Raw genomic sequence first — 57,671 nt, 5'->3', positions numbered from 1 at the left:
AGAGGTTCTTGGGCTTTCCTTGCGGATAGACACGATGAATATGCGGCTGGGGACGACTCAAGTGGCACTCTCGGATCTAGATTTAGCTTCTAACACGGGGCTTCAGCAAGACACAAACGCGATTACTCCGGTTACTACACATTTGAGAGTGGGGCGTTTGCAATCGAATCAATCCGGTCAAGTCGCTTTTCTATCCGGAAAAACCGAATTGCATTTGGGGGTTAAGCCCGCGGAACAGGATAAGGGGAAGATCGCCTTGGCTTTTGCGTTTACTTCCGACTCTTTGGAATACTTGAATCTCCCGAGTCAACAGGCGATGAAAGTTTTGAGAAGCCGTGTTGTTTCTGAACTTTATCCTGACAAGGAAACGAGATGGGCACATTTGGCAAATCTGGATGAGTTGTTTAGTAATTGCGAGGTCAAAGGAATCCTGACTTTTGAGCAGCTACGTTCTTTCTCCCGACAGTTTCCTGTACAGGTGAATATGAAGAATACTCAATTGGGGTTTAAAAACAATCGGTTGATATTGAATAATGCGGAGATACAAGCCGGTAAATCGGATGCGGTGCTGAATGGAGAGATCGTGACTTATCCGCGGGACGGCATGAAAAAGCGGCTGATCGAGGCGGATCTCTCGTTGCGTTCGGATCAACTGGATTGGAATGAGTTGAGGCAAGCCTTGATGCGGGGAAAAGGGCTTGAAGGAGATCGGCGTACGAAACAGGAGGATCCGATCAGCTTGCTGAACGTGGGAGACTTGGATGAGGCGATCCGGAAGATGGAAGAAAATCAAGATTCTTGGACGAATTTGTCGAACCAATTGCTGGATATTCCGGAGAACTGGATGTTATCCCTTTCTTTAAATGCCCATAGAATGATTTTTTCTGATTTTGATATGAACGAGGTGAGCGGGAAGGTCTCCTTAAAGGAACGAAGCGCATATTGTGATTTTTCAGTGCGAACGAATATGGGAAATACTTACTTGCAACTTTTGTATAAGAACCAAAGTACGAAGCGATCCGATGTCTATTTGAATTGGAATTTAAGCCAGATACAAGTGGGTAAACTGCGTAAAGTATTTCCTGCGATGGGGACTTTGTTTCCGATGTTGAATTCCATTGATGGAGTCTTGGATTGTGATTTGGCTGCCTATTGCCCGATCGATTCCACGTTGAACGTAGACCTGAGCGCATTGTCGGCCGTTTGCTCGTTGGACGGTAAGAATATGGTATTGTTTACGAATGAAACCTTTCATCAGATAGCAAGTAAACTTCGTTTTAAAGATCGGGAGCGCAATATGATCGATCATATATCCGCTGATTTCATGGCGAAAAATTACCAAATTGAGATCCTGCCTTTTCGATTGGATATGGATCGATATAGTTTTATCGTAGGTGGACAACATAGCATGGATATGAGTTTTAATTACCATATTGATGTTTTGAAGTCGCCTATTCCGTTCAATTTCGGACTGGATGTAAATGGCAAGGTCGGTGATTTCAAATATAATCTGGGAAAGACCCGTTATACGATTTTGTTCAATCGCCCTATTCAGCATGAGGAATATCGTATGTCGAAACAGAGAAGACTGGATGAGGAAAAGGTCGAGATCTTAAGAGAATTCCGAAATGTTATCCCTTAATTTTTAGTTATCCTTGACGAAGCACGGCTTTGCCTTGATGAACCTCCTCTTTTCAAATACGATTCCTCATAAAAAACAACTGTATTAAAAAATCAGGTGTTTTCTCTTTCATGTTTGAGTAAACTTTATTATCTTTATGAAAGATAATCTTTCTCATTTATAATCTAAAATCACATAGATGAGAATTCAACGAACATCAGTAAATATTATGAAAGTCGATTTCAACCAGATAAAAACAACCATTTCTCTACCCGATTTCCTGTTGGAACTGGGATGGAAAATCGTGGAAGGCTCTTCCAACGCCTGTCCTAAGATGAGCAACGGAACGCACACCATTGTCATCAAGCGGAACTCACAGAACCAATATACTTATTGGGATGTGCATAGTGACAACGTGCGTGGACGTAGCATCATGGATCTGATGCAAGAGCACTTGCTTGAAGCAACCGGAAAAATGCCGACCTTGCGCGAGGTGGGGGAGATCCTTCAGAACTACATCAACACCAACCGTATCACGACACCCGAAAAAAGCCGGTATGATGTAGGCAACACAAGCCTGAGACCGGACGAGCTTCAATTCTACTTGCGTCAGCTACAACCCTACAAGGGCAACTACCTCCGGAAAAGAGGTATCTCAAAAGAGAGTGTTGAAAGCCCGGTGTTCAATAACACGTTTTTTATTCGTGAGGTAAAAAACCTAGGAAGCGTCTATCGGAATGTATGTGTGAAGATGTACAGTGAAAAAGGCGTGGAAGCCATTTCACAACGGAATGAAGCCTTTAAGGGAGTCATCGGCGGCAAGTTCGACTGTTTGGCAACCAGCAACCACGATAAAAGCCGCCCGATAGACATTCTCTACCTCGGGGAGTCGTTTATAGACTGCATCTCCCACTATCAATTACTCCATTCCGGAAGTAACCTCAATCTTGTATATGTATCTACGGAGGGAACATTCACGGAAGGACAGATGAAGCTGTTACGCTTAATCCTTGACAAGAATCAGGTGAAAGAGCTTCGAAGCATCTTTGACAACGACAAACAAGGGTACAAATACACCTTATGGCTGCATCGTCACTTCTATGGCGACACTACTGACATCGAGAGCCTGAGCGAAAATGAACTCCGCGACAAGGTGCATGAATTAAAAAACGTCGAACTTTCGGAAAATAAGGATTGGAACGATGATTTGAAAGCCTCATGCACGACCTCTAGTCCCGCGGAGGGCGGTCAATAACTTCATAATACTATTTTTAGTATATACTAAAAAACGTCCGAAATATTATTTAACGTGAGTTCGAAATAAGAATAAATATATTTCACTAATAATTAGGGAGATAGCGATAAAAGTATTAAATTTATAGTGCTGAATTATAACATTTAAACGATTACCACTATGTTTCCAGAGTCTAAAGTTACAGAGATTTATTGTATGGCCGATGATTTTTGCAAGGGAATTTGCGTTGCAACAGGAAAAATATATGATTGAGGATAAGAAGACCAGGCATCGTAACAAACCCAACCGTATGAGTGACGCTGAGATTATGGTTATTCTAATCCTGTTTCACTCCAGTGGTTTCCGTTGTTTCAAGCATTACTACAAGGAGTATGTCTGTAAACATCTGAAACACCTTTTTCCGCGTCAGGTTTCTTATAACCGTTTTGTAGAACTGGAGAAGGAAGTATTGCTTCCACTGACCATTTTCATCAAGAAAGTCCTGCTGGGAACCTGTACCGGCATCAGTTTCGTCGACTCCACTCCCTTGCGTATATGCCGCAACCAAAGAATCCTAATTCATAAGACATTTAAAGGGCTTGCCGAGCGTGGAAAATGTTCTATGGGATGGTTCTTCGGATTCAAGCCACATCTGATAGTCAATGACAAAGGAGAGATCCTCAATTTCATGTTCACGCCTGGGAACGTGGATGACCGAGAACCGTTGAAACAGGGTAAGTTTTTGGAAAACATCAAAGGAAAACTATGTGCAGACAAAGGATATATAGGTCAGGCTCTGTTTGAGAACCTTTTCCTTAATGGCATACAGCTTGTCACTAAAGTTTAAAATAATATGAGGAACTCACTGATGGGTGTCGCTGACAAGATTTTGCTCAGAAAAAGAGCATTGATTGAAACAGTCAATGATGAACTGAAGAACATAGCACAGATAGAACACTCCAGACATCGTTCATTCAATAACTTTATAGCCAACTCTTTGTCGGCTATAGCAGCATACTGCTTTTTTGAAAAGAAGCCCGCCATTAATGTAAACTTTGTCAATGACGGACAACTGGCTATGTTCTAATTTTATTTCGAACTCACGTTAATTATTATGCGTTTATGAAATATATCTTCAAGATGTGTCCTAATCTATTGTATTTTATCTGATGGAGCAGAATAGTTCTTCCACGGAGCAGATGATAATATGTATAGATCAAAATACTTCTGTAGCTTATGCATTGCCTCAATTGCTCCAGGCATAGGTTTCCTATTGGCAAACAAACTCGGAATTTCATCCAATCGTCCGTCATACTCTTTAAGTGTATCTTCATCCTGTAGGTCTATTCTTTCATACTACATACCTATCTCTGCTTGTTAGAGTTTTTATACTTCAATGGCTGAAGGAAACCTTCCATACTACCATATATCAATTGCTTTTCCACGAGATATTTTCCATCTCGTTAATAATCTTCTTGACATATAGATCATTTATTTCATCGTTTACACGTCGTAACCATCCGTCAGGAGCACGTAACCAGCGATGCGGATGATCGCTTGACGGAAGCAGTTAAAAAAGCCGTAGAGAGATTAGGCATCCGTCTGTTAGGCCATGTGAGCGTAGCAGGTGATAACTATTATGGCAATGCGGACGAAGAAAAATTATAGAAGATGTAAAGGGGGACGGGAGAAATCCCGCCTGCCTGGGCTTCGGGATTCTTTTCAGGCTATCGGATACGACATCGTAAAATTATAGATCTTTAGGTCGTTAGCTCCTACTAAGCCTACGCCCTCTTGGATAAAGAAACGCTTGAATTGCTTGATATTCGGGTACCCCACCAGGTGGTAATGGTTCATAGATCATCTTATTTTTAAAGGCATTTACTGAATATCCCTGTGTAAGGGTAGATCCAATTTAAGTCAATAGCCCTATCAATAACGGCATGTAGTCTTTCAATTTGATTCGTAATATTTTTAATGCTTGTTGAATCCTGTAATCTACAGTTTTAGAGGATATGTTTAGATGCGAGGCGATCTCTTTATAAGTCATATCTTGGAAGCGATTCATTTCAAAGGCTTGTCTGTAATTTTCGGGTAAATCCATGATGGATTTTTCTATTTTATGAATCAGTTCCTCTTCGATGTAGAAGTTTGGATCGTCGTAGGGGGTATTAGCATGATTATATAATATTGTTAGGATTTTATTTTTCAGTTCATCCCTGTTTTTTTGCCTCAAGCAGTTGTTTCGAACAGCTCGGAACAGATAGGGTATGGGAGAGGATTCTATTTTGATCACTTCTCTATTCTCCCATAACCATATCATGATTTCTTGAACAATTTCTTCACTGTTATTAAAATTTACATATTGGCATGCGTAGGAACAGAGTCTGGGATAATATTTGAGGAAGAGGAGATCAAAGGCCTTCTTGTCACCTTTTTGGATGGAAGTGAAAAGTTGGATGTCTTCATTTAACGTACTTTTTAACTTTTTCATTATAGTATTTCCTAAACTAACGTAAGTTCGATATAAGAATAGATATAATCTATTGTTAAATAGGAATATAGCGATAAAAGTATTAAATTTATAGTACTGAATATAACATTTAAAAGATTACCACTATCTTCTCAAAGTCTAAAATTACAGAGATTTATTGTATGGTCAATGTTTTTTGCGAGGAATTTGCATTACAACAGGAAAAATATATGATTGAAGACAAGAAGAGTGGGCATCGTAACAAACCTAACCATATGAGCGACGCTGAGATTATGGTCATTCTTATCCTGTTTCATTCCGGTGGTTTCCGCTGCTTCAAGCATTATCACAAGGAATATGTCCGTAAATATCTGAAATACCTGTTTTCATACAAGGTGTCTTATAACCGTTTCGTGGAACTGGAGAAGGAAGCACGGATTCCCCTCTGAGCATTTTCATCAAGAAGGTACCGTTGAGAACCTGTACATGTATTAGTCTCGTCGACTCTATCCCCCTTAGGTGTATGTCGTAATCAGAGGATTCTGATTCATAAGACATTTGAGAGGATTGCAGTGCGTGGAAAATCTCCTATGGGATGGTTCTTCTGATTTAAGTTACATTTAATAACCAATGACAAAAGTGAAATTGTTAATTTCATGTTTACACATGGAAATATAGATGACCGTGAGCCATTGAAACAATGATAAGTTCCTATAGAACATCAAAGGGAAACTATGTGCGGACAAGGGATATATCGGTCAGGCTCTGCTCGAGAGTCTCTTTCTTAACGGTAGACCGCTTGTCACTAAAGTTAAAAACAGCGTGAGAAACTCCCTGATAAGTATTGCTGACAAGATTCAGCCCAGAAAAAGAACCTTGATTGAAACGGCCAATGATGAATTGAAGGACATTGCACAGATTGAACATTTTTCAGACATCGTTTTTTAATTCATTGTCAGCTATCGCAGCATACTGCTTTTTGAACAAGAAACCCGCCTAAAGTTCATCGACGACGGGCGACTTGCTATTTTCTGATTTTACATCGAACTCACGTTATATAACGATTATAAATCGTATGAAAAAATATTTACATTTTTTCTTCTTTTTGTTTAGGAGATATCTTGGCTTATGTCTCTTATGTATAAAAAGAGTTATGGAAAGTCGTTTTTACCCCAAAATAAATGAATCTGTTCTCTTGCGTTACTTTACAAAACAGTTAACGGATAGAGAGGCTGAGTGTGTGGAAGAGTGGATACAAGCATCGGAGAAAAATAGACAAATTGCTCGTGATGTGCATTATATTCTATTCGCTACAACTACATGGTCTAATTTAAGAAAAACATCATCGGAGAAAGCTTTACGACGGGTCAAAAGGAAAATGCTTCGTAAGCGATCTTGGTTATTTGTTAAAACAAGGTTTCAACAAACCGCAGCTATTCTTTTGATCATTTTATTATCCAGCGTGAGTATCTATCTGTTGAAAAAGGACTCAAGGCAACTAGAGTGGATCGAGGTACGAATGAATTCAGGAATGACAGGTACGATCATGCTGCCAGATGGATCTAAGGTTTGGCTGAACTCAAATACACATATCAAGTATCCCTCTGAATTTGCTCAAGATCGACGGGAGGTAGAGTTGAATGGAGAAGCCTATTTTTCGGTGGAGAGAGACCCGAATCGTAAATTTATAGTTCATTCAGTTGAGGATCAAGTTACGATAGAGGTACTTGGTACGGATTTTAATGTCGATGCGTATAAGGATAATGGATTTGTCTCGGCCACATTGATCTCAGGATCGATCCGGTTGTCATACGTAAATGCGGAGAAGGAGAAGCGTTGTTTATTGATGCGACCAGAAGATAAGGTGATATACGATCGAGTCCAAAAAAGTGTAGATATGTGCAAAACGGATGTGGAAAGGGACATTTCTTGGAGAGATGGTACGATCCTCTTGAGAGACACTCCATTAGATGAGGTCTTATGGACATTGAGCAAATGTTTCAATGTTGAATTTGAGGTGAGAGGCGATCATTTACGATCCTGTTCTTTTACTGGGGTATTTAAGAATATGAGATTGGATCGGATTTTAGAGCATTTTAAAATAGCCTCTCATATAAACTATTCCATAGAGCAAGAGGTTGGAGGAAATGGTGAGGTATTGAAAAAGAGAGTGATACTTTATTAATTGTTTAATCTTTAAATTCTAAAAATATGAATGAAACATATTCTTGACTTAGACAGAAACTTGGTTGTATCCAGACCTGGAGAATCATTATCATGACGTTTTAATCTTAAAAAAAATTTAAATCTATGGGAAACATCTATAACAGTTGTAGATTGCCATTAAGGATGAAGTTAGCTGGCATGTTGTTAATGGGATCAATCAGTATGGGGTATGGTATTACTGAGCGTAGGCAGTCTGCCTCTTTATTTATTGAAGTTAATAATGAATCGGTTCAGAATGTATTAAAGGAGATCGAAAGTCAATCCGAGTACAGCTTTTTTTATGATAATCAAAAAATAAACACCAGTAGGAAGGTCTCTATTAGAAGCGATGGCGAAGATGTGTTTTCGATACTTGAAGAGTTGTTTGAGGATACCAACGTTACGTATAAAGTTTTGGACAATAGTATTATATTGTCGGTGACGGATTCGAATCCTGCAAAAGGAATAAAAGAGAAGCTGCAATCATATAGAAAAGTCACAGGTGTCATTACGGATCCGCAAGGGGAACCAATTATTGGAGCTAATGTCGTAGTGAAGGGTACTACGCTAGGTACGATTACCGGACTGGATGGTGATTTTAGCTTGGAGGTACCGGATAGGGCGGTTTTATTGATTTCCTTTATAGGTTATGTACAAAAAGAGGTTACGATAAATAAATCCTCAGTGTATAGAGTTAAACTACAGGAAGATACTCAGAAATTAGACGAGGTAATCGTTACGGCGTTAGGTATCAAGAGAGAGGAAAAGGCATTAGGTTATTCTGTGCAAAAGGTCGGTAGTGAGGAACTTACGGCTGTTAAGGGTACGGATGTGGCTACAAGCTTAACGGGAAAGATAGCGGGTTTGTCTATCAATAATAGCTCCGAGATCTCAGAGGCTCCGGAATTGCAATTAAGGGGTGAGAATCCATTGATAGTAGTGGATGGTGTGGCTTATGGCAATTTTACATTGAGTGATATCAGTGCGGATGATATCGAAAGTATTGATGTCTTGAAGGGAGCTACTGCTTCGGCTTTATATGGCGTACGAGGGCGTGCCGGTGCTGTAATGATTACCACAAAGAGAGGAAAATCAGGAGAACTGACCGTGAATGTGTCAAATAATACTATGTTTCAAGCGGGGTATTTACGTTTGCCAGAGGTGCAATCTAGTTATAGTACAGGAAACTATGGCCGTATGGAGTATAATAGTGGTTATGTCTGGGGTGATTATATGGACGGCCGTGAGGTTGAGCAATATGATCCGGAGACAATGACCATGCGAGTGATGCCCTTGGTTTCCAAAGGACGTGACAATGTGAAGAATTTTATGCGTCCTGGCTTGGTGACCAATACAAATGTAAATGTATCTCAATCTGGAGAACTGGGTGGTTTTCGTGTATCAGCCACGCAGGTGCATCAGAATGGACAGTATCCCAATTCTTCATTGGATAAGTATATCGTGAATATGAGTGGGAATATTACCTATAAGAAGTTCAAACTGGATGCGGGAATGTCTTATAAGAAGATGAAGTCACCCAATATGCCGGTAGTGGATTATGGTGGAGGTAACATCCTTTATAATATGCTGATTTGGGGAGGTACGGAATATGACATTCGTGATTTCAAAAATTATTGGAAGGTTCCGGATCAGCAGCAAAATTGGGGTTTTTCTGCTTGGTATGATAATCCTTATTTCTTAATGAACGAGCGAATTGATTCGAGAGATAATAATCTGTTCAATGCGAATGCTACCTTGAGTTACGATATCATGAAGAATCTTAAGGTAACTTTACGTTCCGGTTTCGACAATTATGATAACGGCACGGAAAAGCGTCGTTCAGTGGGTGATAGCGGCGAAAAACGTGGTTATTATGAATATCGAAAAAAGGGGGGATCTTCTTTCAATAATGACTTGATTGTGAATGGTGATTTTACATGGAAATATTTTACAGTTGATGCGATTGTGGGATTATCTTCTTTTTGGTACAAGCAGGATGATCTAGACTCTTGGACGCGTGGAGGTTTGTCTGTTCCCGGTTTTTATTCTTTAAATGCTTCTGTTGAGCGTCCTGGTACTTCTAAGGAGATAAAGGAGAAGGCTTTGTACAGTATATATGGAAAAGTTGGTTTGTCTTGGAAGAGCGCAATTTATGTGGATTTGACGGCTCGTAACGACTGGTCATCCACACTTCCCTCTGATTCTCGCTCCTATTTTTATCCTTCTGTTTCTGGAAGTTTTATACCGACTGCGTTTTATAACCCGCTTGAGGAGGTATTGGATTTTTGGAAGGTTCGTGCATCATGGACTGTCGCAAAAAAAGATCTATCTGAGTATGAGATCAATAGGGTGTTTGACGTGAATACGGATGTATGGAATGGTATGTCTACTGCTGGTTATCCTTCCAAATTACGAGATCCGAATATCAAGCCGGAAACGGAGGCCTCTTATGAGTTTGGTACAGATTTTCGTTTTTTCAACAATCGTTTGGGATTTGATTATACCTTCTTCAGTCGCTTGCGTTATGATCGTTTGATTGAAGCGGATATATCTGAGGCTTCTGGAGCCAAGAAGATTATAACCAATACCGCAGAAGAGTTACGTCAGAGAGGTATGGAGTTTACGCTTACCGGAAAACCGATCGTGACAAAAGAGTTTCAATGGGAAAGCGCTTTGAATGTTGCTTATTGGCATTGGTATTATGATAAGCTAGATCCTGTATACAGTTCGCAAGATCCCCGTATTGGTGTTGGAGAGCGTTATGATAAATATTTTTTCACGGATTGGGAAACTGATCATGCCGGGAATATCGTTCATCAAGCGGGACTTCCGGTGAAGAACAAGTATCAATCTGTTATAGGATATAAGGATCCGAAGTGTATTTTAGGCTGGACAAACCGTTTTTTCTACAAAGGGTTTGATTTGAGTGTCTCGATCGATGGTCGTATCGGAGGTGTGATGTACTCATGGACGGAACAGGCCATGTGGCATTCCGGTGTTCATCCCGATAGCGATAATCGCTGGCGTTATGACGAGGTGGTAAATGGTAAGCAAAATTACATAGGGTCGGGCGTAAAGGTTGTAAGTGGCTCGGCTTCTTATGATCCGTATGGAAAAGTTTTGGAAGATACTCGTGTGTTTGCTCCAAATGATGTTCCTGTGTCTTATCAAAATTACACGATGAATTATAATGAGAATCCTTGGGATCATGATGCTCGTCAAAATATCAAGAATGGCTCGTTCTTGAAACTAAGAGAAGTAGCATTAAATTATACACTTCCCGCAACGATCGCTCAAAAACTCTTGATGAAGAAAGTGAGAGTTGGTGTTATCGGACAGAATCTGTTAATGTGGACGAAAGAATTTAAATTTTCTGATCCGGATCGTGGTAAGGAGAACTTAAATACTCCGACTTCTCGTTATGTTGGTTTTAATATTGATTTAACTTTTTAAGTACAAATAGAATATGAAGAAGATATTTTCTACCTTATTGATATCTTTGGCGTTTTGCTCATGTGGCGATTTTGATGAGATCAATTTGAATCCTGATACGCCAACAACGGTAACTCCGGATTTCTTGGCAACCAATGTCATATTGAAAACGACAGAGAGTATTACAGGCAAGCATTTTTTTGATAATTCTTGGTTGTTAAAAACTTCTTCTTGTACGGAACACATGGAGTGGTACCTTTACAATAAGTTTGAACGTTCCAGTTTTTCTCGGTATGGTTATTTGACAGACTCAAAGAAAATGTTAGAGCTGGCTGTGGGTAGTGAAACATTGTCGGAGGAGGAGAAAAATGCTTATCGTGCGTTGAATTTGTTTATTCGCTCTTATGCTTTTTATGAGACTACGATGGAGATGGGGGATATACCTTGTTCGGAAGCCTTGAAGGGTGAGGGTGATGGTATTTTTTCTCCTAAATATGATACGCAGGAAGAAGTGTTCCTTACTATCTTGAATGATTTGCGTGAGTCTTCCCGATTATTTGCCAGTGCTGCAACCTTTAAGGGAGATCCTGTATATAATGGAGATCCTTTGTTGTGGCGGAAGAATGTGAATAGTTTTACGCTACGAGTCTTGAACATGTTGAGCAAGAAGCAAACGGTAGGTAGTATAAATGTACGTGACTTGTTTGAGCAAGTAGCTAAGGAGCCTTTGATGGAAAATGAGGGAGAATCTTATCAACGTGTTTATGATGCGGGTAAAAGTTCGCAGTGGTATCCGTTTTATTTTGAAAAACAAAATTATTGGTCGTATCCGGTGATGAGCTCTTTCTTAGTGGATATGATGAAAGAGTTGCAAGATCGTCGTTTGTTTTATTACGCAGAACCTGCCCCTCGATTTAAGGATGCTCCTGCCGATTCGTTTGATTCTTATAGTGGCGTAAATCCTGTATTGGAGTATGGCCTGGTGCAAGCGGAGTTCGCAGGGGGATTGCATTCTCATTTCAATGAGCGTTATCATCGTGTGCCCGAAGGAGAACCTGTTAAATTTATCGCTTATTCTGAGATACAATTTGTTTTAGCGGAGGCGGCTTTACGGGGATGGAAAACTCCGGCAACGGCACGGCAACATTATGAGAATGGCGTACGTGCCGCTATGCTGTTTACTTTCGAGCATACGCCGGAAGCTTATCGGCATGGAGTGACGATTGATGAAGCGTACATTAACGAATATTTGAGTGGTAAGGCTAATTTTGATGAGTCTAAGGGCTTGGAGCAGATCATGAACCAAAAATTGATAGGCTTTTTTGCCCAGTTAGGTTTTAATGGATATTATGACTATCGTCGTACGGGATATCCCCGTATTCCGATTGATCCGGCAACTAACATGAATGAGGTAAATACACAATTACCTCTCCGCTGGATGTATCCAAGTAGTGAGTATTCACAGAATCGTGAAAATATAGAAGCCGCTATAGAGCGTCAGTTTGGTGGTATTGACACTCCGAATGAGGTAATGTGGCTGTTAAAGTAGGAAAGGAATGAGATGAGATCTGTTTTTATATTGTTGGTGGCGGTCGTTATGACCGCCTGCCAATCTTCGAGGAAAGAGCTGAAGGTGCTTCAATTCAATATTTGGCAAGAAGGGACCTCAGTGGAGAATGGCTATTGGGGGATAGTGGACAATATCGTTGAATTGAGTCCGGACTTGATTACTTTTAGTGAGGTCCGTAATTACAATGGCATCTCTTTTATTTCTCGTTTGGTGACGGATTTGGAAAAAAGGGGGATGAGGTATTATGGAAAGGAAAGTGTGAGTACGGGGATTTTGTCAAAATATGAGATTCAGTCGCAAGAAGTGGTTTTTCCCTTGAAAAACGATCGTGGATCAGTGATTAAGGCAATGTTTCAAATTGAAGGTGAAGAGATTGTCCTCTATTCCGCCCACTTGGATTGGATGAATTGTTCATATTACTTACCGAGGGGATATGATGGTTGTACTTGGAAGAAGATGAAACAGCCTGTGGTTGACGTTGATTCCATATTGGCGGATAACAAGGCTTCTTTTCGGGATGATGAGGTGCGGGCGATTGTTGAGGATGCGCGGAAAGAACGAGAACATGGGCGAATTGTTATGATTGGTGGCGATTTTAACGAACCTTCCCACTTGGATTGGCAAGCCGATACGAAAGATATTCGTGAACATCGAGGAATGGTTGTAAATTGGGATTGTTCTAAGATATTGATAGAGGATGGCTATAAAGATACTTTCCGAGAGATTTATCCGAATCCGGTTATTTATCCAGGATTTACATTTCCAACAAATAATATTGAGGTTGATTTAAAGAAGTTGACTTGGGCTCCGGAAGCAGACGATCGGGAGAGGATTGATTTTATTTATTATTATCCGAATAAAGCTGTCGCGCTAAAGGACGTTCGTATCGTTGGAGCAGAAGGGGCTGTCTTATATGGTGAGCGCATAGAGAGAGACAAAGATAGCCAAGATTCTTTTATTGCTCCAGCTGGCACATGGCCTAGCGATCATAAAGCCTTGTTGGCTACGTTTGTATTAAAATAATATTTATCAGAATATCCCTCCTTGAAGGCTATGCGGCAGATCTTCTTCAGGATAGCCAGGTAATGGCGCACTGTCTGGACACCCAGGCCTTTCTCTATCACGACAAACTCCTGAAATTCAAGGATGAACTGCTCGTTGAGCTGGCAGAAAGCAAGGTCGGATACCTTGAACCTACTGCTGACGAAATCAGCGAGACGGTTGCGGGTGTAAAGGAAGTTGGGCAAGGTGCGGTGAGACACGTCAATGCCCACACGTGCCCTGACTTCCTCGATATGCCTGTCAAAGAGTTTGAGCAAGGTCATCTGTGTGTCCTTGCTGCCTTGAAAGGCTTCCTTGACTGCCGTCGCATCAAAATCAATCTTTCGTTCCAAAAGGGAATCGAAAGCGGAATTCACCGCTAACAGCAACTTATCGATTTTCGCGTTGACTTCCACCGCCTCCCTACTCTTGCCGTTCAGACGGCTTTCGCGGGGATTCCACAGCCCGGGAGTGCAGGAGAGCTTGCAGCTGAACTGCTCCATCGTACGGTTCACGGTGATGCGTCCCATTATCGGGGCCTTGCCCGACTTGTCTAGTCCGCTCTTTTTGAGGTAGAGCAGAACCTTGAATTTTTCTACTTTCATAACGCTCTTTTTTAGGTTGTAAAAATACTCCTTTGAAAAGCGTCCTTTGGCGTGCAAAACATTGATAAACAGTGAATACAAATCCGCTTTGTTCTTATCGGTAAAAATTCGGTTATCTGCCGTCGTTTCCGAAACAGGCGGCTAACAGTCTGGTAACTGAAACGTCGCAATATTTTGTTTTCTTTTGCAGGTCAGGCTATTCTGCAATTCTTGCGAAACGACTAATTATAAACGATTTACGTTTAATTATCGTCATTCTGTTTTTTATTGCATTTCTAAATATTACTTACGTGGCTAATCATCATCTAATTCATTACATCTTGATTTCCGACCTCATAACTAAACAAGATCCGAAAGAATTCCTTTGGTTGAGAAATATCTCATATTTTTCATCTGGCAAATATTAATAAACCCTTACGCTTTTCCAATTAGACAATCTCGCCGGGGAAAAGAGAGAAGAGCAACAACGGGGACTCTGATTCAAACATAGAGTTCCGAAACAACTGACATCATAGCCACAGTTATAATTTAACCGATATACTTTATTGCATGATTCGGATATTTGACCCCAAGGATCATGCTGTCTGTCCATAACGGTATTCACTTTGCAATTTTAACGAGGACGATATGAGATCTCAGCTTAACCCGTTTGACATCATCATTGGGGAAGGCTAAGTGTTGGAGGATTTAAAAATGATCCTCTTTTCTATTTTAAGATTACTTTAAATAAAATTTTACAGGATGTAAAATTATCAGATACACTCACTTGCCTGTTTACGCAAAATATTGTATTTCAGAGAATAAGAATCTTATGATGACTAAATATAAAAAAGGAAAATGTAATGTCGCTTTTAACCGGAAAGAAAGTACTTTACTCATTGGATAGGGGAGACGTGAAATCAGCCCCCCTTCGTTCATAGCCGGTTTTGAGATATTTATGTGACAGAAAACACTTGCTTTTATCGCTGGCTAAATGTATATTTGCAGCGTTAAAATCGTTCTTTGATTAATGCAAAAGAAAACTGAATATAGTAATTCGCTCGTTTCTAAATCGTTACCTATAAATAGAATATTATATCATAAATAGCTGTTTATCAGCTGGATATAAATTTTATTATGTTTCCCTTGTGGAATGTGATGTGTTTCGTTATGCCAGCCGACTCAATCCGGTCTTTGAGATAGAAAGGAAGTAAGGCTTGCGTAAGCCCCTTGAACACTTGTCCGGTGGAACGCTCGCCGCACAAAGCAAGTGCCTCATCCGACAATGGCAGAACAGCTTCCGTCCGGGTTTTCTTGGTTACGATGTGCATACACCAGCCTCCATCCGCTCCCTTGATGATATTCTCCCATTGCAAGCGGATAATGTCACTAATGCGTAATCCCGTAAGGCAGGAGAAAAGTGCCGCTGTCCTTATGACGGGCTTCTCGCAGGGCGTGTCCGCAAGCTTTTTCACCTCGTCCAGTGTCAGGAACTCATGCCTTGTGCTGGCTTCTTTGGCGTGTTTCAGCCGTGGTGCGATGTTCTCCTTGATGCGCCTTTCCTTGTAGGCTTGGCCCAGAACGCATTTCAGCTTGTTCAGGTTATTGTTTGCGGTGGAAGTCATCATTTTATAGTCGTTGTGCGTGATGAGTGAAAGCATATAGGTAAGGAAGCCTTGACAGTAGTCCAGTGTCAAATCATCAAAGGCGCAACTGCCGCCGCAATACTTTTCAAAATGCTTGTAGGCGACATTCCAATTCCTGAAATTGTCATCATCTGCCATTTTGGAGCGGAAGTATTCCAAAAAGCTCTCTTTACCCCTATTGCGGTCAAGAAAGCCAAATTCCTCGTTGAGGATAGCTTCGGTTCTCCTGCACTTGATAAGCTCCGCATTGCGTAGCATGGCCTTGTTGAACTCCGTTTCAAATTTCTCTGTCGGGTTGGCATAAATGTATATGCCGAGATATTCCCTTCTTGTCGGTCTGCCTGTTTTCGGGTGTCTGATAGGTGGATAAAAATCCAGATATAGCGACAACTGACTGTTTTTGATAGGTCGCTTTCTGACTGTTACTTTGGTGCAAATGTCTGTCATATCGATTATATGTTTTTGGTGTTATAAACGCTTTATTGTTCCCGTTTGGCTTTCGTGCTCGCGCTGTTCCGTTCCGCGATCTTTCGGGCTGCGTCCCAATCGTCCTTCAGATAATACAGGCGGTTGCCATGTATGCGTTTTGTCCGTTTTTTCTCCATGTGGAAGTCATGGTTGTCAATAATTAAGAAATGTTCTAGCGGATATGAGTAATTAGGGATCATGATCTCTTAATAAAACATAAATACGGATTTTTTTGATCTGCTTCTTTAGGCATACTCCACTTTTTTTTCTCTTCATTATAAAATAGATATTTACGTCACATTCATTGGAAGGAACTATTAATATACGATCTCTATTTAAACAGATTGCGAATGATGACCCAAGGGCATTCCAACTGTTTTTCGATTATACCTATATGAAATTGTATAGATACACAAGCTATTTTCTGGTGGAGAAAGGTGTGTGTAAGGATGTGATTTCTGATGTTTATTTGTATTTGTGGCAAAATCGAAAGCAATTGCCAGAAATACAGAATTATGAGAACTATCTATTTATCTGTGCCCGGAATCATGCTCTTAAATATAAGAGTGAGAGCGATAAATACCAGAAAATACGGTTGGAAGACGCTGATTTAGGAGGTCTGTCTGAGAAATCAACACCGGAACAAGAGATCTTGGACAATGAGTTAAAGAAAATCATTGAGTTAGCGATCAACTCTTTGCCTGAGAAGTGTCGTTTAATTTTCTTCATGGTGAGAGAAGAAAATATGACCTACAAGGAAGTGGCTCAGATCCTTTCGATATCGGATCGGACGGTACACGCGCAGATGTGCATAGCGATAAGGAAAATTGGAATAGTCATACAGGAGTATCGCGCAGGTAAAAAAATTAAATGAAATATGAAGGTTAAGGTTGAAAAAGAATGGCAAAAACTAATAAGTCTATTAAACCGGGAAAACGATGATCTTCCATCTGATGCGCTAGATGTGCTGGATGAGAAGAAAAAAGAGATTTTCAGGATCATAGATCATATCTCGCTTGACTGTGATTATGGGCATGCCTCGGAAATAAAAGAAGGTGTGCGGGAGGAGCTATATCATAAGATGTTTAAGGATAAGGGAGATAAACAGGGTCCCATAAAAAATATATATCTGTTTTTGTCCATAGCGGCCAGTATCACTTTACTAATAGGCTTTTTTCTACTTGAATCGGTAAAACCTTGGTCTTCGGTAAAAGAGGAATGGATTGTTTTTAATTCTCAAAATGGCGTATCTGAAGTGGTATTGCCCGATAGTTCCGTGGTTATCCTTAATCATGGGAGCAGGCTTTCTTATTCTACGGATTATAATAAAAGTTCCCGTGACGTGAGACTGGAAGGAGAAGCATGTTTTCAGGTTGCACGTAATGAACATGTCCCGTTTATTGTCAAAACGAGGCAAATAGATGTCAAGGTGTTGGGGACTGTTTTTAATGTATCAGCTTATGGTGAGGAAGGAGAGGTAGCGACAAGCTTGATATCCGGATCTGTCGAGATAAAGAATAATATGGATAATAAACATTATCATCTTACGCCTAATACTTCTGCTGTATATGATAAGAGCACGAAAGAGATTCATTTAGAGACATTTGAAAGGGAATATGCCATAGGATGGACTGAGGGGAAATTGTTTTTTAAGAAGAAATCGTTCGGCAATATTTGTAAGAGTCTGGAAAGAAAATTCAATTGTAAGATCACGATTGAGAAGGCAGGTTTGGAACATAAGGTATTTACCGGTAAGTTTATTAATAATGAAACGCTTCCGCAAATTTTCAATATAATACGGATTAATGTACCTTTTCGATATACGATAGTTGATAATCAAGTAACAATTTATTAAAAATACGATTCAATGAATAGCGTGAAAACACATTCTTTATTTTTTCTATTATTTTGTTGGGTGGTTTGTCATTCCGTGGTCGCTCAAAAAAGACAAGTTGCTGATGGGTATCCGATCGCCAATTTTGCGTTAACCGTGAATGCGTCAGCATCCGGGGATTTTTTCGGACAGATTATGCAGAACCCCGGTACGTTAGGAGATTGGTTAACTAACAGGGGGGCTGTAATGTTCTCGATCGAGAAAGATGGTAGACGACAGTTATTTTCTGAATTTTCTAAAAAGCGTATCATAAGGGAATTTCCGTTTGTAAGGAATGACTATAAAGGATCGCCCCTCACAAAAGTGACTTTTACTACAGAGGCTTTTTGCCCATTGGGGGTTAATGATGCTGAAATTTCTGCTCTCCCTGTTTTGATGTTAGAGATTTGTTGCTCTAATCCGACTTCTAAAGAAGAGCATTTTACGTTGGTCGCTCAGCCGGACGAGAATTTAGCGGAAGATATGATCTCCTGCGAGAATGATGGATATACGGGTATTAGCAATAAACATAATTGCCAAATTACGACAGATCAAACGGAAAGCGCGTGGGCTGGACAAAGGCTTTCTATCCCAGTATCCTTGCGTGCGGGTGAAAAGAAGAAAGTCAAGATCTTATTTGCTTTTCGGGATGAGAATTGGATCAGCGGTATTAATTTTTGGACACTTGATGAGCTTTCATCCTATGCGTATAAGATGTGGCCGACTTTTAGAGAGAAGACTACCGCTTTTGCCTTGGCGATCCCCGAAACGGGGGATAAGGAATTGGATACTTATATGCGATGGTATATGATTCCGGGCGTATCGCTTACGAAATGGACAAAAAAAGGGGAACTTCTTACGATGGGGTATTGCGAGTTGAACCAGCGCGACAGCTATTGGACTAGCTGGCTGCATTTGGTGTTTTATAAAGATTTAGAGAGAAAGATGATTGAGGAGAGTATCGAGTGGCAACAACCATCCGGAAAGATCCCGACTACGATCCTTCCTCTGATTGAGCGGGAGGATGATTTGGATATCAATGCTTTCTTTATTTTACGTGCTGCCAGATTTTATCGGTATTATCATAATAAACAAGACTTGGTCAAATATTGGCCGGCTATGAAAAATGCCATGAACTGGTTGATCTCCAGAGATACGGAAAAGATCGGGCTTCCGGCACAGATCTCTTTTTGGGGAGATTGGAAAGATGTGAAGGGGATCGAGGGAAGAAAATATTCTCCTTTTACCTGTTTGATTTATTTATCCGCCTTAAAGGAAATGGTTTATTTGGCGGAAGAATGTGGAGATTTAGCGGGAGGTAACAATTATCGGGTCGCCTATCAAAAAGGATATGAGACGGTGAATAAGGATGTGAAAGAAGGTGGCTTGTGGAATGGAAACTATTATTGCCAGATATGGAAAGATGGGAGCGTAAATGATAGGATTTTACAGGATCAAACGATCGGTATCTTATTCGATGTTGTTCCCCGGGAACGAGCCTTGAGAATCATAGAGACATTAAATACGAAAAGTATGACACCTTACGGGGTCGCCGAGACCTTTCCTTATTATGATGATAGTTTTGGTTATCCTTCGGCTACTTATCACAATGGAGGTGTATGGCCGTGGGTAAGTTTTATGGATTGTTGGGCACGCATTAATATGGGACGGCAAGAGGAAGCTATAGACATTATTAAGAAAGTAGGGCGTGCGGATTTAGTGAATTCGGGGGATTGGTCGCCCAATGAGCATATAAATAGCCTGACTGGAGAGAATTTAGGCTTTCATATCCAAGGTTGGAATGCGGGTTTGTTTGGCTTGGTTTATTTTGGCTTGGTTAATACGGGTATTATGTACTGATTTTTTGAATTTTCTTTTAGGCGTATCGAATCCTTTTGGTCTCTTTACTATGAATGGAGATAACAATATTCTGAGTGACCTTAAATAGAAAGATCCGGATCTAATATTAAATAAGTCAAAGAGAGGAATGGGATTATCAAAACATAAATTAATAAATTTAAATCATTACAATGAAAAAACATTTTTTCAAGGTGTTCATGCTAAGTCTGGGGTTAACCGGGGCAACGTCGATGTTCGCCGCTAGTTATATGGATACGGCAGCGATCAACCTCAATTTACGAAACGTGACGATTGAGCAGGCGTTTAAAGCGATTGAGGAGCAAAGTGAATTTTCTTTCTTCTACAATGAGGAGGAAGTTAACTCGGATCAAAGGATTAGTATCCATGTTAAGGATAAGGGAATTACGGAGGTATTAAGCCAATTATTGAATCGTAATGATATCGCTTATAAGATAACGGACCGGCATATCGTTCTTTATCGAAAGACGAATAAGGCAGAAACAAACCAGTCTGTCCGGACTTCACAAAAACATATTACGGTCAAAGGTGTCGTGACCGATGAGAATGGCTTGCCGATCATCGGGGTTACTATCATTACCGCCTCCAAAAATGGTACGACCACCGATATGGATGGTAATTATACATTAGAGGCAACCGAGGGAGAACTGATAACATTTTCCTATATCGGATACTCAGAGCAACAAGTGGCAGCTAAATCTCAGCTGAATATCCAATTGAAACCGACTTCCATCGGCTTGGATGAGGTAACGGTTGTCGCTATCGGTTATGGTGTTTCTCGTAAATCGGATCTAACAGGCTCTATCGCCTCTGTTTCGGCCAAGGATTTTAAGCAAGGCGTGATTTCCTCCGCGGAGCAGTTGTTGCAAGGTAAGGTAGCCGGTCTGGTAGTCTCACAAGGTGGCGGTGATCCCACGAAAAGCTCTTCCATGCGTTTACGTGGGGGTACCTCTTTGTCTGCCAGTAATGCGCCACTGGTCGTGGTGGATGGCATTCCCGGCGTTGATCTCAGTACGGTCCAACCCAATGAGATCCTGTCTATGGATGTACTGAAAGATGCCTCGGCTACGGCCATTTATGGTTCACGCGGAGCGAATGGCGTGATTATCGTTACGACCAACCGAGAGAAAAAAGGGTGTAGTATCGAGTACAATGGATATGTAGCGATAGGAAAGAGCGCTAATAATTTGGACGTATTGACAGCCGGAGAATGGCGTCAATACGTAAATGACCATAATTTGACCGATGCCGTAGATTATGGAGCCGATACTGATTGGCAAAAAGCGATCCAACGAACCGCTATTTCCCATTCCCATACGCTTTCGTTCTCTTCCGGAGGGGAGGATAATGGGCTACGTGCGTCCGTGAATTATCTAAGGAATGAGGGAATTGTCAAATTTAGCGATTTAGACCGTATGAGCGCTAGTTTGACCGCTTATCAATATGGACTTAATGACCGGTTGAAAGTTGAGTTGAGTTTACAGGCGAACGCGGATAAACGGCATAATGTAGATAACGCGATCTATAGTACGATCTATAATATGAACCCTACGGCTCCTATTTATGACGAGAATGGGAATTATTTGGAGCAGATCGGCGGACGATTGACTGAAAATAATCCGGTGGAGAGCCATACGGAACGAAATGATGAGACAACCCGTAAGCATTTACTCGGTTACGGTAAGGTAGAACTCTCTATTATTGACGGGCTTAAAGCGACCACCAATTTGTCTTATGAGTATAACTCAAATCAAGATTATTACTACCGTCCGTCTTATGTTTATAAAGTTACAGATGGCGGGTACGCTAAGAGATATAACGAGGAATATACGAATAAGCAGTTAGAGGTTTTCTTAAACTACGACAAGACATTCAATAAGATACATCGTGTAGGCGCTATGGTTGGTTATTCTTATCTGGATTATTCGTTTGAGACTCTGAAAGCCGAAAGACGAAAATTCGACACGGATGATTTTTTATGGAATAATCTGGGAGCGGGGCAGGATAACAGATTGGAGGACGTAGCATCTTCTAAGAGCCAAGCGAAATTGATCTCATTCTTTGCCCGTGCTAATTACACGTTTAAAGACCGATATATGCTTACGGCCACGATTCGTCGTGACGGTTCCTCACGTTTCGGAGCGAATCATAAATGGGGTACATTCCCGTCCGTATCGGCGGCTTGGCGTGTTTCGGAGGAAACTTTCATGGAAGGCTTACAGAGTTGGCTCGCTAATTTGAAGTTACGTGCCGGTTATGGTCTGACGGGGAATCAATCCGGGATCGGAGAGTATAAATCCGCTATGCTGATGGGCACGGGAGGAGGTGCTTATTTTGATAGCGAGAGCAATTCTTGGAAACAATCATATGGGGTTACCCAGAATCCGAACCCTGACTTGAAATGGGAATCTACCGCCCAAACGAATGTGGGTGTCGATATGTTCTTGTTCAATCGCTTAAACTTAACGTTCGATTGGTATTTGAAAAAGACTAGTGATTTATTATATACGTATCAAGTTCCTAATCCTCCTTATTTGTATTCCAATATCTTAGCGAATGTAGGTGATTTGACCAACAAGGGCGTAGAGTTGACCTTGGGAGCAAACCTTATCAATCATAAGGATTTCACTTGGGACGCTAACTTGACGTTGGCCCATAACAAACAGACAGTCGATAAGTTGTCCAACCAAGTTTATCAAACCGATCGAGTGTTAAGTGGATCGTTACAAGGTATTTTGGGAATGTCTAATCGTTATTCGCAGGTTATCGAGGAAGGTTATCCGGTGGGAACTTTTTATGGGCCTCATTGCGAGGGTATCGTAGATGGCAAATTCGTGTTGGCAAATGATGGAGAAGACGAGATCTTGGGTAACGCCCAGCCAAAACTGACGATGGGCTTATCATTTAATTTTACGTATAAGGATTTTGATCTAGGTATCTCCGGTTATGGTATGTATGGCCAGAAGGTACTGAATGTAGCGGGCATGGAAAGAGGTTATACGGCCCATATGCCAAATTATAATATCACTACCGCTTTCGCTGAAAGCGGTATCTCAAATGAGAATATGCCGGTTTACTCTGATTACTGGTTGGAAAATGGTTCGTTCTTCCGTTTGCAAAGTGTAACCTTGGGTTATACGCTTCCTGCTCGTCTCCTGAAGAATTTTGGGGTTAACCGTTTACGTTTCTATGCTACAGGAGAGAATTTGTTTGTATTAACTGGCTATACGGGGATAGATCCGGAAGTTGGTACTTCAGATTTAAAGGAAGTAGGACTGGATAAAGGTAATATTTATCCGATGCCGAGGACATTTTCCATAGGTCTTAATCTTTCATTCTAATCATTTATAAAAAACAAGGGAATTATGAGAATACAATCAATATTAGCGGCTGGGTTACTTATGATGTTTGGGGCGTGCACCGATTTGTCCGAGACTTTGTATGATAAGATAGATGCGAACGAATACGGGCAAACGGACTCGGAAATCGCCTCCATCATGGGACGTGCGTACGCTTCCCTTCGTGGAGGTAGCTTTGATGGCGCGAATGGATACGCTTTTAGTGAGTATGTTTATTTTATTTCGGCGATTAGCTCGGATGAGGCGGTACTTCCGGCTCGGAATGGGGGTGCCGATTGGTACGATGGCGGAAGGTATGTCCAGTTGAAACGTCATGAGTGGGATAACCAGAACGTGGCTATCACAGGGGCATGGAGATATTGTTATAATGGAATCTCGACGGTTAATGCCATTATCTCACAAATAGAAGGGTCTTCTTTAAAGGATGAGCAGAAAAATAAGATGTTTGCTGAACTACGGGCTATACGTGCTTATTACTATTACCGCTTGATCGATTGGTTCGGAAATGTACCGTTGATTACGGACTATAAGGATCTGACATTACCGACAAACTCGACGCGGGCTGAGATCTTTGATTTTACGGAAAAAGAGTTATTAGCTATTATTGACCAATTGCCTGAATCCGGCTATGGCAAGATGACTAAGAACGCAGGGTATTGTTTATTAGCTCGTCTATATTTGAATGCCGAGGTATTTTCTGGAAAATCCCGTTGGGAGGATTGCCTTAAGGCTTGTCAGCAAATATCCGGTTCATTGGAAACGAATTATTTTACTAATTTCTTGACAGAGAATGAGGTTTCCAAGGAAATCTTATTAGCTATACCCTATGACCATAAGATGGCTACGACCGGGAATTTCTTGAATTGGGCCTTAACGCATAATGAGCAAAGATGGGCGATCTCATCGACCGGAACTTTTTATGGAGGGGGTAATAGTATTGTGGCTCAACCCGGATTATACCATAGCTTCGATGAGAAAGACGTACGCCGTAATACAATGTTGATCGGTGATCAGATCGATCTTCGTACCGGGGAGGTTGTCGATCGAGATCCGAATCAGGAGGGACTTCAACCATTGAGTTTTACGGATGGAATTGGTGATATCATGGACGCAAAAGATTATGAGGGAGTGCATTGGTGTAAATATGAGCAAAAAGATGGTGAGGAGTGGGAACGTGATCATGATTTGGTCGTGATGCGTTATGCTGAGGTGTTATTGATGCAAGCGGAGTGTTATGTGCGCTTAAATCAGCCGGAGAAGGCCCGTCCTTTCTTAGAACAGATTCGTTCCCGTGCCGGCCTTACCGGAACCCCGGAAACAATAACCTTACAAACAATCGAGGAGGAGTTGAAAAAAGAGTTTGTTTTCGAGGATCATCGCCGTACGGATATGATACGCTTTGGGACTTTTTTTACAGGAACTTGGTGGGAGAAAAATAAAATAACCCCAGCCTATAGAGGGATATTCCCTATTCCGGCGTTAGAAATGCAGAAAAATAATAAATTGCGACAAAATCCGGGATATTGATTCATTTATAGCCTTAAAAGGCTATTTGCAAAAGAAGGTGTTTCAAAATACGCACCTTCTTTTTTGTGACAAAGCCCCCACTTTCACAAGTTGGGGCTTTGCTATTACCTAAAGATTTTGTATCTTTTACTTCTAATCTGATAAAGGTACATTTTCATTCTTATACTCCCAACCGAACGATGTTTTTTCTCCAGAAAAACGATCTAGTGAGTATGATTGACGCTTTGGTTGAAAGTCTGAATCTTGAGAATTTCAGAAAGTTATATAAGGAACGCAGTCACAGCCCTTACCATCCCAAAATGATGCTTAAGGTTATTCTGCATGCCCACATGAACAAGCGATTCAAGCGTTTCTTCATCCAAGAGAGCGTAGGCTTGGTAGGGGCTGAGGACCTAAAGATATTATACGATCCAGTAAATAGATAGCTATGAGCGCAGGAAAGAGACGGCGCAGGAATCTATGATGGAATACAGAGAGAAGCGGAAGTGTCTCCGATGATAGAAAAGAAGGAGGTGTGGCAAGCCGGTATATACCGGTGTTCGCCATACCTCCTGAAGATCTGAGGGTGTACCCAAAACGCAAAATGGCACACCCTCGCTTTGTGTTTAGTGCTTAGAAGTTCAGTTTATAGGATTGTTTACCTATCTGGATAACGTAAGAACCTTGCGGCATCGCTTCCGTGTACTCGCCGGCGGACAAGGACAGGGTCTTGTACACACGGCCATCGAAAGTAACGATATAGGCCGTATCGGCTACCGGTGTCTGGATAAACAGGCGACCGTTGACGTCCCATACACGCAATTCATCGGAGCCGATCGTCTCATTCGCTGTCGGATCGTCACCCTTCACGATACCGGTTACGGTTACTACCACGTTACTGCGGATGTTGGCGATCGTGTAGCGACCATTCGCGTCCGGCGTAAGTGTCGTACCGTTGGCTTTCACCACCATCTTGTCGGCGTTATAACCCGCTTTCACTTCCACGGTGAAGGAGAGGCTGCTACCCTCCGAAACGGTAGTGGAACCTGTGGCCGCAATCGTCGCGCCCTCTACTACCGGCAATGTCACGGTGTAAGTGACCGGGGTCGGGGTAGGATCCAGATCGGGTGTTGGATCAGGTATGCGGTTTCCGTCCGCCACAATCACTAGCGTGCCGGTGATCTGCTCCAGTGCGAACTTACCGGTAGAGCGATCGTACGTATAATCCGTTCTGGAAGCAAGTGCCGTACCGCCCATCGTCACGAAGATATCAGACGGACGCTCATAACCGGAGCTAGGCTTCAAAGTCAGCTCGATCTTCGTATCCTTGACTTGCGGTTCGAAGGAGACGGGATCGGAGGTGAGGTTGGTGAGGTTTAGCACTACCTCGAAGTAACCCTCTCGAACGCCTTTGGCCATGATAGATATCGGACCGCTCACGTTCGGGATCTCGATCTTGCCGGAAACACTATCATAAGAATACTCGCTGGCACTCAACAGGCGACCATTCATAATGACATTAATTGCGTATGGCCGCTGGTAACCGGAAACGACATTCAGCGTAGCGATGAAGGTCTCGCCTTCCACGATGTTCTCCGGAGCGTCGATTGTCAAGTTCTCCACATCTCCTTTAACGTTATGGACCTTATCCGCTATGACGGTGATCTCGATCGGACCTAATACCTTGGCGATAGAGATCTTGCCGTTCGCATACGAGAAGTCGGCGGCGGTCAGGTCTTTGCCGTTCATCTTCACGTTGACGCTCTTCGGCAGCTCATAGCCGGCAGTGGCTGTCAATTGGATATCCAGCTTAGCGCCATGGTTCACCTTCGTGCCCTCCTTGAAGTCGGAAGCCAGCTTCTCCAGCGTCAGCTTCACCTCGTAAGTCTTCAATACGGCTACGGCCGTTATCACCACCTCGCCGGTCACCTTGACGATGGAAACCTCGCCGGTAGCCTTGTTGTAGATGTAATCCGTAGCGGCGGCGAGGGTCTTATCGCCCACCTTCACCTTGATAGTCTCCGGTAGCTCATAGCCCTCGTCCGGCGTGATCTTGAATGATAGTGCGTTGCCATGCAGCACGTTCTTCGGCAGCTCTTCGGCAGCTCTTCGGCAGGTGTCGATACATTTGTATAAGCAGTCGTAACGCTATATGACTTTTGCGTGCCCTTGGCGGTGATGGTCAAGGTAGCGGAAAGAGGTGTCTTCAACGTGAAAGGAAGATCGTTCTCCGGCACGTACTCATAGTCTGCCGGGGTAGAAAGAAGCTTATCGCCCATTCTCACCTCGATCTTACCGTCATACTCATATCCTTCGGCGGCGGCAAAAGCGACTTCGAATACAGGTTTCGTATTGATGGTAAACGGTCCTACCTCGTTGGGAGTAGCGATAACACCCTCCAGATTGAATACGACTTGTATCTGATGATTGTCGTTCATAATAATATCTGGCACGTGATTCATATTCATCGGCATTTTCCCCGCAATTCTGTGCCTCATCTAATTTCTTTCCTGCTTCCTCTTTGTAAGTGTCGTATCCCTCATAATCCCCATAGCTAAACTCCGTCCCTGCTTGTTGTAACAAATAGCCAGCCTCTTCCTCCAATCCTTGAGCACGAATTTTATACTCGTGCGCTAAACGATGAAACCTCTCGGATCATCGTCATCAGTTTTTGGCTGGTATCGTTCTTTATCTGGCCTTGAAGACGGCACGGGATATTCCACTCCAGAACCACTGGAATCATTTATGTTATAATCAGACGAAAGTTCGCATTCCGATTCATTTTCAGGCTCTATAGCCGAATGGAAATACGAGTTCCAGCCTTTTATGTAAATTTTGTAGGTAATATATAGAATTAATTCCTAATCCTGCCCCTGTCCACCAATTATCGAAGAAAAGCCATGTGATAAAGGCTAAGAAGAAGGCAGGGAAAAGAAGTCTCAAAACTGTAATCCCTACAAGGAATACTAAACAGGCAATAATACCGGCGATCGCCAATCCCGCAAAAAGTCTTATCGCGCCCCATATCCAGTCCCTAAGTATAATTTTCCAATATTTGATAACAAATATACTAAATAAGTCATTTTTATATATTTTTTGGTTCACATGTAATATCTCTCTAAATTTAGACAACAAATATTTTTTTATCTCAATATGATTTTATTATTTTACGATTATTAGTGATGTATGGTTAACCGTTTTTTGTAAAGACTCTTACCATTGGTTCGTTATAATACGTTTGTATTATATCTCTCTTAGTTCTGCAATATGAATATTCCTTTATTAACGCCTAAATTGCATGTATCATGAAAAAATTATTATTTAAATGTTTGGCTTTAGCTGTTGTTTTCATTATGGTAGGTTGCTCGGATGAGTTATCTGTTCTGAGTAATTCAGAACGATCGTCTGTGGGGACTGTAGGACAAGAGGAAATATGTGTAGATCAGTCTAAAGCCTTGGAAGCATTCTCAGATCTGAAAGATTTTTATGGATTGAATACAAGGAGCTTGCAGGATGATAGCAAGTCTGTTTATTTTCCTGATTATTATGGTGGATCTTATCTAGACGGAAATGAACTTGTTGTATATATTAAAAGGGGAACAGAAAATTTACCATTAATATTAACAGAGAACCCCAATATAATATTGAAAGAATCTGATTTCTCTTTTAACTATTTATCTGGTGTTTTGAGCGACATGAATAAAATCTATTTATCTAGTGGGGCAAAACTTAATCCTGTTATTGAAAACATAGAAATGTTCGGTCTATCGGAAACAAATAACAGAATAGAGGTTTATCTTTATGATTGTAGTAACACTGCGATCTCGGATTTTAAGCATTATATGATGGATTCACCCGCGATATGTTTTATCCGGTCCCGATGTCAACAAGAAGACTTTGTGAATTTTATCGAAAGCTTAAAATCTTCAACTTTCAGAGCAAATTTTACCGTTAATCCTGGAAACTCAATAGGGGCATCACCAGATCCTGATTCAAATCTAGTTCCTAGTTCTTTTGGGTATAAGGCAACGTATAACAACAAAGTGGGATTTATAACCGCAGCTCATGTCGTGGCTTTAAATGACTACTTTTCAATTATATACGATACTAATAAATCAAATCCTATAGGAAGATGTCTTTATTCTAGCAGGTCAGGTAGTGTAGATGCAGCTTTTTGTGATCTATCCGAAGGTAACTGTACTATTACAAACAATATCAGTGGTAACACATCGCAAGTTTTATCTGGTAAATGTATAAGCACATATTTTATATCATAATCTTATCTTGTATCTCTTGCCAGTATACGAAAAAAGATGGTGTAATAGGATATACACCCAAAGATACCCTTATAGTTCCCTCGAACGTTGTGGATGAAAAAAATTGCGAATTACAAGTAGACTCCGTTTTTCCCGTGTCACAACGCGGAATTCCGATCAGGATAATAAATCACACGGATAATGTTATTGAGTTGGGAAGAAATGATTATAAGCTGGAGTTTTATAATGAGAGTTCCCAAGCTTGGGAAAACGCGTTACCAGAAAGCCATGCTTATCTAATGATCGCCGATGCAGTTCTTCCACATGACACATTGGAATTAACCATATACGAGTATACAGGAAGGGCAGGGAGATACCGGGTGACTAAAAACGCCACGGTAACATATGGTCTCAGTAGAAAATCCCATGATTATATACTTTCGGGTGAGTTCCGTTTGGGCAAGGAAGATAATGGTGTCATTAATGATATGGCGATAAAAAAGTCTGTTTATGACAGTTTCAGAGATACGTTTGGAGATTATTACAGGACAGAATATGACAGTTTACCAGGTTTCCTTGGTGGAATCTATGAAGCGGATCAATATAACTTTGTCATTTATGTTGTCGGAGATCTTACGGACGGCAAAATGTTACTAAATAGGATGTTAGGGCGTACGGACTTTAACGTTAAACCCGCTCTTTTTTCTTATAGGCATCTAAGGAGGATGAATGATAGCATATTATCTTTTACGATGAGAGAGAAGAATAAAAATATCCGCAAAGAGATCGGATTTTTGTGTATTTGGATGATTGTAACGATTTATCCATCTCTAAATTTAAAGAATATATAGCAAATGATAGTTGCATTATATTTAGGCAATATGAAAATGTTCCTTTTATTGTCACTGATTAGCACGATGTGCTCTTGTGTACATAAGAATACCAACGAGGAAGTCTGGAAAGACTTGCTAGGTAAAGCGACCATCGCTAACGCGAATAAGGATAAATATAAAGACTCATTCCCCATGGATAGCTTGGGTAACATAAGATACCCGGATTATTACGCAGGATCTTATGTTAATTCCGCATATGAACTGGTCATAGGGATTGTAGGGGATACGTCCGTGTATCGAGATGAGATAAGGAAAACGCTCGGCGATGATTTGTTCTTGATTGCCGAGCGTGAGTATTCATATAATCATTTATTGTCTAAATATGACTCACTTGTAATATTTTTGGAACCATTTATCGAGGAAAAGGACACGGGGAGGATAGAGCACTATGAGATAGGGATTAACGATCTCTATATCTCAGAAGAGAAAAATAGAATAGTTGTGGAGTTGATAGAAATCGATCCGGTACACGTACATCGTTTCTTGGGCCAAATCGCAGACATGCCAGAAATTCAATTAAAAAAGGCCGATTTACCCGTGTTGCATTGATAATCCAAGCTATCTATATGAAGTTCCCCTCCGTATTCCCCTGTCAACCACGTTCCGGTATTTCCTTAGGTTGAATATAAGCGCCAGCGCTTAAAGGCGATTTATTGTCTGATCAGGGACTATGTATTCTTCTACGAATGTTCTTCCTGTTATGGAAAAATAGTTCTTCTGCGCAAATACACATATAGGAAACTCAACAGGATAATTTTTCTCATGGATAACTCAAGCCATGATATGTAAAGGCCAGAAAGCCCCCGGCGAGTCACCCCCGCCGGAGGCTTGTTCTTAGAAATATATATTTAGCGTAAGATATATATGTGCTCGTCCGTGAAGTTCTTCATAATGATTATCTATTATGTTTCATCTCCTTATCCTTGCAATTATAGAAACCCTCTATATAGATATTCAAGTCTTTGTCTATCTCAATGACGGCAAAACTATTATTTTCAGGAAGGCTTCCTTCTATCATTCCTTTCATCGTAAAATAATGGATTCCATGCCGGAAACCATAGTTCCCGGCATGATGGTGCCCTTGGATAACGGCCACGACCTTGCCACTTTGCTCAAGTGCCGAAACGATCTCTTCCGCATTGCCGATACAAAGTTCCTCGTCGACCCCGGAGAAAGTATCCAGCAATTCGTGGATAAAGATCACGACAGGCAAATCGTCTTTCTTCAGCTCTTGCCAGAGCCATTCCCTCTGCCCAGCCGGGACAAACGCTTTCGTCCAATCGAAATCACCGGAATCATAATCGGAACCATCCTCGTTGCAATTACCGTCGAGCACGATAAACTTAATCTGGTTCCGTACGAAGGAATAATAAGGTTTTCCTTTCGCGCTCCCGTAATTGGTCGTACGTGCGAGAAATTCTGACTTTGAGATACTATCCATATCATGATTGCCCAGCACATGATAGACAGGGCCATCGAATGTCTGAAACTTTGCTTCTATCTCATCTAAAAATGACAAAGTCTGCCCTCTTTCAGGAATATCCCCCATATCCTTCAAGTCTCCAAGTTCAATCATGAAATCTAATTTCCGCCTATTAAAAACGTCTATCGCTTCCGATAACTTCGTGATGGATTGTTCATAATAGCGAGTTCCGTGTACATTCCGATGAGCAAAATGTATATCCGTTACCAAGCCGAAGCGCAGTCTCTTCTCATTTTCCCGCACCAACAAGCCCGTTGACACCCCAACTATGAACAACAAACAGACAACTATTTATTTGAGACAGCAGAATGTTTCTGTTTTATTAAAATAAAAAGGAAACAAAGTTTTGAAGTAATACTTACGGAAAAAATAGATTTTATAATGTTTCTTTTTTGTACATTTGCAACAACATAATAAAAGCGAAACATATAATGGAGAAGCAAGGAGAAATCATACTATACCAACCGGATGAAGCTGTAAGGTTGGAAGTACGTTTAGAAGATGAAACCGTTTGGCTCACACAAGCGCAGATAGCAGAACTTTTTCAACGTGACAGAACCGTTATAACCAAACATATAAATAACGTTTTTAAGGAAAAGGAATTGGAAGAGAAAAGCAATGTGCATTTTTTGCACATTGCTAATTCCGATAAGCCTGTCAAGTTCTTTAGTCTAGACGTAATAATTTCAGTTGGATACAGAGTTAAAAGCGTAAGAGGTACGCAATTCAGGCAATGGGCAAATAAAATTTTAAAAGAATATTTATTGAAAGGCTATTCTATAAACCAACGGCTCAATGACATGGAATATAGAATGAACAATAAATTCTTCCAAATAGAGAAAACCATTGCTGAACATGATGCAAAGATAGACTTCTTTGTGCGCACCTCATTGCCTCCGGTGGAAGGTATCTTCTTTGACGGTCAGATATTCGATGCGTATAAGTTTGCTACAGATTTAATAAAGTCTGCCAAATGCTCACTTATACTTATCGACAACTATGTAGATGAATCCGTGTTACTCATGTTGAGCAAACGAAACATCGGTGTTTCAGCCACCATTTACACCCAGCGCATCACGCAGCAACTCCAACTCGATCTTGACAGGCATAACAGCCAGTACCTGCCTATCGACATCAGGACGTACCGAGACAGTCACGACCGCTTCTTAATCATTGATAATACGGAAGTATATCATATTGGGGCATCGCTAAAGGATTTGGGCAAGAAAATGTTTGCTTTCTCCAAACTGGAACTTCCTGTCCATACAATAATTGATGTATTATGAAATAAGCTAATCACCCATGCGAGAAACGGAAGAGAATATAAAATTCAAGATGGAAATTGACGTATTGGTTCCCATTCCACGTACTGTCACCCGTGATTTCACCAGTTTGAAGCACCTGCGTCAATGGCAGAAACGGAATGACATTGACGGTTCTCTTTACTGTTTTGCACACCGGGAATACCTGCTCAACGAAAAGGGAGAATGGGAACAATTTACCGTTATCGGCAAACAGGTAGTAACTATCGGAGAATTGGAAAGACTTCTTTTGGCTATGAAGCAAAAGGGGTTCAACCAATACAGCCGTGAGGAATATGAAGAATTAATGTCTTCATGTTTGAAAAAGTGAAGAATTAAAACCTTCATTAAACAACTAAATACAAAACAGGATGAAAATAGGATATGCCCGTGTTTCCACCAAGGAACAACATCTGGATATGCAACTGGAAGCGTTGAAGGCTGCCGGATGTGAGAAGATCTTCTCTGAGAAAATGACCGGACGTCAACAAAACCGCCCGGAACTGGATGCCTGCCTGAACTTTCTCCGGGAAGGCGACACGCTTGTCGTATATAAGCTGGACCGGCTTGGCCGTTCGCTGAAGAATATCCTTACGCTATTGGAAGATTTCAAGAAGAGGGGCATCCAATTCACCTCACTGCAAGACAACATCAGTACGGAAGGCGCAATCGGCCAACTGATGAACAACATTCTCGGTGCTTTCGCCCAATTTGAGCGTGACCTTATTTATGAGAGAACCCAAGAAGGCAGAAGAATCGCCAAGGAAAAAGGTGTCAAATTCGGCAGAAAGACACTTATCAACAAAAACAACATCGCCAAGCAGAAAAGCTGCATCCAGCTCTATGAGTCCGGAACACCGGTAAGGGAGATACAGAAAATATTAAATATAGGCAGTAGCGGAACAGTGTATCGTCTGCTGCGAAGGAATGGTATTACACTAAAATCTGAGAACAAAAATACGAAATAAATCTCTTCTCCCATCCTTCAAAGATGATTCTCAAAGATCATCTGCCCCCACCTCTTAACAAGGTTATAGGAAAGTTCCCGTGAAGGGGACCGATTTTTTAATTCAATTTAATACAAGAACTCCATGCACTCCTGTACCGCTTTTTCCAGTGCTTCTTCCAAACAACAAAAAGCATCCGCATTACTTTCGGAGTTATACAGCACATAATCTCCAGCCCTTACAACCACATGCCAGACCTTACCGTTTTGTTCTGTTTGAAACGTATATTCACGAGTCTGTATCATCCATTGGATACATGCTGCCAGTGTCGGGCACTCGCACATATACATCGGAGTATTCCTTCCCTCAACATCGGTACGTAGCCTATCCAGTTTGTCATACCAATACTCACAAGGCACGTAATAGTATAATTCCTTCATCATAAGAGCTGTGTCGCTATTAACCAATCTCTCTTTGTTGATTTGTGTAATCAAATTTTCCATATCCGCATTATTTAAGTTGAACATCTGATTTATTCTTCAGCTAGATTCAAGACCTTTTCATTTTTTGTATCGGGAAATCGCATATTGGGTATTAGTTTCACTTTCAGGATAGCCATATACCATTTCCACATTTGCTTCAATGTTCCACATTAGATCAGCGACCGCTTTGGCCTCAGCTTCGCTATAATTTCCTTTAACATATTCATCCTTCATTAAATCCCAATCATAGGACGCATAAGAAACTGGATATGAATGTTCTGTTAAGTTCCAGCTAACATTATTGGGGTCTCTAAAAGCCGCTAGAGAGAAAACAGAGACACCTCCTGTAACACTCTTTGGATATTCATAATATTTCATGATGATAGCGGAAGCAGTCGCAACGCAACCTGTAGCTGCTTGTTTATCAGCAGATGTACCATCCGTGTAATAAACTCTCACCATAGAAAGAGAATGATTATACGGCTCCTGTTGATTCCACCTTGCCGTATTCAGCAACACCGGTTCCCCGGCTGCCCTCAACGCCGTCCCGCTCGTGTAGCGGCTCCACTCGGCGGCAATGTCTGGTGTCGCTTCGATGCCCTTGTCGTTCGCCCACGTGATCTGGTCTTGGTAGTAGGCCAGCATCCCCCGCAGGTTCTCCGGCAGTTTGTCGGGGTCGAAACTACCCTTGTCGGAGTAGCCTAGGACGGGGCGTACCCGGTCGTCACCCACCACGATAGCGAACCCCTTCTCGCCGGGGAAGTTGAACACGAAGTAGTCGGCCGAGCCTTCCATCGTGCCGCTACGCAGGGCCGAGCCGCTTTGCCCGGGGGCGGCGGCGTACACCAACGATAAATCACTTGCCGAGCGCAGGCCACTGGTCACGCCCTCTCATCGCGCCACGCTCCCCGCTACCTTGCGGGCCGTGGCCACGTCGATCCGTTCCGCCCACGTCAGCGAGGCCGTAAGGCAGAGGACCAACATTAGTAAAAATTGTTTTCTCATACGTGTATAAATTAAAAGTGGATAAGTATCAAACTCTTTGTTATAAGGCGACCTTGAATACCTCATTTCCCACGCGGATGATATAACGTCCTGCGGATAAAGCCAAGCTCGTATCTCCCACCGGAAGCGCGACCGCCTGTAGCAGCCTGCCGTCAAAAGCGCTGATATAGACTTTCGAGGGGCTGGCCAAGTGTACGCTCAAACGACCGTCTTTTCCCCATACAGTAGTGGCCTTTGCTATCGGGATCTCCTCGTTGGCGGTCGGGATAGCGGCTGTCTTGAGAGCTAGGTCATACGTTCCCATGCTCGTCTCTATATTTCCCACCATCCGCAAAGGCGTAAAGACAATTCCATATTCCGTCTCGGGATCCAGCCCGTCCAACGGCATGGAGGAGGCGTCCGCGGACATGTCTATCGCATCGACCAAACGTCCGGTAGCCTTCTCATAGACCTTGGCGCGATATCCGGTAGCGCCCGGGAATAGGTTCCAGCTCAAGGAGGCTCCGTCATAGCGGGTCTCACCGATAACAGGTATCGATACCCGGTCGGTTTGCCGCCCTCGAAGCGCATGCTCTGCTTCCATATATGTTTTTTATACGCTCGCTTATATTTGCTTTGCTTGATTGAAAAAGATCCACAATTTGCGCCTGTGTTAACCAAACGGTTTCATCTTCCAGCCTCACTTCCAACTTGACCGCTTCATCCGGCTGATATAATATGATTTCTCCCTGTTCCATTACTTACCTTTTCTTATCATCAAGCCTCTGCATCGCACCGCTGAACTTCTCACTAAACATCATATCATCGGGCAAAACAAACCAGGTGGGAATACCTCTCGACTGTGGATTACCTATACATTCACCTTGCCCGTTCTGTTTGCGGTAATCGTCCCATTCACTATAAGCGATGTTCCAACGAATACCTATTATGATATCGATTTTTATTTATTGTTTGGCACATAGTTAATTATATAAATTATCTTTGAGTTACTACGCTTGATCGAATGTTTTTCCCTATTCAAGGAGGATTTTTCAGACCAGAGTATTAATATATTGATATAATTATTAAATATATAAAATTTATACGGATTATATACTAATATTGCTATATTTGTCATATATAAATAATACAATATCATTTTATGATAAAATTTCTGATAGATTATTCTGCTGGTGTGCCAATTTATCGGCAAATAATAGATCAAATAAGATTTGGAATTGCTACTGGACAGCTAAAGATTGGAGAGCAGTTGCCAACAGTTCGTGCGTTAGCGGTGGAATTAAAAGTAAATCTGAATACTGTTTCTAAAGCTTACAAAGAATTAGAAATACGTGAGATATTAGAGACTCAACAGGGAACAGGTACATTTGTTAATAAAACAGAATCTGTTATCCCTGAAAAAGAACGACAGGAGAAGCTAAATGACATTTGTACTCAATTTTTAACAATAGGCATGAGTTACGGCTTTGGCTTAGATGATATTATTGCAAATTTAAAAAATATGAATAATAAATAACCTAAAATGTAATATTATGAAGACGACAGATCTTAAAACAAAGGGAAGCCTTAACCCATTATCGATTTCGATATTTTTAATATTTTCGGTGATATTTGTCATGCTGTTTGCACTTGGAGTAATTAATATTTTTGTATTTATTATATCCATGGCTTTTTCAGTTTTATTGTCAAATTCGATACATATTGCCGATCAATGGGAACGTGCGGTAGTTTTAAGAATGGGTAAGTATAGTGGCTTGAAAGGCCCTGGTTTATTTATGATAATTCCAATTATAGATAGGGTCTCTACTTATATAGATCAAAGAGTAAGGGTTAGTGCTTTTAAAGCGGAACAAACCTTAACAAAAGATACTGTGCCTGTTAATGTTGATACTGTTGTTTATTGGACAGTATGGGATGTGGAAAAAGCTGCGTTGGAAGTCCAAGAATACCAAACTGCCATAGAGCAGATTGCTCAAACAGGATTAAGAGATACAATAGGAAAGCATGAATTATCTACGTTATTGCAAGAACGTGATAAAATAGCTGAAGATTTACAACAAGTATTAGACAAGAATACGAATCCCTGGGGGATAACATGTCAGACTGTAGGTATTAAGGACATTGCGATTCCTAAGGATTTAGCGGAAGCTATGAGTAAAGAAGCTCAAGCTGAACGAGAAAGACGAGCCAGAGTTATTTTAGGTACAGCAGAGACTGAAATCGCAGAAAAATTCTCACAAGCCAGTCAAAAATATACAAATAATCCTGTTGCATTGCATTTACGTGGAATGAATATGCTTTTTGAAGGGTTGAAAGAAAAAGGCTCTATGGTCATAGTACCTAGCTCTGCTCTAGAATCAATGAATTTAGGGGCTATTGGAGGCATTGCTTCCTTGTCAAAAATGAAAGAAAATGTTATTTAATAAGATAACATATTGTTTTATAATCTTAAAAATTTGTGTTATGAAAAAAGTTAAAAAGTTAAAAGTGTTAGAACTGGACAAAGAAGTTATTAAAAAATTGGAAGAAGCCCCTATGAATAAAATACAAGGGGGTGGTAATTTTTGTCCGACAGGGAATAGGTGGACATATTGTGCTGATGGGACATGCCCAAGTACATATTATGCATGCTAATAAGCAGGAATAATTTTAAGTATGCGTTCAAAAATGATTTAACATAAGTTGTTTTCTTCTATTGAATTTATTTTTTGAACGCATATTTATGTATATGCAACATATTATATTTATAGTGTAATTCTACAATATGTATAATTTCCTTTCTAAATTCATACTTAGAACACCTTATTTCTATTACGATTTACTAGAGAAAAAGGATTTTAAATATCTTATCAATGATAAGATATTTAAGGAGGCAATATTTTTGGCATCACCAGATTTATATACAGCAATGATAAATATATCAAATAAAAGCTATAAAAAGCAAACCAGAATAAAGAATTCTTTGTATAGGTATGCTGAAAGGATGTCAACAAGATGTACACCATTTGGATTATTTGCTGGTATATCATTGGGGAATATAGGCGATAATACAGAGTTAGAAATACATAAAATAACCAAAAACGTAAGATTAGATTTTTGTGTATTATATTCAATTATAAAGGAAATTGAAAAAAAAGAAGATATAAGATTGAAATTGAAGTATTATCCAAATAGTAGTATTTATAAAGTAAATAGGGCATATAGATATTTGGAGTATGATATCAGTAATATAAAACAAACTCAACTTTCAACTGTTAAATATTCTCATGCACTTTCTATGGTTATCAAATCAGCAAAAAATGGAATTACAATATATAATATTGTTGACATAATGATGAATATTGGAATAAGTCATGAAATAGCTTATGATTATGCTAATAGATTGATAGATAATAATATATTAATAAGCGAATTAGAACCTAGTATTATAAATGGAGATAATTTTGAAAGAATAATAGATATACTTGAGAATATAAATTATAAATATGTGAATAAAATAAAAGAAATAGAATCAAAATTAAAACAACTTAGTAGCGGTGAATATAATCTTGAAATATACCATGATGTAATAAATATATTGGATGATCTGAATGTTGGATATTTAAAAAACAGGGTATTTAATATAAATATAAGTAAAGAATTAAACAAATGCACTATTGATAAAAAGGTGATTTTAAAATTGAAAGACACAATGTCTTTTTTATATAGGATAAATTCAAAAGTAAATAATCCTAATCTTGACAAATTTAAAAAAGAATTTTATCAAAGATTTGAAAATAACAAAGTGAGATTAGTGGATGTGTTAGACCCTATTATTGGAATTGAATACCCTTGCCTAAACAAGAATAACAAATCAGATATATTGAGAAATATAGAATTTCCAAACGAGAATGTTATCTCATCCATTTCTTCTGTTTCAGGAATAGAAAATATCCTGTTAAACAAAATTGTATATGCATATAAGAACAGAGATAACATAATAGAACTAAAAGAAGATGACTTTCCCAAAAAAGAATTTTCTTATAAAGACCTACCAGATACAATGTATGTAGTTTTTAACATAATCAATAATAAACATACAATAAATCTAAAAGGATTTTATGGAACATCTGCGGCTAATATAATATCAAGATTTTATTTTATTGATAAAAGAATAGAGCATATTATAAATCGCATTGTTAATATAGAAACTGATTTAAATAAGGATAAAATTTTGGCTGAAATATTACATATACCTAATTTAGTTGTGGCTAATGTTACAGTGCGCCCTAATATAAGAAATTTTAAAATATCATATATAAATAATCATATAGATGGAATTGAATCTATTGATTTAATGGATATAGATATTTTTTTAGATTACGATGGGAATTTATCTTTATGGTCAAACAAATTAAAAAAACAAATAATTCCAATGTTGACAAACGCTCATAACTTCGAAGAATCCACACTTCCTATTTATAGATTTTTGTGTGATCTTCAAAGCCAAAACAAATTACTTGGATTAAGATTTTATTGGGGGAGTCTAATTAATAAATTTATCTTTTTCCCAAGAGTTATATATGGTGATGTGATTTTGAGTCCATCATTGTGGCGATTTACAAAGAAAGAAATACAAGAGTTGATTGATATAAAAGATTCAATGGAAAAAATTGAAATTTGGAGAAATAAATTTTCTTTACCATTAAAAAATGTATATTCTGATTTTGATAATGAATTGTTAATATGTTGGAATAAACAAATAAGTATTGATTCTTTTATTCAAATAATAAAGAATAGAAACACTTTAATTTTGAAAGAGTTTCTTTATGATAATTATGATATTGTAAAGGATACAAGAGGAGAGTGTTATATAAATGAAAATATAGCATTTTTATATAGGAATTCATATGAATAATAATATATTTATATTAGGAAGTGAATGGGTATATTTAAAAATATATCTGAATGAGAATATAGCAGATAAAATATTAACTGAGTATATATATCCTATATTTAGGAAGGCCAAGAAGAATAACTATATTGATAAATATTTTTATATTCGTTATGTAGATACTGGATTCCACATAAGAATTAGAATGCATTTAATTAATAAAATATATTTGTGCAAATTGTTAAATATTATAAGCAAACAACTTAATATTGCAATTAAAAGGAAATTAGTATGGAGAATTCAATATGATACATATATAAGAGAAATTGAAAGATATAAAACAAAATACATTGAAGATTCTGAATCAATATTCTATTATGATAGCGCATGTATACTTTCTGTATTAAAAAAAATAAACAAAGATAAAGAGTTGGATTTTTTTAGATGGTTATTCGCTATTTATATCGTAGATAGGTATTTCTATTATTTTGATATTATACCAGAAGATAGAATAAAAATTCTTAAAGTTATCACTCAATCATTAAAGGAAGAATTTAAAATGTTAGGCATATATGGAAAACAGTTTTATAAAAAATATTCAGAAAATAGACATATTATAAAATTATTTTTGGAAAGCAAAGAGAATAATTTGTTGACATTAAATAAAATAATAAATAAAGAAATGATGAGTTTAAATAGCATCTCAAATGCTATTTATAAAAATACGAATAATAAGTTTGAAATACTAAATCTATTGCGAAGTTATATACATATGAGTATAAATAGATTGATGAGTTCAGATAATAGAATATATGAAATGTTTATAACTGATTTTTTGTTAAGATATTATTTGGAAATAATAAATGTGAATAAAAATGGAAAATAAATCGTCTTCTGATAAAGAATTTAAGTGGAGCAAATATAATTGTGTTGTTCAACTAGAAAATAGTAAATATGTATTATATAATACATTGACAAACAATATTGTAACTATATTAGAAAGCAACATTGATATATTAAACAAAAGCTTATTTGATGTAAAAACAACAAATATTACTTTTTTTAATATTTTAAAAGAAAAAGAATTTATAGTTTCAAAAGATTACAATGAAAAAGAAAAAGCGGTATTAAAACTAAAAAGTGAAACAAAAGAATCTCATTTTTTTGAATTGATTATAAACCCAACTTTGAATTGCAATTTGAAATGCTGGTATTGTTATGAAAAGCACCTAAAGAATACTCACATAAGCAAAGAAACTTTAAATTCAATATTTATTTTTATAAAAAACATTGTAGAACAAAAAGATTTAGAAAAACTTTTAATTACTTTTTTTGGAGGAGAACCATTATTAGAATTTAATAGCAGTATATTAGAAATTATTCAATACGCAAAAAAAGTTTGTAATAAGTACAATAAAAAATTGATGCTATCTTTTGTGACAAATGGAACATTGCTAAATTCCGATATAATAAATCTATTATATACGAATGAATATGACTGTACATTTCAAGTAACATTTGATGGTAATCGAAAGTTTCATGATGCTACAAAAAAAATGGCTAGAGTGAATAGTACATTTGATATTATAATAGAAAATATAATGTATGCATTATCAAAAGGATTTAAATTTATAATACGATACAATTATACAAAAGATAATTTTGAAACATTCAAAGAAGTAACAGACATTTTTACTACCTATGCAGAACAAAGCATAAAATATAAGCAGATACGCTTTTCATATCATAGAGTTTGGCAAGATCATGATGTTAAACATATGCACTTACCAGACAATGGAGTTCCACATAAAAATATACAAAATTCATCATTCGATATTTGTTATGCTGATAGAGAAAATAGTGTAATAATTAATTATGATGGTAAAATATATAAATGTACTGCAAGAGACTTTAGAGAGGATAATTCTGAAGGACTTCTTAATAAAGAAGGATCTATTATTTATAATAGTAATATGAAAAAGCGAATGGATATAAGGTATAATAATGATAATTGTGTAGATTGTCTAATATTCCCAATATGTAATATTTGCAGTCAATATTGTCTAGAAAATATTAATAGAAACAGTGGCTGTTTGAGGAATTTAAGCGATAATGATAAATTGCATATAATACTGGATCGAATAAATGTGATATAAAATATGAACATACAAAGAACAATAGATCGTTGTATATTAGCTATATGTAATGACATATGGGATAATATAGAAGATAACAAATATGGTTTATACAATGGGCTTTATGGAAAGATTTTAGTATTGATATATTACAACATGTATAATGGTAATAATCCTAATTATAGCTTAATCAGCAGAGCTATCAATATAGGTTTAGGAAAAATATTTCATTGCAATTCTTCATCTTATAGCAGCGGACTAGCTGGAAATATGTGCATGCTATATTTTCTTTGCAAAAATGATATTTTTAAAATCAATATGAATCATTTAAACGAAGTTTCTCGAAATATCTTAATTGATGAAATGAGAAATCATATAAAACAAAAATATTATGATTTCATGCATGGGGGGATCGGGGTCGCTTTGCCTTTGTTAAAGTGGAATGTTCAACAAAATAGAATATATATATCAGAATTTATCGATTTTCTATATAATTATGCTGAAAAAGATTTTGATAATAACATTTACAAGTGGGAATCATCCCTTGTTTTTAATACAGATATAAAAGGTTACAATTTATCTATATCACATGGCATTTCTAGTATTATTATTTTTCTTTCTTTATCTTATTATTTAAACATTAATAAGCACAAAATTAAAAAAATGATAAATGGTGCCGTTAATTATATTATATCTAATGAGTTAGAAATGAAAAATACTGCTTTATTCCCAAGTATGATATTTAAAGATTATAATAATATAATAATTAAACGTCGCTTGGCATGGTGTTATGGAGATTTGGATATTGCTATTTCACTTTGGCATGCAGGAAATGCATTAAATAATCAAATTTGGAAAAATAAATCATTACAAATTTTTAGAAGTTGTATTGAGTTAGTTGAAGAGCAAGATTTACTAACAGAATTTGGTATTTGTCATGGGACTTCCGGTATTGCAATGATATTTAGAAGAATATATCTTGAAACAGAAGAATTATTATTTAAGTCAGGATATGAATTATGGTTTGATAAGACAATAAAAAAAATAAATGAATGGGCTATAGAGAATAGAGAGCGATCAGAAAAGAAAGACTTTTCACTGTTAACAGGATTATCTGGAATATTATTAGTAATAATGTCTATAGTATATAATGATAATCAGAAATGGGATTCTTTATTTTTATTATCATAAAATATTAAATATAATGTTTACAAATAAAATTATTCATCAAGTTTGGGAGGGTTACTCGGAAAAGTATATCCCAATTCGTTTAAAAATTCTTTCACAAACTTGGATAGAAAATAATCCGGATTGGGAATATCATTTATGGACAGGTAAAGAAATGAGAGAGCTTGTGATAAGTAGTTTTCCTGAATATGAAAACTTGTATAATTCATTACCAAGAGATGTCCAAAGATGGGATATTATACGTTATATGATTTTGTATAAATATGGGGGCATTTATACTGATTTAGACACAGAATGCTTTAAACCAATAAATCAGTTAGTGAATGATATATCATTGGGATTCGGAGAAGAACCTCCCATTGAAAAACTAATGCCAATACGGATAGGTAATGCTTTTTTAGTATCAGAAAAAGGAAATAAAGGGTGGATTTATATTATTGAAAATATAAAAAAGAATTTAGATGTATCTAAATCTTCCATTAAGAGTGTTATGGACTCAACAGGACCTAATATGATAAATAATATATTCCCATATATCAAAAAGAATTTTTGTGCAAAATCAATATCATATAAACTGGTTACTCCAGTTAGCAAATATGATGTTAATGATTTTATTTATCATAATTCCATAAAAAAATTTAATGAGAAAATTAAAGAAGCATATTGTGCACATTATTTTTTTGGAAGTTGGGATAAAAAAATTTCTTTATATTAACAGTTTAAAAACAATATCATTATGAGGGGAAAAGTTTTTATTTATTTATCTGCTTTATTTATATGTATATTTATTTTTTCTTGCAAATGCAATAAAAACACAGATGATTTAGAAAAAATCTCTATTGAAAATGCATATCATAAAGCTACATCTATTTTTGCATCTGATTATTTTGATGATATTCGTTATGTAATATTAGAGACAACAGAAGAATCGTTAATTGGTAATAATCCAAATGTATACCTAGCCAAAGATAAAATTATCATAATCTCTGATAAACAATGTTCTACATTTGATAAAAATACAGGTAAGTTTATATGTAATATTGGTCATATTGGTAATGATCCAGAAGGAAGTATAAGTCTTTTAGGTTGGTTTAATGAAGCTTCATCGCAAATATATTTTCCCAAGGGGAATCGTAGAAATGTTATCTATAATTGTGATGGTATATTTATTGGAAATCAAAGTGATCCAGATTTTACAGATGGTTTTTATGGTGTTGATAATTATGATTATTTCGATTCTGAAAAACTAGTTATGCACCTACCTGCAACAGCAAATAAACCAGATAGAATATATATTTATAAAGATACCACAGTTGTATCCTATTTTCCATCTATGGGGGATGATAAAAGTAAATTGTCAGCTCATATGGATAATATACAAGATATAAAAACTTTCAATTTACCAAATACAGAAAGAGAAGTCATAAATATAACCTATAAAGATGGATTACAGAGTGGATTTATACCTTCAGAACAAGTATTTTGGCATCATGATAAAAAATTATACTTTAGAGAATTATTTAATGATACAATTTATGAAGTTGGCCTAACTGGATTGAAGCCCGTGAAGTGTTTTGACTTTGGCTCACTAAAATGGGAAAGAGATGAAAGATATAATGCAAAAAATAAAAATACTATTTATCCTTTGGATATATTTGAGAATGAAAACGTTTTATGGTTGCGCTTTGTTGTAAATCTTTATCATAAAGAAGATGTGGAGGTCTATAATGCGATTTATGATAAGAAAAAAGGAGTGACAACAATAAGTCCGTTTAAGGAAGGTCTTAAAGATGATTTGAATAATTTTATTCCTTTACAACCTTCTAGTTCTACTTCAACAGGTGAATTTGTCCAGATTGCTTCTGTAGAAGATATTAAAATGTGGTTTGACAAACATCCAGAACAAAAAGATTATCCAAGTGAAATATCAAAGCTTAGGTATTTGTCGGAAGAAGATAATCCGGTTGTAATTATATTAAAATGAATTATTTGTGATTCATTTTAAGAAAAAAAACACGAAGCTTGTTGTTATTTTTGCATTGAGTATTGATTAATTAAATTCATCGGACACATGAAATGCTTTTTTTTAAAATATGATTCTAACTTGATAGATTTATTACGGTATGCATTATTAAGAGTTGAAACATTAGATAATATTGGACTTTTTAATGGAAAATTAGGAACAGCTATTATCTTCTATGAATATAGTCGATATAGTAAGAATAAATTGTATGAAGAATATGCTTCTGAGATTATAGATTCAATATCTGAAATACCTAATAATCTATCACTTTCTTTATCTGATGGCCTATTAGGCATAGGATGGGGAATGTCTTATTTATTTTTTAAACAATATATAGGAGGAGATATTGAATACGTCCTTTCTGATCTTGATCGAAAAATAATCTCTAATTTAAAAAGTAATAGTATATGTGTGGAAGATTATTTTTTATATATGAAAATGAAAAATAGTTATTTACAGAATAAACCATGTGATTGTGAAAATATTTTAAATAAAATATGGCACACATGCTTAATTATATGATTGTGATTCACAATTTAATAATCTTTATTCACAAGTAGATTTATTTATGTTTTTAGTTTGCAAATTGATCGTCTGTATCTATATAAAAAAGGAAACTTAGATGAGTAAAGGGCAGAAAATTGCGAAGTAGGCTATGTCCAAGCTTGTAAACAAAAAACACAGGTCATGGAGTTAGAAGGTCTTGTTTTTATGAAGCTATACTTTCTTTGTTGATGGGAGCAGATTCTTCCATATCAGAAAAGGTAAACTTTATATGATATGGAAGTATTCTTTTCCGGGAAATGGCTTCTATATCGATTATGAAGCAATACGGTCTGTGCAAGCAGATTAAAAAATTAACTTAAAATAACATGATTAAGAATACTATTGAAGATATTTTGTCCAAATATGTTGGAGGAAAAATAGATATCGCCAATGAGCAAAAGTCTATATCTATGCAACGTCGTAAAGTATTCTCTTCCATTATCACTGATAGTTTTTATGTATTGGATATTGTTCAAAAGCAATTTATCTATATCAAGCCAGATGATCTTTTTCTATGCGGCCATTCCGTGAAAGAGGCAATGGAATTAGGATATGATTTCTTTTCTAGAGTAATTCATCCTGAAGATTTGCCATTGTGGAAAATTTTCTTGGAGAATTTGCCACAAAAAATGCAATCTTTGCAAGAAAACAGGACTGTGCCAGAAGCTTTTTTTTGCCTGTTTCGGTTGTTACGAAAATATTCTTTCCTAAAAGAGCCTGTTGAGTTATATACTTACCATCGACTCATACCCATCTACGAAGATTTGACATTGATTTATCTAATAGATATAATCTCATATACAAACTGTAAGAAAATAGGATGTTATCTGAGAGATAGTCAATATTCATGTTATCAAATATTTAACCACAAAACTCAGCGTTGGAAAATACGGGCAGTTCCCTCTTTAAGTAAAAGTGAAACCAGAGTACTGTCTCTCTCTCAAATAGGCCAAAGCTCTTTTTCCATAGGAAATACTCTCGGTGTAAGCGAATCTACCATACAAAGTCATATGGCTTCTATCAAAAGAAAATTTGAGACTTCAAACTCACGCGAAACATTAGAGTGGATTTCATATCTTAATATACAATTATTTGTCCAAAATGACGATAGAAATGATAGATCAATCTCTAAAGTAGTTATTAACAGAGATATAGGCCAAATACAGCAAGCTTTAAATGAAGGAAAAAGTATCCGCTCAATTGCAAGAAGAAAAAACATATCGGAATGTACAATTCGTTATTGGATAAAGAAGGGTATTGTGAAAAGATAAATTTGTGCGTAAAACGCAAAAAAAATAAAAGATTCTGCTATTGACATTACGCATTAATAATGCAACCTTTGAAAAAAATCCAATTTATGGATCTAGTTGAAGTGTGATTAGATATTTCCATTTTGGAATATCTGTTTTATTAAAAACTAATTTACAATAAGATGGAAAAGAAAAAAGTTTTAGGCAAAATTAAGCTGACCCAGCTTAAAAAGACTAATTTAGAACAACGTGAAATGAATGTTTTAAAGGGTGGTGTTTGTGCGAATTGTGCTTGTGTAAATTATGGTTATCCAACAGGTGGTGGAGGCAATTCAAGTACAGGAACTGTGGCTAATTATTAACTGATATTTATGAGCTACATTGTTTAAATTATCTTTGAAAAATATTGTCAATTGGTGTGATGAGTATCAATTGACAATATTTGATTAATATATAATCACTATGATACAATCAATCTTTCATACATCAGAGAAAGGTAATGTATACCTATATGATAACCAACGAAGATTTTCGATGCTAGCACATCCAAAACTCAAAAATATTCATGAATCATTAGTGGATGATTCATACTATTCTAAGAAGTATTTATATTTAAAAAAATTCGGTTTCTTTTCAGAGTATAAACTTAATAATATAGAAGTTTCAATAGATGATTCTATGATAGAATACTCTATTAAACAAACTAAACAAATTCTATTTGAAGTTACAACTTCTTGCAATTTAAATTGCTCATATTGTATACAAGGTGAATTATATCATGATCCTGACAGTATAATAAGAAATAAAAAAACAAGCATTTCTTCTGCAATTAAATTATTAAAATATATATTCAAATTTAAGGCTAAAGAAGATAAACTATCTATAGGATTTTATGGAGGAGAGCCGCTTTTAAATATTAATTTCATTAAGAGAATCGTAGAAATCATACACCAATTAGATACTGACAATGAAATGGATATTGATTATCTTATGACAACAAACGCAACTTTAATCTATAAACATATTGATTTTTTGGTGGATAATAAATTTAATATAATGATCAGTCTAGATGGGAATGAAGGAAATGATAGCTATCGTATAATTAAAAAAAACAATAAAAACTCTTTTTCTAAAGTAATTAAAAATATTGATTTTATAAAAGATAAATACCCAGATTATTTTAAAAACAATATATCATTTAACGCTGTTTTACACAATCGAAATTCGGTAAAAGACATCTATGAGTTTATTTACAATAGATATGCAAAAAAACCAAGAATTGCCGAATTAAAGACAAATGATATTAATCCACACAAAAAAGACATTATTAAGCAGATGTTTAATGGAAAGAGGAAAAGCGAGACTGAATATAGAAATGATAAATCAAATCTATTACCTCACGATGAGTTGTTATCATACAATGATTTAACAGGCTTTTTAAAATATCTTTCTATTAATTACTACATATCAAATGTGTATTCTTTATTTTATAATGAAGAGAAATTTTTACCAACAAATACATGTCTTCCTTTTTCTAAAAAAATATTCTTGACTTCTAGTAATAAGTTGTTACCATGCGAAAAAATTAGTGATAAATACTTTTTAGGCGAAGTGAATAAAAATATAGAAATTGATATTCCTAGTATTAGACGAAAATATAATTCTTATTATAAACATCTAAAAAAGCACTGTCAGCATTGTTATCTTTATAGATATTGCGGATTATGTATGTTTGATATAAAAGATTTACAGAATTTAGATACTGAAGAGTTTGTTTGTAATTATTTTCATGATCAAAATGCTTTTCAATCTAGATTACATCATATTTTTTCTTTTTTAGAAAAATACCCAAGTGACTTTTTTCATATTTTAGAAGATACAGTGATTTTATTATGACAAACAAAAAAGCGGAAAAAGATTATTGGTTTACGATTGAACCTTATGTGTATGTTGGACTAACTAATCAGTGTGTATTGTTGTACAATACTCTTGATGGAGAAACGATAGAATCAGATCAAGTAGAAGTCATAGAACTGTTAAAAGAAACGCTTCAAAAAGAAAATTACGGAGTTGTTTTATTGACAGAAAAAAGGCATCATAATAAAAACATTAATACTTTTATTCGAGAACTTCGAAAAAAATATATGGGAGACATAATTGATATCTCATTATCAAATGGTAGACCGGTTCAATTATTACCTTTTTTTAATTTTACAATTCCTAATAAATTCGAAATTTATAAAAAGCACAATTTTTATTCATATGAAAATGCGTTAAAGAATATATTTGAAATCAATATACATGTAAATAATGAAACAGAAGTAACAAAACTTATTCATTTTTTACAATCGGTTCCAGATAAATTAACTTTTAATATCATTGGAAATATTAATAAAGTTGTAGATAACGGTAAATTATTATCCTTTTTTAATCATTATACTACTGTCAAAAATATAGTATGCACTTATATTGATATATTATCTTTGGAATCTGTTTTTAATAAAGATTTTGCTTATAGCATTTTAGTCAAATTTCCTGTTGATTTAGATAAATGGGATAAGTTACAACGTATAATACATGCTAAAAGATTACAACATATATACATATTTGAAGTTCTATCAGAGGATGATTGTCAACAAGCTGAGCAATTAATTGAAATGTTTAGAATTAAAAAATACCAAATTCATCCTGTATATAATGGTGATAATATCGACTTTTTCAAGAACAATGTTTTTATTAATAAAGAAGATATTTTGTCTGCACATATTTCTATAAAAGATATTTTCGCTAATCAGGCAGTAAATTTATATGACTTCGGAAAATTTAATATCATGCCCAATGGTGATGTGTATGCCAATGTTAACCATCCTTCATTGGGTAATATAGACACGCATAGCATTCAAGAAATAGTCAAGAAGGAAGTAGATGAAGGTAAATCATGGTTTCGTATCCGTACTCAAGCTCCATGTACAGATTGTGTTTATCAGTGGCTTTGCCCTCCTCCTTCCGATTATGAAATTGTTATCGGGTGTCCAAATCTTTGCCATGTAAAAAACTAAAACAAACATAATTTGCTATCATGAAAAGAATATTTACAATTGTAACAATAATCCTGATTGTCATATCTGGATGCGGAGAAAATAAACAATCAACAAGTAAACTCGCCATAGTTGATGTGGTAAAGAATCATCCTGAAAAGGAATTGATATTACAGGATTTCATGGATGTGGAATACATCCCGTTGGAAACAAATGATGAGTTTGTTACCCAAGGCAAAGTTATGGCCATTGGTGCAGAAGTTATATTAATAACCAACTGGGCCAACGACGGGAATTTGTTTGTTTTTGACAGAAAAACTGGCAAAGCCTTGAAGAAGATTAACAGGAAAGGGCAAGGTGGTGAGGAATATGTAGGTATTACTGAAATTGTTTTGGATGAAGCAAACAAGGAAATATTTGTCATAGCCTATACCGGAAGTAAAATCTCAGTATATGATCTAGACGGAAATTTTAAAAGGAGTTTCAAAGCCGCAGGTACGGAATCTCATGTAAATACATTTAATTATGACCGGGAAAATTTGATCTCTTATGTACCGGATAATAGTCTGGAAAACCCGTCAAACGCCATACCTCCATATTATTTAATCTTTTCCAAACAGGATGGAAGTATCACCCGGAAAATATCAATTCCTTTTGATGAAATTAAAAGCCCAGTCGCAAAAGACGGGGAGGCTTGGGCTGCTCCAGTACCAACCACCGTGTACCAGATAATTCCAAATTACGCAAATTGGGTACTTATGGAGACATCATCCGATACCATATACCACTATTTGTCGGATGCTAATACGACAATCCCCCTTATCGTAAGAACCCCCTCCATACACACCATGGAGCCTCCTGAAGTATTTCTTATACCAACTGTTTTTACCGACCGTTATTATTTCATGAGCCTGTTGAAAGCGGAATTTAATTTTGAAACAGGGAGAGGGTTTCCAACTTCCGGATTGATGTATGATAGGCTAGAAAATTCTGTATTCATACCTAAAATATACAATGGTGATTATACCAGCAAAAGAGAAGTCGATATGACATCGAGGCCTTTAGATCAGGAATTCGTAATCGGGCAGTCATTGCAAGCTCACGAACTTGTCGAGGCTTACGAGAAAGGGCTATTGAAAGGCAAACTGAAAGAGATCGCAGCTACATTGGATGAAGAGTCCAATCCGGTGATTATGTTTGCAAAATGTAAAAAATGACAATAATGAATTATTATATCGCTATAGAAAAAGATTTACAGCAAATTGGAGAACTGTTATTGCTTAATGGTACGTTAACAGAAGATCCTGGATTGGTTCATGGGAAAATGGGAATTGCTGTTTTTCTTTTTCACTATGCGCAATACACTGAAAATATGTTGTTTGCGGATTATGCGATGGATTTGATAGGAGAAATACAGAATCAACTACATGTAGATAGTTGCGCTGATTATGAAAAGGGAGTAGCTGGCATCGGTGTCGGAATCAGATATTTGATCCAGAATGATTATCTGGATGCGGAAGATAATATTTTTGAAGATTTGGATCAAAGAATGTATCGTGCCGTGATGTATGATCCTTGGCGGGATTTCAGCTTATATGGTGGATTAGCGGGATATGGACGATACTGGATTTCGAGATTACCTTATCAGAAATCATCCACGCAAGCAAGAGAGTGTATATGGCATATTGTTGAATTGATCAAAGGGAAATTATCAGAGATTCTTCCAGAAGAACGAACATGTATATATTCCTTTTTACTTGACTTGCAAGAAATATCTGGTTATGAGAATTGTGTACGCCTTTTAGAGCAATGTCGTAAATGGAATGTAAACAAAAACATTCATTATCTAGATAATTCCACAGTTGGTTACATAGCGCATAAAATTCAAAGTAGCCGATATTTACATAAGACTTGGCAAGATGAAATTAATAATATCCTAAGACAGATCCCTAATTTAGATATGGAGAAACCTCCAGTTACTATGGGGCTTCTTTCTGGTTATGCAGGTGAAGGATTACTGCGATTGACCATACTTAATTCAACGGATCTGTCATGGATGCAGCTTCTGTAATCTTTTATTAATCACAAAAATATCATTGATATGAATCTATATATCTTCAATGAAACCCGCCGAGGAGCTGTCTTTGGTATCGGAACTTATATCCGAGAACTAACTTTTGCTCTGAAAAATAGCAGTCTACATATTTGTGTAATAAATTTGCTATCTGATAAACCATATATACAGATGGAGAAAATAGATAACATTGAGCATTGGCATTTTCCCTCACCTATACCAGAGCAACGGACATCAGATAGCCAAAAACAAAGAGCGTCGTATTTTCGTAATGTTGTATATTTACTTCAATTACATATTAAGGACAAAAAGGATTTAGTGTTCCATTTGAATTATCATCAAAATGAGAGTCTTGTCAGCGAACTGAAAGAAGCTTTTGATTGTAAGATTATTTCTGTCGCACATTTTTCTGACTGGGGATTTACTGTTTTTGATAACCTGAATCGCCTACGTAATATTCTCAATGAAGAACATCCGGATAGTTTTAGTGAAAACGTAAAAAAATCGTTTGAAGAAGAAAGGGCGTACTATACCCAGGTGGATCATACAATTTGCTTGTCAAATTATATGAAAAAAATACTATGTCAGGATTATGGACTTGATTCAATGAAAGTTTCTGTTGTTCCTAATGGTTTGGGTGATGTAGTTGATATGTCGGTAGATAAAGAACTTTTACGTAAGAAATGGCACGTAGGACCTAAAGAGAAAATTATTCTTTTTGCCGGTCGGATTGACGAAATAAAGGGTGTGAGTTCTTTGATCAAAGCGTTCCATCTAGTCTTAGAAGCTTATCCTAATAGCCGTTTGCTAATAGCCGGTAATGGTGATTACACAAGAGCCTTTCAAGAAGCAAAAAATATTTACACTAAAATTACTTTCACTGGGCTATTGAAAAAGGAGGAGCTGTTTGAGATCTATCAATTGGCCGATGCCGGTGTTGTACCTTCTTTATTCGAACCATTTGGTTATGTCCCTGTCGAGATGATGATGCATGAATTGCCCATTATAGCGACCACTACATCCGGATTAAACGAGGTAGTAGATGAGTCTTGCGGATTGAAAGTACCATTAATAGTATCTCCTGATAATGTAGAGATCGACACCTCTCTGTTAGCACAGAAGATCGTCTACCTATTACAGAACCCGGAAGAAGCGAAACGACTCGGGAAGAACGGTCGCAAACGGTATTTGGAGAAATATTCCTCGGAGGTATTCGGGAAAAACATGATCGCATTTTATAAATCCTTATTCCAAGAATGCAAGTAACCAACAACTAACCTGATACTATTATATGAATACGCCCAATCAAATCGACATATCGATCATTATCCCGATATATAACGTGGAAAAATATTTGACGGTTTGTATCGACTCGTTGATGAATCAAGGTGATCTACGCATGGAGATTATCTTGGTTAATGACGGTTCGACTGATTTGTCAGGGGAAATTGCTGATGAATACGCTAAAAAAGAGGAACGTATCAAGGTGATTCATCAAGAGAACGGGGGAGCATCCGCAGCTCGCAACACAGGCCTGGATATCGCCTCTGGAGAGTACATCGCTTTTTTAGATAGCGATGACTGGATAAAAGAAAAATCATTACCTTTATTATATCATGAAGCGGTGAAACATCATGCAGATGTCGTGATGGGAAATATGTGGCTATGTCATCAGGACGGAAGTATGGATAAACCTTTTAAATGTATTTCCAATGAATCAATAAAAAAATTGCTTTCCGGTAAAGAAGGTTTTGTTGAATTAGTCAAAACTTGCTTCTATCTGCCTACACCCGTCAGATACATATACAATAGGAAATATCTGCATAAAATACAGACCCGTTTTGAGGAAGGTATCATGCATGAGGATGAGTTATGGTGTCCCATCGTCCTTTGCCAAGCAGAGAGGATGGCTATCACCGATATTGAGTTTTATTATTACCGCCAGAACGAAGAATCGGTCATGCATACGACAAGCCTAGCCCGAAAGTTGAAATCATTATTTCGAGTTACTGAGGAATTGATTAAATTCTTTGATCAATTTGTTTCCTCTGAGACGAGCGATGACTTGAGAAGCTGGTGGTATGTAAACATCTTCAGACTTTATTCCATGACCTTCACGCTGCTTTCTCGTCTAAAAGATTCCTCATACATAGTACACAAACACTATCTGGATCGATTTTGGAGGGATTGCGGGCAAATGATTCCGGAATCTATACAAAGGTGTAGAAATTATTATTACAAGGCAGAGGCCGGTCTGAAAGAATATACGGATTGGCGTGTGTCTGATTGGGTAGCAGGCGTAGATTGCCAAATAAAGGCTGGTAAAAAAGTGATGCTCGTATTCAACACGATAGATGGGGAAGATCTACAGTTGAACATAGAGGATGTACCCGTTGACTGGGTGATAACCACCGACAGGAAATATTTTCACCAGGCGACTATGATCGTTTTCCACCTTCCCACATTATATTATGAGCTAGAGAATGATCTGGATAAGTTGGAAGGACAAACATGGGTTAGTTGGAATCTGGAATCCGAAAAGGATGCTCCAGGGATCAATGAGCCAGAAATAAGCGAACTGTTCGACCTTTTGATAAGTGCCCCACCAGATAGAGAAGGGAAACAACATCTATTGCTAAGCTTGTGCCGAAATTATGTAAATAATAGATAAATCACTATAAATCTTGAGAAAAAATAATCTATTTTTGTAATTAGATATACGTTGAGCGAACGTATCACCCTAAGTGTTTAATATTAAATCGTAAGAATAATGAAATAGATAATCACAATATCAATAATTCTCCTCTTTGTGTTAGCGGAATATGGAAAAGATAAGCAACCAACAAAACTCGATATTAAGATGATAAAAATGCAGATGAATAGGTTGAGCTGCGACAAATAGGAGGATTATATATTCAAATATCAAATATATAATCTATAAGAACTAGATCATGTCTATATCTTAATGTTTTAATTTATGCTAAGTTCATTCCCTCATTATCGGCAATTGAATTCTATGGACTGTGGTCCTAGCTGCCTCCGTATGATCGCCAAGTTCTATGGTCGTGTGTACTCGATCCAGAACTTACGGGAGAAAGCCTTCATCACACGGGAAGGGGTCTCCATGCTCGGTATCAGCGAGGCGGCGGAGGCGATCGGGTTCCGTACGCAAGGGGTGAGGATCACGGTGGAGGAGCTGGAGAAGGAAATGAAATTTTAAAAACAAATCATTTTGTCAATTCGCTTTTTTTATCTATTATTGCGTTCGAATCATAAATTAAATAACAGCCATGTTGACCTACAATCCAAATACTGCTATCTTGTTGATTCTCTTCAACCGGGTGAATACCACTCGAAAGGTATTTGAACGGATTCGGGAGGTTCGTCCCAAGCGGCTCTATCTAGCGGCAGACGGGCCTAGGCATAAGTTGGAATGCAAGGCGTGTGAGGAGGCAAGATTGGTTGTTTCCGCCGTTGATTGGGATTGTGAGGTGTACCGACTTTATCAAGAACAGAACTTGGGTTGCGATACGCATTGCTATCGGGCGATCTCTTGGTTTTTCGAGCGGGAACCGGAGGGAATCGTGCTTGAGGATGATTGCCTTCCCTCCACCTCTTTCTTCGGCTTTTGCTCCACTTTGCTCGCCTATTATCGAAAGGATGAGCGCATCGGGCATATCGCAGGAAGCAATTATCAATTTGGCGATAAGCGAGGAGACGGAAGTTATTATTTCTCCAACTTGACACATGTAGGCGGCTGGGCCGGATGGAGAAGGTCATGGCAATGCCAACGACTGAACGATGAGCGATACGATTGGTTCGAGCGTTTGGACTATCTGTCCCACTTGGCCTCGCACGCTCCTTTCCATGCTTATTGGAACAAATACTTCAGATTGGTAAACTGGAACAGTCATATAGGTTGGGATTTCCGGTATGCCTATGCCAACTTGTCCAATAATCGATTGTCAGTTATCCCGAACTATAACCTGATCTCCAATATCGGTTGCTATGACCGGGCGACCCATCCCATTGCGGATTACCCGTTTGCGGACTTACCAAACGAGGAGATCGGGGAGATCATCCATCCTACATTCGTCTGTCCGGACGTGGAGGCCGACTTGCGCTCACAGATGCGGGAGTATAATTCCCGGGGCGTTTTCGAGGAGCGTCAGGATGCGGTGGCTTACTTGAAGGAACGGTTGAGCGAGGAGATAACGAACACCTCGGAGCGTCGATCCATTCCCCGGGTGATCCATCAGATCTACGAGGATTCGGCAGGGCCATCCGATACCTTGCTTCATATATCGAAATCCTGGCGGGAACAGAATCCCGATTGGGAGTATCGCTTTTGGAGGAAGGCGGATATCGATGTGTTCCTGTCGATGCATTATCCTGAGTTGATACCGGTTTACGAGTCATTTCCTTATGCCGTGCAGCGTTGGGATGCTATTCGTTACTTGATCCTTTATACGTTCGGTGGCCTGTATGTGGATTTGGATTATGAGTGTACGGAACCGATTGATCCACTTCTCCGGGACGTGGAATGTACCATGGGCTTGGAGCCTGCCGGACATTGCATCTTGCAGCGCAAGCCTTATATTGTTGGGAATGCGTTTATGGCTACGATACCGGGTCATCCTTATTTCAAAGAGCTGATTGATGCTGTTTTTCATGCAAACACTAATGAGGAGTATCCCGTTCGTGCGGCACAAGCGATCATGGATTCCACAGGGCCTTATATGACTACTCGGGTTTATATGAATAGTCCCTATCAGGAGCGGGTCATTTTGATCCCGTCTGCCTTAGTGGCTCCATTAACCCGCGATGAGGTGATGGAGATGGTGGCTGGAAAAGTTTCCTCGGACATGGAGGAAAAGATCGAGCGATCCTATGCCATCCACTATTTTCTGGGCAGTTGGTACGAACAATTAAAAAGCTAAGGGTCTCCCTCCAATTATGAGTTAGCGATCGGGAAAAACAATTTATGTCATATTAATCCTTTGTAAAAAGTGTTTAAACCCTTCCCCACATATCGCCAACTGGACTCCATGGATTGCGGCCCTAACTGCCTTCGCATGATCGCCAAGTTCTATGGTCGTGTGTACTCGATCCAGAACTTACGGGAGAAAGCCTTCATCACCCGGGAAGGAGTCTCCATGCTGGGTATCAGCGAGGCGGCGGAGGCGATCGGGTTCCAAACACAGGGCGTGCGGATCACGGTGGAGGAGCTGGAGAAGGAATGTCCCCTACCCTGCATACTGCACTGGAACCAATGGCATTTCGTGGT

46 protein-coding genes and 10 pseudogenes (1 of these 56 running past the window's edge) are annotated in these 57,671 nt (G+C 38.0%); 43 read left to right on the top strand and 13 right to left on the bottom strand.

Features of this window, described 5'->3' with window-relative positions; genetic code table 11:
* From DW033_RS20165 to DW033_RS25060, 4 genes and pseudogenes are all read left to right on the top strand, one after another.
* Nucleotides 1-1,642 carry the 3' portion of a hypothetical protein gene (locus DW033_RS20165; protein ID WP_147423689.1) on the top strand. 1,472 nt of this gene lie to the left of the window's left edge, so only the last 1,642 of its 3,114 coding nucleotides appear in the window; its start codon lies off the left edge, out of view; its stop codon occupies nucleotides 1,640-1,642.
* A 208-nt stretch (nucleotides 1,643-1,850) separates the two neighbouring features.
* Nucleotides 1,851-2,876: a toprim domain-containing protein gene (locus DW033_RS20160; RefSeq protein ID WP_122383084.1), complete on the top strand. Its 1,026-nt coding sequence runs from the start codon at nucleotides 1,851-1,853 to the stop codon at nucleotides 2,874-2,876.
* 159 nt (nucleotides 2,877-3,035) lie between these two features.
* A pseudogene (locus tag DW033_RS20155) lies at nucleotides 3,036-3,942 on the top strand (IS982 family transposase).
* Between the two features lie 424 nt (nucleotides 3,943-4,366).
* Nucleotides 4,367-4,523 (top strand): annotated as a pseudogene (locus tag DW033_RS25060) (JAB domain-containing protein); the annotation flags it as partial.
* A 54-nt stretch (nucleotides 4,524-4,577) separates the two neighbouring features.
* Here the strand turns inward: DW033_RS25060 and DW033_RS25235 are convergent.
* Together DW033_RS25235 and DW033_RS20145 are read right to left on the bottom strand one after the other, a co-directional pair.
* Nucleotides 4,578-4,712 carry a hypothetical protein gene (locus tag DW033_RS25235; RefSeq protein ID WP_008781134.1) on the bottom strand — a complete coding sequence of 45 codons (135 nt, stop codon included), beginning with the start codon at nucleotides 4,710-4,712 and terminating at the stop codon, nucleotides 4,578-4,580.
* 58 nt (nucleotides 4,713-4,770) lie between these two features.
* Nucleotides 4,771-5,349 (bottom strand): RNA polymerase sigma-70 factor, encoded by a 579-nt coding sequence (locus DW033_RS20145; protein WP_122383083.1) that lies wholly within the window; start codon nucleotides 5,347-5,349, stop codon nucleotides 4,771-4,773.
* Nucleotides 5,350-5,474: 125 nt separating this feature from the next.
* Here DW033_RS20145 and DW033_RS20140 point away from each other — a divergent pair.
* From DW033_RS20140 to DW033_RS20120, 5 genes and pseudogenes are all read left to right on the top strand, one after another.
* Nucleotides 5,475-6,363: pseudogene (locus DW033_RS20140) on the top strand (IS982 family transposase).
* 406 nt (nucleotides 6,364-6,769) lie between these two features.
* A complete protein-coding gene (locus DW033_RS20135) occupies nucleotides 6,770-7,513 on the top strand; it encodes a FecR family protein (RefSeq protein WP_233554271.1) in 744 nt (247 codons plus the stop codon).
* Between the two features lie 125 nt (nucleotides 7,514-7,638).
* On the top strand, nucleotides 7,639-10,986 hold the full coding sequence (locus tag DW033_RS20130; RefSeq protein WP_122383081.1) for a SusC/RagA family TonB-linked outer membrane protein: 3,348 nt from the start codon (nucleotides 7,639-7,641) through the stop codon (nucleotides 10,984-10,986).
* Nucleotides 10,987-10,999: 13 nt separating this feature from the next.
* A complete protein-coding gene (locus tag DW033_RS20125) occupies nucleotides 11,000-12,514 on the top strand; it encodes a SusD/RagB family nutrient-binding outer membrane lipoprotein (protein ID WP_005864541.1) in 1,515 nt (504 codons plus the stop codon).
* A gap of 12 nt (nucleotides 12,515-12,526) precedes the next feature.
* Nucleotides 12,527-13,558, top strand: coding sequence for an endonuclease/exonuclease/phosphatase family protein (locus DW033_RS20120; RefSeq protein ID WP_005864539.1), 1,032 nt, complete (start codon nucleotides 12,527-12,529; stop codon nucleotides 13,556-13,558).
* Here DW033_RS20120 and DW033_RS20115 read toward each other — a convergent pair.
* Nucleotides 13,552-14,181: pseudogene (locus DW033_RS20115) on the bottom strand (phage integrase SAM-like domain and Arm DNA-binding domain-containing protein); the annotation flags it as partial. The gene DW033_RS20120 and the pseudogene DW033_RS20115 sit on opposite strands and share 7 nt — an antisense overlap.
* 116 nt (nucleotides 14,182-14,297) lie before the next feature.
* Here DW033_RS20115 and DW033_RS25055 point away from each other — a divergent pair.
* Nucleotides 14,298-14,483 (top strand): annotated as a pseudogene (locus DW033_RS25055) (integrase); the annotation flags it as partial.
* Nucleotides 14,484-15,275: 792 nt separating this feature from the next.
* On the opposite strand, the gene DW033_RS20110 reads toward DW033_RS25055, so the two are convergent.
* Together DW033_RS20110 and DW033_RS20105 are read right to left on the bottom strand one after the other, a co-directional pair.
* Nucleotides 15,276-16,253 (bottom strand): site-specific integrase, encoded by a 978-nt coding sequence (locus tag DW033_RS20110; RefSeq protein ID WP_233554269.1) that lies wholly within the window; start codon nucleotides 16,251-16,253, stop codon nucleotides 15,276-15,278.
* A 32-nt stretch (nucleotides 16,254-16,285) separates the two neighbouring features.
* Nucleotides 16,286-16,399 (bottom strand): annotated as a pseudogene (locus DW033_RS20105) (DNA-binding protein); the annotation flags it as partial.
* A 179-nt stretch (nucleotides 16,400-16,578) separates the two neighbouring features.
* Between DW033_RS20105 and DW033_RS20100 the strand changes: the two are divergent.
* The 6 genes and pseudogenes from DW033_RS20100 to DW033_RS25355 form a co-directional block, all read left to right on the top strand.
* Nucleotides 16,579-17,148, top strand: a complete 570-nt coding sequence (locus DW033_RS20100) for an RNA polymerase sigma-70 factor (RefSeq protein ID WP_122383080.1) — start codon at nucleotides 16,579-16,581, stop codon at nucleotides 17,146-17,148.
* 3 nt (nucleotides 17,149-17,151) lie between these two features.
* Nucleotides 17,152-18,129 carry a FecR family protein gene (locus DW033_RS20095; protein WP_122383079.1) on the top strand — a complete coding sequence of 326 codons (978 nt, stop codon included), beginning with the start codon at nucleotides 17,152-17,154 and terminating at the stop codon, nucleotides 18,127-18,129.
* A gap of 12 nt (nucleotides 18,130-18,141) precedes the next feature.
* Nucleotides 18,142-20,007: a GH116 family glycosyl hydrolase gene (locus DW033_RS20090; RefSeq protein WP_122383078.1), complete on the top strand. Its 1,866-nt coding sequence runs from the start codon at nucleotides 18,142-18,144 to the stop codon at nucleotides 20,005-20,007.
* 170 nt (nucleotides 20,008-20,177) lie between these two features.
* A complete protein-coding gene (locus DW033_RS20085) occupies nucleotides 20,178-23,366 on the top strand; it encodes a TonB-dependent receptor (protein ID WP_122383077.1) in 3,189 nt (1,062 codons plus the stop codon).
* Between the two features lie 24 nt (nucleotides 23,367-23,390).
* On the top strand, nucleotides 23,391-24,911 hold the full coding sequence (locus DW033_RS20080; protein WP_122383076.1) for a RagB/SusD family nutrient uptake outer membrane protein: 1,521 nt from the start codon (nucleotides 23,391-23,393) through the stop codon (nucleotides 24,909-24,911).
* 137 nt (nucleotides 24,912-25,048) lie between these two features.
* Nucleotides 25,049-25,246: pseudogene (locus DW033_RS25355) on the top strand (IS1182 family transposase); the annotation flags it as partial.
* 277 nt (nucleotides 25,247-25,523) lie between these two features.
* Here DW033_RS25355 and DW033_RS25045 read toward each other — a convergent pair.
* Entirely contained in the window at nucleotides 25,524-26,972 is a 1,449-nt protein-coding gene (locus tag DW033_RS25045) for a hypothetical protein (protein WP_233554265.1), read from the bottom strand.
* A complete protein-coding gene (locus DW033_RS20065) occupies nucleotides 26,897-27,388 on the bottom strand; it encodes a hypothetical protein (protein ID WP_147423687.1) in 492 nt (163 codons plus the stop codon). The genes DW033_RS25045 and DW033_RS20065 overlap by 76 nt, the downstream gene beginning before the upstream one ends.
* 807 nt (nucleotides 27,389-28,195) lie before the next feature.
* On the opposite strand from DW033_RS20065, the gene DW033_RS20055 reads away from it, so the two are divergent.
* The 3 genes from DW033_RS20055 (at nucleotide 28,196) to DW033_RS20045 (ending at nucleotide 30,588) form a co-directional block, all read left to right on the top strand.
* Nucleotides 28,196-29,167: a hypothetical protein gene (locus DW033_RS20055; RefSeq protein ID WP_147423686.1), complete on the top strand. Its 972-nt coding sequence runs from the start codon at nucleotides 28,196-28,198 to the stop codon at nucleotides 29,165-29,167.
* Between the two features lie 191 nt (nucleotides 29,168-29,358).
* Entirely contained in the window at nucleotides 29,359-29,997 is a 639-nt protein-coding gene (locus tag DW033_RS20050; protein WP_233554263.1) for a hypothetical protein, read from the top strand.
* Between the two features lie 3 nt (nucleotides 29,998-30,000).
* Entirely contained in the window at nucleotides 30,001-30,588 is a 588-nt protein-coding gene (locus tag DW033_RS20045) for a hypothetical protein (RefSeq protein ID WP_122383071.1), read from the top strand.
* Nucleotides 30,589-30,934: 346 nt separating this feature from the next.
* On the opposite strand, the gene DW033_RS20040 is transcribed toward DW033_RS20045, so the two are convergent.
* Nucleotides 30,935-31,801, bottom strand: coding sequence for a metallophosphoesterase (locus tag DW033_RS20040; RefSeq protein WP_233554261.1), 867 nt, complete (start codon nucleotides 31,799-31,801; stop codon nucleotides 30,935-30,937).
* A gap of 152 nt (nucleotides 31,802-31,953) precedes the next feature.
* On the opposite strand from DW033_RS20040, the gene DW033_RS20030 reads away from it, so the two are divergent.
* The 3 genes from DW033_RS20030 to DW033_RS20020 are packed head-to-tail and all read left to right on the top strand — an operon-like array spanning nucleotide 31,954 to nucleotide 33,791.
* The gene (locus DW033_RS20030; RefSeq protein ID WP_122140431.1) at nucleotides 31,954-32,808 is read left to right on the top strand and encodes a virulence RhuM family protein; all 855 of its coding nucleotides are present in this window, start codon (nucleotides 31,954-31,956) and stop codon (nucleotides 32,806-32,808) included.
* A 16-nt stretch (nucleotides 32,809-32,824) separates the two neighbouring features.
* Entirely contained in the window at nucleotides 32,825-33,154 is a 330-nt protein-coding gene (locus DW033_RS20025) for a hypothetical protein (RefSeq protein ID WP_008781191.1), read from the top strand.
* Between the two features lie 40 nt (nucleotides 33,155-33,194).
* Nucleotides 33,195-33,791, top strand: coding sequence for a recombinase family protein (locus DW033_RS20020; RefSeq protein WP_122140430.1), 597 nt, complete (start codon nucleotides 33,195-33,197; stop codon nucleotides 33,789-33,791).
* A gap of 107 nt (nucleotides 33,792-33,898) precedes the next feature.
* Here the strand turns inward: DW033_RS20020 and DW033_RS20015 are convergent, their stop codons facing one another.
* From DW033_RS20015 to DW033_RS19995, 5 genes and pseudogenes are all read right to left on the bottom strand, one after another.
* Nucleotides 33,899-34,297, bottom strand: a complete 399-nt coding sequence (locus tag DW033_RS20015) for a hypothetical protein (protein ID WP_122140429.1) — start codon at nucleotides 34,295-34,297, stop codon at nucleotides 33,899-33,901.
* Nucleotides 34,298-34,330: 33 nt separating this feature from the next.
* Nucleotides 34,331-35,137, bottom strand: coding sequence for a C10 family peptidase (locus DW033_RS20010; RefSeq protein WP_226766903.1), 807 nt, complete (start codon nucleotides 35,135-35,137; stop codon nucleotides 34,331-34,333).
* 160 nt (nucleotides 35,138-35,297) lie between these two features.
* Nucleotides 35,298-35,561, bottom strand: a complete 264-nt coding sequence (locus DW033_RS25040) for a DUF6383 domain-containing protein (protein ID WP_226766909.1) — start codon at nucleotides 35,559-35,561, stop codon at nucleotides 35,298-35,300.
* Nucleotides 35,562-35,829: 268 nt separating this feature from the next.
* Nucleotides 35,830-35,994, bottom strand: a pseudogene (locus tag DW033_RS20000) (DNA-binding protein); the annotation flags it as partial.
* Nucleotides 35,994-36,183, bottom strand: a pseudogene (locus DW033_RS19995) (hypothetical protein); the annotation flags it as partial. The pseudogenes DW033_RS19995 and DW033_RS20000, both read right to left, overlap by 1 nt.
* A 215-nt stretch (nucleotides 36,184-36,398) precedes the next feature.
* On the opposite strand from DW033_RS19995, the gene DW033_RS19990 reads away from it, so the two are divergent.
* From DW033_RS19990 to DW033_RS19890, 21 genes and pseudogenes are all read left to right on the top strand, one after another.
* Nucleotides 36,399-36,773, top strand: a complete 375-nt coding sequence (locus tag DW033_RS19990) for a GntR family transcriptional regulator (RefSeq protein ID WP_122383069.1) — start codon at nucleotides 36,399-36,401, stop codon at nucleotides 36,771-36,773.
* Nucleotides 36,774-36,789: 16 nt separating this feature from the next.
* A complete protein-coding gene (locus tag DW033_RS19985; protein ID WP_057327348.1) occupies nucleotides 36,790-37,680 on the top strand; it encodes a slipin family protein in 891 nt (296 codons plus the stop codon).
* A gap of 40 nt (nucleotides 37,681-37,720) precedes the next feature.
* On the top strand, nucleotides 37,721-37,891 hold the full coding sequence (locus DW033_RS24535) for a class I lanthipeptide (protein WP_158595244.1): 171 nt from the start codon (nucleotides 37,721-37,723) through the stop codon (nucleotides 37,889-37,891).
* Nucleotides 37,892-38,021: 130 nt separating this feature from the next.
* Nucleotides 38,022-40,154: a lantibiotic dehydratase family protein gene (locus tag DW033_RS19975; protein ID WP_122383068.1), complete on the top strand. Its 2,133-nt coding sequence runs from the start codon at nucleotides 38,022-38,024 to the stop codon at nucleotides 40,152-40,154.
* Nucleotides 40,147-41,016, top strand: a complete 870-nt coding sequence (locus DW033_RS19970) for a thiopeptide-type bacteriocin biosynthesis protein (protein ID WP_122383067.1) — start codon at nucleotides 40,147-40,149, stop codon at nucleotides 41,014-41,016. The genes DW033_RS19975 and DW033_RS19970 overlap by 8 nt, the downstream gene beginning before the upstream one ends.
* Nucleotides 41,006-42,286 carry a radical SAM protein gene (locus DW033_RS19965; RefSeq protein ID WP_122383066.1) on the top strand — a complete coding sequence of 427 codons (1,281 nt, stop codon included), beginning with the start codon at nucleotides 41,006-41,008 and terminating at the stop codon, nucleotides 42,284-42,286. The genes DW033_RS19970 and DW033_RS19965 overlap by 11 nt, the downstream gene beginning before the upstream one ends.
* Nucleotides 42,287-42,289: 3 nt before the next feature.
* On the top strand, nucleotides 42,290-43,456 hold the full coding sequence (locus tag DW033_RS19960) for a lanthionine synthetase LanC family protein (RefSeq protein ID WP_122140508.1): 1,167 nt from the start codon (nucleotides 42,290-42,292) through the stop codon (nucleotides 43,454-43,456).
* A gap of 13 nt (nucleotides 43,457-43,469) precedes the next feature.
* Entirely contained in the window at nucleotides 43,470-44,168 is a 699-nt protein-coding gene (locus tag DW033_RS19955) for a glycosyltransferase family 32 protein (RefSeq protein ID WP_122383065.1), read from the top strand.
* Between the two features lie 21 nt (nucleotides 44,169-44,189).
* Nucleotides 44,190-45,437, top strand: coding sequence for a DUF4934 domain-containing protein (locus DW033_RS19950; RefSeq protein ID WP_226766905.1), 1,248 nt, complete (start codon nucleotides 44,190-44,192; stop codon nucleotides 45,435-45,437).
* 120 nt (nucleotides 45,438-45,557) lie between these two features.
* Nucleotides 45,558-45,998, top strand: coding sequence for a hypothetical protein (locus DW033_RS19945; protein WP_146334677.1), 441 nt, complete (start codon nucleotides 45,558-45,560; stop codon nucleotides 45,996-45,998).
* Nucleotides 45,999-46,348: 350 nt separating this feature from the next.
* The gene (locus tag DW033_RS19940; RefSeq protein WP_122140517.1) at nucleotides 46,349-47,293 is read left to right on the top strand and encodes a LuxR C-terminal-related transcriptional regulator; all 945 of its coding nucleotides are present in this window, start codon (nucleotides 46,349-46,351) and stop codon (nucleotides 47,291-47,293) included.
* Between the two features lie 161 nt (nucleotides 47,294-47,454).
* Nucleotides 47,455-47,634: a TIGR04149 family rSAM-modified RiPP gene (locus DW033_RS19935; RefSeq protein WP_122140516.1), complete on the top strand. Its 180-nt coding sequence runs from the start codon at nucleotides 47,455-47,457 to the stop codon at nucleotides 47,632-47,634.
* Between the two features lie 100 nt (nucleotides 47,635-47,734).
* A complete protein-coding gene (locus DW033_RS19930; protein ID WP_122383062.1) occupies nucleotides 47,735-49,168 on the top strand; it encodes a radical SAM peptide maturase in 1,434 nt (477 codons plus the stop codon).
* The gene (locus tag DW033_RS19925) at nucleotides 49,165-50,331 is read left to right on the top strand and encodes a TIGR04150 pseudo-rSAM protein (protein WP_122383061.1); all 1,167 of its coding nucleotides are present in this window, start codon (nucleotides 49,165-49,167) and stop codon (nucleotides 50,329-50,331) included. Before DW033_RS19930 ends, DW033_RS19925 begins: the two co-directional genes overlap by 4 nt.
* Nucleotides 50,332-50,351: 20 nt before the next feature.
* Entirely contained in the window at nucleotides 50,352-51,527 is a 1,176-nt protein-coding gene (locus DW033_RS19920) for a 6-bladed beta-propeller (protein WP_122140499.1), read from the top strand.
* Between the two features lie 5 nt (nucleotides 51,528-51,532).
* The gene (locus tag DW033_RS19915) at nucleotides 51,533-52,381 is read left to right on the top strand and encodes a hypothetical protein (RefSeq protein ID WP_122383060.1); all 849 of its coding nucleotides are present in this window, start codon (nucleotides 51,533-51,535) and stop codon (nucleotides 52,379-52,381) included.
* 30 nt (nucleotides 52,382-52,411) lie between these two features.
* Nucleotides 52,412-53,650 (top strand): TIGR04157 family glycosyltransferase, encoded by a 1,239-nt coding sequence (locus DW033_RS19910; RefSeq protein WP_122140497.1) that lies wholly within the window; start codon nucleotides 52,412-52,414, stop codon nucleotides 53,648-53,650.
* Between the two features lie 25 nt (nucleotides 53,651-53,675).
* Entirely contained in the window at nucleotides 53,676-55,055 is a 1,380-nt protein-coding gene (locus DW033_RS19905; RefSeq protein ID WP_122140496.1) for a glycosyltransferase, read from the top strand.
* A 306-nt stretch (nucleotides 55,056-55,361) separates the two neighbouring features.
* Nucleotides 55,362-55,592 (top strand): annotated as a pseudogene (locus DW033_RS19900) (cysteine peptidase family C39 domain-containing protein); the annotation flags it as partial.
* Between the two features lie 82 nt (nucleotides 55,593-55,674).
* Entirely contained in the window at nucleotides 55,675-57,324 is a 1,650-nt protein-coding gene (locus tag DW033_RS19895; protein WP_122383059.1) for a glycosyltransferase family 32 protein, read from the top strand.
* A 108-nt stretch (nucleotides 57,325-57,432) separates the two neighbouring features.
* Nucleotides 57,433-57,671 (top strand): cysteine peptidase family C39 domain-containing protein (locus tag DW033_RS19890; protein ID WP_370453720.1); only part of this gene is annotated, 239 nt, incomplete at its 3' end.

This window comes from Parabacteroides sp. AF39-10AC (assembly GCF_003635405.1).
GTDB classification, from domain to species: Bacteria; Bacteroidota; Bacteroidia; order Bacteroidales; family Tannerellaceae; genus Parabacteroides; species Parabacteroides distasonis.
This window is presented reverse-complemented; position numbering and strand designations above follow the sequence as displayed.

Bases quoted from the DNA above. Each gene is read 5' to 3' on its own strand.
- DW033_RS20160 (WP_122383084.1), top strand. From the start codon at position 1,851: ATGAAAGTCGATTTCAACCAGATAAAAACAACCATTTCTCTACCCGAT.
- DW033_RS25235 (WP_008781134.1), bottom strand. From the start codon at position 4,712: ATGAACCATTACCACCTGGTGGGGTACCCGAATATCAAGCAATTCAAG.
- DW033_RS20145 (WP_122383083.1), bottom strand. From the start codon at position 5,349: ATGAAAAAGTTAAAAAGTACGTTAAATGAAGACATCCAACTTTTCACT.
- DW033_RS20130 (WP_122383081.1), top strand. From the start codon at position 7,639: ATGGGAAACATCTATAACAGTTGTAGATTGCCATTAAGGATGAAGTTA.
- DW033_RS20125 (WP_005864541.1), top strand. From the start codon at position 11,000: ATGAAGAAGATATTTTCTACCTTATTGATATCTTTGGCGTTTTGCTCA.
- DW033_RS20120 (WP_005864539.1), top strand. From the start codon at position 12,527: ATGAGATCTGTTTTTATATTGTTGGTGGCGGTCGTTATGACCGCCTGC.
- DW033_RS20110 (WP_233554269.1), bottom strand. From the start codon at position 16,253: ATGACAGACATTTGCACCAAAGTAACAGTCAGAAAGCGACCTATCAAA.
- DW033_RS20095 (WP_122383079.1), top strand. From the start codon at position 17,152: ATGAAGGTTAAGGTTGAAAAAGAATGGCAAAAACTAATAAGTCTATTA.
- DW033_RS20090 (WP_122383078.1), top strand. From the start codon at position 18,142: ATGAATAGCGTGAAAACACATTCTTTATTTTTTCTATTATTTTGTTGG.
- DW033_RS20085 (WP_122383077.1), top strand. From the start codon at position 20,178: ATGAAAAAACATTTTTTCAAGGTGTTCATGCTAAGTCTGGGGTTAACC.
- DW033_RS20080 (WP_122383076.1), top strand. From the start codon at position 23,391: ATGAGAATACAATCAATATTAGCGGCTGGGTTACTTATGATGTTTGGG.
- DW033_RS20065 (WP_147423687.1), bottom strand. From the start codon at position 27,388: ATGAGGCACAGAATTGCGGGGAAAATGCCGATGAATATGAATCACGTG.
- DW033_RS20055 (WP_147423686.1), top strand. From the start codon at position 28,196: ATGAAAAAATTATTATTTAAATGTTTGGCTTTAGCTGTTGTTTTCATT.
- DW033_RS20045 (WP_122383071.1), top strand. From the start codon at position 30,001: ATGATAGTTGCATTATATTTAGGCAATATGAAAATGTTCCTTTTATTG.
- DW033_RS20030 (WP_122140431.1), top strand. From the start codon at position 31,954: ATGGAGAAGCAAGGAGAAATCATACTATACCAACCGGATGAAGCTGTA.
- DW033_RS20025 (WP_008781191.1), top strand. From the start codon at position 32,825: ATGCGAGAAACGGAAGAGAATATAAAATTCAAGATGGAAATTGACGTA.
- DW033_RS20020 (WP_122140430.1), top strand. From the start codon at position 33,195: ATGAAAATAGGATATGCCCGTGTTTCCACCAAGGAACAACATCTGGAT.
- DW033_RS20015 (WP_122140429.1), bottom strand. From the start codon at position 34,297: ATGTTCAACTTAAATAATGCGGATATGGAAAATTTGATTACACAAATC.
- DW033_RS25040 (WP_226766909.1), bottom strand. From the start codon at position 35,561: ATGGGAACGTATGACCTAGCTCTCAAGACAGCCGCTATCCCGACCGCC.
- DW033_RS19990 (WP_122383069.1), top strand. From the start codon at position 36,399: ATGATAAAATTTCTGATAGATTATTCTGCTGGTGTGCCAATTTATCGG.
- DW033_RS19985 (WP_057327348.1), top strand. From the start codon at position 36,790: ATGAAGACGACAGATCTTAAAACAAAGGGAAGCCTTAACCCATTATCG.
- DW033_RS24535 (WP_158595244.1), top strand. From the start codon at position 37,721: ATGAAAAAAGTTAAAAAGTTAAAAGTGTTAGAACTGGACAAAGAAGTT.
- DW033_RS19975 (WP_122383068.1), top strand. From the start codon at position 38,022: ATGTATAATTTCCTTTCTAAATTCATACTTAGAACACCTTATTTCTAT.
- DW033_RS19970 (WP_122383067.1), top strand. From the start codon at position 40,147: ATGAATAATAATATATTTATATTAGGAAGTGAATGGGTATATTTAAAA.
- DW033_RS19965 (WP_122383066.1), top strand. From the start codon at position 41,006: ATGGAAAATAAATCGTCTTCTGATAAAGAATTTAAGTGGAGCAAATAT.
- DW033_RS19960 (WP_122140508.1), top strand. From the start codon at position 42,290: ATGAACATACAAAGAACAATAGATCGTTGTATATTAGCTATATGTAAT.
- DW033_RS19955 (WP_122383065.1), top strand. From the start codon at position 43,470: ATGTTTACAAATAAAATTATTCATCAAGTTTGGGAGGGTTACTCGGAA.
- DW033_RS19950 (WP_226766905.1), top strand. From the start codon at position 44,190: ATGAGGGGAAAAGTTTTTATTTATTTATCTGCTTTATTTATATGTATA.
- DW033_RS19940 (WP_122140517.1), top strand. From the start codon at position 46,349: ATGATTAAGAATACTATTGAAGATATTTTGTCCAAATATGTTGGAGGA.
- DW033_RS19935 (WP_122140516.1), top strand. From the start codon at position 47,455: ATGGAAAAGAAAAAAGTTTTAGGCAAAATTAAGCTGACCCAGCTTAAA.
- DW033_RS19930 (WP_122383062.1), top strand. From the start codon at position 47,735: ATGATACAATCAATCTTTCATACATCAGAGAAAGGTAATGTATACCTA.
- DW033_RS19925 (WP_122383061.1), top strand. From the start codon at position 49,165: ATGACAAACAAAAAAGCGGAAAAAGATTATTGGTTTACGATTGAACCT.
- DW033_RS19920 (WP_122140499.1), top strand. From the start codon at position 50,352: ATGAAAAGAATATTTACAATTGTAACAATAATCCTGATTGTCATATCT.
- DW033_RS19915 (WP_122383060.1), top strand. From the start codon at position 51,533: ATGAATTATTATATCGCTATAGAAAAAGATTTACAGCAAATTGGAGAA.
- DW033_RS19910 (WP_122140497.1), top strand. From the start codon at position 52,412: ATGAATCTATATATCTTCAATGAAACCCGCCGAGGAGCTGTCTTTGGT.
- DW033_RS19905 (WP_122140496.1), top strand. From the start codon at position 53,676: ATGAATACGCCCAATCAAATCGACATATCGATCATTATCCCGATATAT.
- DW033_RS19895 (WP_122383059.1), top strand. From the start codon at position 55,675: ATGTTGACCTACAATCCAAATACTGCTATCTTGTTGATTCTCTTCAAC.